Raw genomic sequence first — 57,671 nt, 5'->3', positions numbered from 1 at the left:
TTCGGTGGCAGGCAGGTCGATCGTTTCTTGCGGCAGATGCACTTCAACGTGCGAGAGGTTTGTGAGCTGGATGAACTGGAGGCCATCATCAGGCTGGTTGAAAATGGCGTAGGCGTAGCGCTCGTGCCGCAGACAGTGTCCCATCGGCAATGGCCGGCAAGCATCCGTGCGCTCGACCTTGGTCCCCACACGTTCCATCGCGATATCGGACTGGTGCATCGACCGCGACAAACCTTGAGCGAACCGGTGCGGATCCTGGCCCAGCTTATAAGTGATCAAGTCAAGGGGCGCTCCGGACGGCCCCAAGCATGAAAAGGCCACTCGAATCGAGTGGCCGTCAGGGGTCAGATCGCGCCCACATTCATTTTCGAACCATCGGTCAAACGCGAGAGACGGTAGGGTTGGGGATCGACACAGGGCGTATCGTTGGCGACCAGATCAGCAGCCAGGTAACCGATCCCCGGCCCCAGACCGAACCCATGCCCGGAACAGCCCGCCGCAAGGACAAAACCTGACAGCCCGTCCACGGCAGAAATCACCGGTACGGCATCGGGGGTAAAGTCGACATACCCGCCCCAGGTCTCAGCCACTTCAATGTTCGCCAGCGCCGGGAAACGCGCCCGGACCCGCTTCAGGATCTCGGCAACAGCCTCGGGCCCGGCCTCGGGATCGAGGACACGGTTGCGCTCGAACGCCAGGGGTTTATCCGCCCCCCAACCTGCCAACCCTTCGGGACCATGGATAAAGGACTTGCCGATGCCGAACTCCATGGCGGCCAGCCGCTTGACGAACATGGGCATGAAAGCCTTCCCATGGCGCAGGCCCTGGGGCGTGACGTCAAGCCGGGCCTTGCCACTGATGGCGATCGTATAACTGCCATCCAGACGGCGGGTGAGCGCGAAATCCGGGGTGTAGAGCGCATCCCCGAGATTCGGCGCCGGGCGCGTGCGCAGCGCGGTCTGGCGCACACTCGCCTGGGGAAAGTTCAACCCGTGGCGTCGACAGAACGCCGATGCCCAGGCGCCGGCGGCACAGAGGACAGCTTGGGTGCGGATGACACCTTTTTCGGTGATCACCCCTGTCACCGCGCCATTGGTGATATCGAGGTCGTAGGCAGCGCAGTCCTGGTGGAGGGTGGCACCAAGCGCACGTGCGCCCTCGGCAATTCCCGGCGCCGCGAGCGCGGGCTCCGCCTTGCCGTCATCGACGGAATGCACGCCACCCAGCCATTGCCGACCGACAGCCGGGATCGCGGAGGTGGCCTCCCCGGGGCTCAGTATCCGCGTCTTGATGTCGAATTGACGGGCGATATCCAGCCACGCTTCCCATTCGGCGAGTTGCCTGGCGTTGTCGGTGGCGTACTTGAGACCGCAACGGCGGAAACCGAGATCGATGCCAATCTGCGCCGTGAGCTCATCCCACAGTCGCAAGGCGATTCCAGAGAGAGGCAGCTCGCGGGCATCGCGATTCTGCTGGCGGCACCAGCCCCAGTTGCGGCTCGACTGTTCGCCGCCGACATAGCCCTTCTCGACCAGGGCCACCGAGAGCCCCCGTCTCGCCAAAAAGTAAGCGGCAGTCGTGCCGATGATGCCGCCGCCAATGATCACCACATCGGCATGGGAAGGGAGCTTTTCATCGCTGGGGATGCGTTTTATCGAGGGTGACATGCCAAGAGTCTCATCTGGATGGGGTTATCAAGCCGGGCAATGCAGGCCGTTTTTCCAACAACCTGATGGTGATCATTACGCCATGCACCGCCTATAGAGCTGTCTCGTTTTCACCGTACTAAATCGCAGAAAAACTTGTTTTGGAGGCATGCGCAGCACAATCTGCCACAGCCTCCAGTACCCTCGTTATCGCTTCATTCGGCGCAGCGCCTGGCAATTTCCGCCATCAATAACGACGGGCTCGCCAATACCGGGCATTTCAGTTCAGCGGCGAGCCTGTCGCGCAAATGCGCCAGCGATGCCTGGGCGAGCACCAGCACATCCACCTCGTCGGAAATCCCGCCAGCCGCTTCAAGGAGCATCTCGTCATGCCGCGCCCGATCGCCCGCCATCAGTGCCTGGTAGGCCTCGGGGCGCAGTACCGTCTTGATCGTGACATCGCGTCCTTGCCCTGCGGCATGGGCCTGCAATAGCGCGCTGCTCGGTTCCACCGTGCTGGTCGCCGTGCAAAGCAGGCCAATTCGCGTGCCACGGCGCAACGCTTCCGAGGCCATCGGGTCATCGATCTTCAGGATCGGCTGCGACACTATGCTGCGCGCGATGTCGACAGCCGGAGACGTCGATGAACAGGTGACGACGATCAGGTCAGGCTGCGCTTGCGCCGCCAGCACAATCTGATCAACCACGCGCTGGTAGACCTGCGGCTGCGGTACGCCACGCAACAGGTCCTGCAGCAGGCTTTCGTTAAGGATATGGAAGCAGTCGACGGCGGGCATCTCGGCACGCATACGCGCCCGAAACTCCTCGACCAGAAAACCGACGGTATGGATGAAAGCGATCCGCTGGGTCATGGAATTCTCCTGCGCGCGGGCTTATTAACGGGACATGGCTTCGTGTCATCCATTACCGCATGAATCACAGGCAAAGCCGCCTCGTTTTCAAGCCATCGAATCGCAGGAAAGTTTTTTTATGGGCTGTATGCAGCACAATCTGTCTGGCCTGACGGGCTTTTCGATGATGCTGCTCACTTAAGGAAGTAGGTGAGCCTGTGGCGAGGGGGTTTATCCCCTCGCCACAGTGAACCGGGCATTGACGCCCCAAAATGAAACGCTTCCGCCTGCAACCCGCACCGGCTCATCTTGTTGCACAGCACACCCCGGGAAACAGGATCAGCGGCGCTCTTCGTTGTGCAAGCTCCCTCGCATCGCAGCCCTACCCGAACCGCAGCAATTGCAACGAAACATCCATTGTTCGATGCACCTCGAAGTGAGACATCTGCCCGACGCCTATTCTCTGAACCCACACGAAGGAGATGGCGATGACGCACAACCGATTTTTTGGAAAAACCGTACTGACCTGTACCTTCATCCTGGCAATGATCGGTTGGGGAATCGGTTTCTATGGGCCGCCGATCTACATGCAAGCGGTCATGGAGCGCACGGGGTGGCCCATCGCCCAGGTGTCGACGGCGGTCACTCTGCACTTTCTCAGCGGCACGATCGTCATCGCCAACTTGCCAAGGCTCTACACACGCTTCGGCATTCCCATCATCACCCTGCTGGGCAGCATCGTCCTGGGCATCGGCGTGAACATCTGGGCCCAGGCCGACCTGCTCTGGGTGTTGTATGCCGGTGCCGTGTGCTCGGGTATCGGCTGGGTGACCTTGGGAGCGGCGGCCGTCAATACCCTGATCGCGCCGTGGTACGTCAAGGAAAGGCCCAAGGCCCTGGGCAAGGCCTACAACGGCGCCAGCATGGGTGGCGTCATCTTTTCGCCGCTGTGGGTGTGGTTGATCGAGGGTTTTGGCTTCACTACGGCGGCGCTGGTGATCAGCTTCATGGCCGTGCTAATCATCGGTACCCTCGCCCTTCTGGTCTTTAACAAGAGCCCGCAAAGCCTGGGACAGCATCCCGACGATGCCGACCAACCGGACCCCGTGACGCCCGGCTTCAACGCCACGCCATGGACCGCCGTGCAGACGCTCAAGGTGGCGAATTTCCGCACGTTGGCCAGCGGCATGTCCCTGGGGCTGTTCGCCCAGATCGGCCTGATCGCGCACCTGTACTCGATCCTGGTTGGACGCATGGGAGCCCACGACGCCTCACTCGCCATGGGCCTGGCCACCGCCAGTGCCATGGGCGGTCGCTACATCGCCGCGCGCCTGATGACCCCGGGCATGAATCGCAGGCTGCTGGCCTGCCTATGTTATGCCATCCAGATGCTCGGGACCCTGATGCTCCTCGGCCTGGACCTGCATCCGTCCGTGGCCTGGGTGGCGGTGGTGCTGATCGGCTCCGGCATCGGCAACGCTACTTCCTTGCCGCCGCTGATCGCACAGACCGAGTTCAGCCGTGAACACACCGCCAGGGTCATCGCGCTGATGGTCGCGATCAGCCAGGCCACCTACGCCTTCGCCCCTGCATCTTTCGGTCTGGTGCGCGCTGCCTTCAGCCAACCGAATCAAGCCATCGTCGCCGTCGTGGCTGTCGCCGTCGTCGTGCAGATGCTCGCCATCCTGTCTTTCTACCGAGGGTTACCCGCCCACTCCTTCAGGATCAAACCAATCGAGCACCGCCATCAACGTTGAGCACGGCACCGTTCATGAACGTGTTGGTCATCAAGAATACCGTTGCCGCACCGGCCTCCTCCGCCGTACCGATGCGACGCAGCGGCAGCGCCTGCTCCAGGGAGGCCACGTAGGCGTCACGTCCTTCGCCCAACGCCTTGCTGAAGATCGGCGTATCGATCGGGCCGGGCGACAGGGTGTTCACCCGAATCGGCGCCAACTCCAGGGCCAGGCCACGGGCCAGCGACTCCATGGCGGCCGATGCCGCCCCGATGACGGCAGTACCATGGGCATTGGGTCGATCAGCGAGCGCACCCGAGATGAAAGTGATCGATCCGGTCTTGGACAACCGGTCACCCAGGATACGGATCGCGTTGATGGACGCCCAGATTCGCTCATCGAACGCCCGGCGCAGATGATCGACATCAGCGGTCAGGATGCTTCCGGTGACGAACGTACCGGCGAGCAGCACCAGGTGATCGACCACGGGAATGTCCGCCAGCGCGGCCTCGACCGCCTCACGGCGGGTCACGTCGGCCGCGCGCCATCCATCCAGGCCGTGTTCCTTCGCCGCCTGCTCGGCACGGGCCGCATTCGAGCCGATGACCACGACCTTGGCACCGGCGGCCTTCGCCTGTATCGCGGCCGCCAGGCCGATGCCCGATGTGCCGCCGAAGACGACGACCGTACGGCCGGTGAGATTGGATGCAAGTGCTGGGGTGATGATCATGTCGAGTCTCCAGTGAACGCCGGGATGGCGAGTGATGGAGCAAGCGTAAGGCTGTGAACGCAGATTGATAATTGGGGCTGAAGTCGCTTTACTAGTGCCATGAAGGCACAAATTGGTTTAGACCGTCTTACCGGACTTATCGCATTCGCGCGCGCCGCCTCCCTGGGCAGCTATACCGCTGCGGCGCGGGCGCTCTCGGTGTCCCCTTCCGCCGTCAGCAAAAGTGTGCAGCGGCTTGAAGAGCACTTCGGGCTGATGCTGTTCACCCGCACCACGCGTTCCCTGACCCTCACCCCCGAAGGGCGGGATCTTTACGAACGGGCGTTGCGAATCCTGCGGGAAGTCGAGGAGATCGATCAGGCTGCCGTCGCCTCCCGCGCCGAGCCTGCAGGCGTCTTGAAAGTCACGGCGCCGCTGCCCATCGGCGTGAACATCCTGGCGCCGGCATTGCCCAGGTTCCGTGAGCAATACCCCAAACTGGCAATCGACCTGCGACTCGGCGACCAGTATTCCGACATCATCGAGCAAGGAATCGACGTCGCCATTCGCGTCGGAAACCTCAGTGATTCGCGCCTGGTTTCACGGCCCCTGGGGCCACATCGAATCGGCGCGTTTGCGTCGCCCCAATACCTCCAACGCAAAGGCATGCCGGCCACCGCTGAAGATCTTGCGGAACACGAGTGCGTGAACTTTCGCTACCAGAGTACCGGGCAAAGTCTGCGCTGGCCCTATCAGGCGGGCGACAAACAACTTGAGTGGAATCCCGACGCCGCATTCACCGTGGATGTCAGCGACGCGGTAGCGGCCATCATGGCGGCGGGAGGCGGCATCGGTATCACGCCGCATTACGTTGCTGCGTCCTATGTCCGCCGGGGGGAACTGATTCCCGTCCTTCCCCAGTTCACCGCGGAACGCTTCTCCATCACCGCCTTGTGGCCGGAAAGCCGACGCGGCAGTCCCAACGTAAAAGCCTTCATCGCCTTTGTGCTTGAGCTGTTCCCTGCAACGCCAGCCTGGGACGAGGCGGTGAATGAAGCGGCCGCAGCGAGGCTGGGTTGATCGGCCGTCGGGTTGGACAACCGACAGCCACCGATCCCGGCAGCCCCTCAAGAGGCCCGTATCATCCCAGACGCATCGACACTTCAATGTCATCGGCAAAAGGCACGGAGAGGTAGCCATTCTGCGGTGAACGCACGTAAGCCAGGTATTCAGGGCAGTAATTGGTATTGTCCGCCACCACCACAGCGCCTGGGCGCAGGTGCTTTTCAACCAGGTCCAGCACGTCGCTGTACAGCGCCTTGGCGCCGTCGAGCAGGAGCAGGTCGACCGCCTCCGGAAGGTCGCAGGCCAGGGTGACCAGTGCGTCGCCTTCGCGGATTTCCACCAGGTCGTCGACCCCGCCTTCAACGAAGTGGCGACGCGCCAAGGCAACTTTCGACGGCTCGAATTCACTGCCTATCAGCACACCGCCGCCATTGTCCCGTAGCGCCGCCGCCAGGTGCAGGGTGGACAAGCCGAACGACGTGCCGAACTCGACGATGGCCCTGGCCTTCGCGCTGCGTGCAAGCATGTACAGCAGCTTGCCGGTGTCGCGGGAGACCGGCAGCCACAAGTCCTTGAGCATGCCGTACAGTTCGAGGTATTCGGTCTTGCTGCGCATCAGGCGCTCACGTTCTTCGCCCGGCACCGTATCCAGCACCGGGCTGGTGGCTGCGCTGGCTTGGGTGTAGAGGCGCTCGATCAGGGTTGCCAGGGGTTCTGTGGTCAAGGTGGTCAAGGTGGTCATGATTGCTTCCATCGATGGGAGAATGAAATGCGACTGATTCGTCGCATTTAAATGATGCGAGTGATTCGCCTCATTCGCTATTCGCGTTTTCCCACGACGCCCGAGCCAGCCATGACCCAGCACCAGAGCGCCCCTATTTCCTCACGCAAGCAGCCGCAGCAGGCACGCTCCAGCGAGCTGGTGAAGGCTATTTTCGAGGCCGCTGTTCAGGTTCAACAGGTGCAAGGACAAATGATCCAGGTGCTGCGTCATGCCCATCCCTCAAGTCGCAACGTGGCACGCACCAGGCGTTGCTCTTCACTTTCGATTTCCCTGAGGTTGTCGCAGATGCTTTGGATATGCGCAACGGCGGCCTTGCGCGCCTGTTCGGGAAGCCGTCCGGTCACGGCGTTGTAGAGCCGTGCATGCTGGCGATCGATCTGGCGCTTCTGCGGTTCGCGGTGGTAGAGGTTGTTGACCGAGGCGAACACCGTGGTGAGCAGCAAGTCCGTCAGCGAGCGCAAGGTCTGCACCAGCACCGGATTGTGCGACGCCTCGCAGATCGCCAGGTGAAACGCATGGTCGAGCCGGGCGTGTTCGGATGGCTCCAACGAGCGCGCTTGGGCATCGAGCAGCGCTTCGTAGCTGCGGGTGATCAGGACGAAATCGGCCTCGGTGCCGCGCAAGGCCGCCAACCGTGCGGACTCGCCTTCGAGCAGGCTGCGGACCTCGAACAGATCGTAAAGCGTGCGGGGTTGTGAGCTGAACAGGTGCATCAATGGCGAGGCGGCACTGTTGCCCGACAGGTCGGCGACGAACGAGCCCTTGCCCTGCTCCGTCTTGATGATCCCGCGGGCACGCAGCAGCTTCAGCCCCTCGCGCAGTGCGGTGCGTGAAACACCGAGCTTTTCCGTCAGCCGACGCTCCGACGGCAACAATTGGCCGGTCTTGAGGACACCGTCCACGATCAGCCGCTCGATGCGCTCGCATACCACATCGGCCACTTGCAGGTTGCGACGGTTCTGGGTGTCGTCCATTGAGCCTCCAACTGGTATGACCAGCCAAGCCGTGCGCTTCAAGCATGCTTAGCGATCAGCACAACTCATTGTTCTTAGATGAATTATTAAAAGCATCAGAAAAACGACCTGTTACAAACTGGTTCGACCACTTCAACAATGTATAGACAGTAGAACGCCCCGGACCAATGATGCAAGTCAGCTGAATGGGATACCTGACCTCACATAAAAACAACCGAGTGCCGTCAGTCGACTATGAACATTCTCTACGATGAACGCGTTGATGGTGTCCTGCCCGCCGTGGATAAAGCCACGCTGCTGCAGGCCTTGCAGGCGCGCCTGCCGGATCTCGAGATACTGCATCAGCGCGAAGAACTCATGCCCTATGAGTGCGACGGGCTTTCCGCCTATCGCACCACGCCGTTGCTGGTGGTGCTGCCCCGTCATATCAGCGAGGTTCAGGGCGTGCTGGCGCTGTGTCACGCACTGCAAGTGCCTATTGTCGCCCGAGGTGCCGGGACCGGTTTATCCGGTGGTGCGCTGCCGTTGGAAAAGGGTGTGCTGCTGGTGATGGCGCGCTTCAACAACATTTTGCACATCGACCCTGCCGCCCGTACCGCACGGGTCCAGCCCGGGGTGCGCAACCTGGCGATTTCCCAGGCAGCCGCGCCGTTTGGTTTGTACTACGCACCGGATCCGTCCTCGCAAATCGCCTGCTCCATCGGCGGCAACGTCGCGGAAAATGCCGGTGGCGTGCATTGCCTCAAATATGGCCTGACCGTGCACAACCTGCTCAAGGTCGACATACTCACCGTCGAAGGCGAACACCTGACCCTGGGCAGCGACGCGCTCGATTCGCCGGGCCTGGACCTGCTGGCGCTGTTCACCGGCTCCGAAGGCATGCTCGGGGTGATCACCGAAGTCACCGTCAAGCTGCTTCCCAAACCGCAGACCGCGAAGGTGTTGCTGGCGGCGTTCGACTCGGTCGAAAAAGCCGGGCGCGCGGTGGGTGATATCATCGCTGCGGGCATCATTCCCGGCGGACTGGAGATGATGGACAACCTGGCCATCCGCGCCGCCGAAGACTTCATCCACGCCGGTTACCCGGTGGAGGCCGAAGCCATTCTGCTGTGCGAACTCGACGGTGTCGAAGCCGACGTCCACGACGACTGCAACCGCGTGCGCCAGGTGCTGGAGCAGGCGGGCGCCACCGAAGTGCGTCAGGCCCGCGATGAGGCCGAACGGGTGCGGTTCTGGGCCGGGCGCAAGAATGCGTTTCCGGCAGTGGGCCGCCTCTCGCCGGACTATTACTGCATGGACGGTACCATCCCACGCCGGGAGTTGCCCGGCGTGTTGCAGGCCATCGCCGCCTTGTCGGTCGAGTACGGCCTGCGGGTCGCCAACGTGTTCCATGCCGGTGATGGCAACATGCACCCGCTGATCCTGTTCGATGCCAACCAACCGGGCGAACTCGATCGCGCCGAAGCCCTGGGGGGCAAGATCCTCGAACTGTGCGTGAAAGTCGGCGGCAGCATCACCGGCGAACACGGCGTGGGCCGCGAGAAAATCAATCAGATGTGCGCGCAATTCAACAGCGACGAATTGACCGTGTTCCACGCCGTCAAAGCCGCCTTCGATCCGAGTGGCCTGCTCAATCCCGGCAAGAACATCCCGACGCTGCACCGCTGCGCCGAGTTTGGCGCCATGCATGTACACCTGGGGCAGTTGCCCTTCCCTGAGCTGGAGCGTTTCTGATGCACAGCACACACGATAGGGACGCCAGCGACACATTGCTCGAACAGGTCAACCAGACCCTGAAGAATGCCACGCCACTGTGGATTCACGGTGGCAACAGCAAGGCCTTCCTGGGACGTTCGGTCACCGGCGAGCGCCTCGACACCCGCGCCCACCGAGGCATCGTCAGCTACGACCCGACGGAACTGGTGGTGACCGTGCGTTGCGGTACCCCCCTGCGGGAGTTGTCCGAGGTGCTGAGCGCCTCGCAGCAGATGCTGCCCTTCGAACCGCCCTCCTTCGGCGACGCCACCGTGGGCGGCATGATTGCCAGCGGACTCTGCGGCCCGCGCCGCCCGTGGGCCGGTTCGGTACGGGACTTCGTCCTCGGCGCGCGGGTCATCACCGGCCAGGGCAAGCGCCTGCGCTTCGGTGGCGAAGTCATGAAGAACGTTGCCGGTTACGACCTGTCGCGCCTGATGGCCGGCAGCTTCGGCACCCTTGGGGTGATCACCGACGTGTCGCTCAAAGTCCTGCCCAAACCTCGACAAGCCTTGAGCATCAGCCTGGAAATGGACAGCGAGCGCGCCTTGCTGCGCCTGGCGGAATGGGGCCAGCAGCCGCTGCCGATCAGCGCCGCCTGCCACGACGGCCAACGCCTGCACTTGCGGCTCGAGGGCGGAGAAGGCTCTGTGAGCGCGGCCCACGACCGATTGGGCGGCGAGTTGCTGGACGCCTCGTATTGGGAGGATCTCAACGAACATCGCTTGAGTTTCTTCGACGAGAACCTGCCGCTGTGGCGCCTGTCCGTACCGCACAACACACCGTGGCTGCCCTTGCCCGGCAGGCAACTGATCGACTGGGGCGGTGCCCAGCGCTGGCTCAAATCCGGTGCCGAAGCGGCCTTCATTCGCCGGGTCGTCGAAGGCGTCGGCGGCCATGTGACCTGTTACAGCCATGGCCTGATCGACAGTCCATTCCAACCGCTGCCTGAGGCGCTGATGCGTTACCACCGGAACCTGAAGCAACGGCTCGATCCCCAGGGCATCTTCAACCCCGGTCGCCTCTACGCGGAGCTTTGAACCATGCAGACCACCTTGAGTGAAGAGGCCCGCCAACTGCCCCGCGCCGAAGAAGCCGAAAGCATCCTGCGCACCTGCGTGCACTGCGGTTTCTGCAATGCCACCTGCCCGACCTACCAGTTGCTCGGCGATGAACTGGATGGCCCACGAGGGCGTATCTACCTGATCAAGCAAGTGCTCGAAGGCAACCCGGCCACGGCGAAGACCCAGCAGCACCTGGATCGGTGTCTGTCGTGCCGCAACTGTGAAACCACCTGCCCTTCCGGGGTCGACTACCACAACTTGCTGGACATTGGCCGCGCCGTGGTCGATGCGGCGGTCGAACGACCTCTCGGCCAGCGCCTGTTGCGCGAGGGGTTGCGGGCGGTCGTGCCCAACCCGCGCATATTCAAGGGAGTGGTCGGTGGCGGCCGGGTGTTTCGTCCATGGCTGCCCGACACCCTGCGCGGCAAGGTGCCTCGCCACGTGCCTGCGGCCAAACCACGCCCGGTGAACCGCCATGCCCGGCAAGTGCTCATGCTCGAAGGCTGCGTGCAACCGAGCCTGTCGCCCAATACCAACGCGGCCGCCGCCCGGGTCCTGGATCGATTGGGGATCAGCGTGACACCCGTAGCCGAAGCCGGCTGCTGCGGCGCCGTGGACTATCACCTGGACGCCCAGGCCGTGGGCCTGGATCGTGCCCGTCGCAACATCGATGCGTGGTGGCCGGGCATCGAAAACGGTGCCGAAGCCATCGTGCAAACCGCCAGCGGTTGCGGTGCGTTCATCAAGGACTACGGGCACTTGCTGGGCAGCGACCCGGCCTATGCGGAAAAGGCAAAAAAGGTCAGCGCCCTGGCCAAGGACCTGGTTGAAGTGCTGCGCGAAGAACCGCTGGAAAAACTGAGCATCCACAGCGACCAGCGCCTGGCCTTCCACTGCCCCTGCACCTTGCAACACGCGCAGAAACTGGGTGGCGCCGTTGAGGCGGTGCTGACGCAGCTGGGTTTCAACCTCACGCCGGTGCCCGACGGGCACCTGTGCTGCGGTTCGGCAGGCACCTATTCGATCACCCAACCCGAACTATCCCGACAACTGCGCGACAACAAACTCAACGCCCTGGAAAGCGGCCGCCCCGACGTGATTGTCACCGCCAATATCGGTTGCCAGTCCCATCTCGACGGTGCGGGCCGGACCCCGGTCCGGCACTGGATCGAGTGGGTCGAAGCTGCACTGCCTTAGCCGCCCCCTGGACTGTCGCCACCGAAAAGCCCGCACATCGCCCCCCGGCCGGCGCGAATCCAAATGACACGGGATTGTTCGTCTTCATTGAATTCACATGGCAACTTCCCAGGATTTATCTCTTCGCCTCCATCAAGAAAAATGCCCTCCAGACCCGCCGAGGTACAGCGTGTCCTCGGGGGCCGGAGCACGTAACCGACACCCCGGCCCACGTCATCAGCCACCGCGCAAGGACTCCCCATGCCACTCGAAAATCCGTCGCCGTTACGCTCCGCCCTGAGCACACGAGCCCCCCATCTCGAACCTTATCTGTACGCCTTGCTGCGAACCGTCTTCGCTGTCGTGCTGTTGACCCACGGACTGCCCAAGGCGCTTCGCACCGGCCACGGCTCGATGGCCGATCCCATGGCCGCGTCGATCAACCTTATCCAGAACGTGATGGGACTGCCTTTTGCTGCACAACTGGCTTTTCTGGTCATGCTGCTGGAAACGGCTGGCGCCCTCCTGTTGGCGATAGGGCTCGCCACCCGGTTGGTCGCCCTGCTGATCGCCCTTCAAATGCTTGCCATCAGCTATGCGCTGGGACCGACATGGCCCTGGATAGACCGGGGCATCGAGTTTCCGGTGTTGATGGGGGTTCTGGCGCTCTACATCGTGGCGCGCGGCGGCGGAGCGTATTCGGTGGATGCGCGCCTGGGACGGTACCTGTAATCACCCACGCAGGTGTCAGCCTGCGCCTTCCCCTAAGCCCCCCTTATCCGGCGGTTCGAGTCCTCTAGCCATACACTTCCGTAACACCGAGCCCTAGTCCCGAGGCTACGTCGCCTTGCGCCTTTGCCTACAACTAAGCCAGAATCCGCCCGCTTGTGTGCCCCGGGCCGTACCGGTAGCTTGGCTTCCGTCACTGCTCATCAGTGATCGGGTTTAGCGACCCGAACCGTAGGCACATAAGCACCCATGCTTCATTGCGGGATCTAACTGCAATTACGTTATGGCGGCTGTATGCAGGAGACCTTCGGGTCTACCGGGTGCCTATGTCCGGTTCGCTAACCTGTATGCAGTCGCCACCATTCTGTTTAGCGACAGGTCTTGGCGGCTCCCATTCCCCATAGGAGCGTCATCATGTTCAAAGTAACTCCCAACCCTCCGCAAACGGACCCCAGCTCCAACGGCCTCGACCCAAAAAAAGTCCAAGAAGCCACCGATCGGGCGCTGGATTTCTATCTGAACCCGAAAGAAACCAACGCCAAAACCGACCCACCCCCGAGCCAGCTCTTCACTGTCATCGACGGCATCGACACTGAAAGTCTGCTCGCCAACCTAAGCGAAAACCTGGCCTCGGCCAACGCCATGATCAACGACCTGGCGTTCGACCTTGAAGGGTCACGGCGGCATGTTGCGCTGGGTATTCAGCAAGTCATCGAGTTGAGCGAACTGTTGGCAAATCGGGCGTTGGATAACGTCGATCCGCGCTAGGCTGTGTACGAAATGGTTTGAAACGCAGGTTAGGCAAGGCAAAAACCGGCGAGGAAGCGGAGTTGACTGGTTGTCAATGAGCATTCCGAGCCGGTTTTTAACGCCGCATAACCAAGTTTCAAGCCATTTCGTACATAGCCTAGCATCCAGCCTGTAACGTAAGGCCGAGTCGGACCTCGTAACTCTCCTGTCTACAGAGCCGCCGACTCACACCAGCGCGAACGAGGTCGCCTGTGCATGTTCTTCAAACACTGCGCAGGCAACCCATGACCGACTATCTTCACGGTGTGCGGGTCGTCGAACTCAACGACGACCCGGCGCGGCTCGAAGGCTGCAAACGTAAACGCCGCACCTTCGAAACCCTGCTCCATTCGCAGAGGCGCTCCACCCTTCGCGATTCAGAACTTATAAGTAATGGAAGTACCAAAACCACTGGCACTGTTCTTGTATTTAGAGCTGTAGGCGCCTCTGCTGGCTGAAGCGTCGTTGACCTTCACACTTTCTTCCCACAGGTAGGAGTAAGCGAGGTCGACGGTGACATTGTCCACGGGCGTCCACCCGGCTCCCAAACTGACCACTGTGCGGTCACCCGTTGGAATCCGTGGCGAACGGTTGGTGTTGTTGGTGGGAGACTGATCCACCGAAAAGCCGGTGCGCAGCACCCATTGCTTATTGAGCTGGTACGCAGCGCCAATCGCGTGCGCCCAGGTGTCGTGCGAGTTCTCCTCTTCAGTGACACTGCTCAATGTGCCGCTCAGCGCCGGAGGCAATCCGCTGTTTTCGATGGTGATGTCTTTGAAGCGACTCCAACGTGTCCAGGTGCTGCCCAGGTACAGGGTCCAATCGTCGTTGAGTTGATGGGTCACCGAAAAGTCCACGGACTCGGGCGTGTCCACGTCCAGCGAAGCATCGTAACTTTCGCCGCTGACTCCCAGCAGGGAAAAGACGCCTCCGGTGACTTTGGTCTTGGCATTATCCAAGTGATAGCTGACCTTGGAATGGTAGGTCATACCCACCCGGGTGCTGTCCGTGGCCTGCACCAGGATCCCGGCGTTGAAGCCCAGGGCGGTGTCGTCGCCCTTGCTTGTGAGTTTGCCGTCATTGGTACCGGGACTGAAGGGGTTGAGGACCATTGCCGACAACTCACCACTGATGCGGTTGATCGTCGGGCCGAAACCTATGGAAACCCTGTCATTGAAGGCGTAGCTGACCGTCGGTTGAAAGGTCAGCGTCTTGACCTCGCTTTTGTTCGTGAAGTAACGACCGGCGAACCCGCTGCCGTAATCCGTTATCAGACCGAACGGCGCATAGAAGCCGACACCGAACGCCCAATGCTCATCGATAGGTTTGACGTAGTAACCCATGGGCACCGTGACCACAGGAACCATGTCGCCGTCTTGCTCGCCGCCGAACGTACTGCGCGTCTGGCTGATGTCTGATTTGGCGAAAAGCGTTGCAGCACCCACGCTGACTTGCTCTCTCTTCAAGCGAGACATGCCCGCCGGGTTACCGAAAACGGTGCTCGCGTCATCGGCGGAAGAGGAACGACCGGCAAAACCGGTGCCCATCCCACTGATGCTTTGTTCATTGAGCGCAAAGCCGCTGGCGAACAGTTGCGAAGAGGCCAGTGCGACAGCAAGGCCAAGTGGAGTCTTGAGGATCATTTTTTTCATTATTGGATCTCTAGGGTGATCGCAGATAGGTGTTGCAGGGAAAACAGTGGCTCCAGCTCTTTTGGCTTCAAGCAAAAATCGCCACGGTCTGGCGTGCCCAAAGCACGCGCAGACCGCTTTCATCCCAGATCTCCATATCCTGGACGGAATAGCCCTCTTGGGTTTGTTGGCTGAACGAGTTGATCAGGAACCATTCACCGACCATGGCCGGTTGCGGCAGGTCGATGGTCCAGGACACCGAACTGATGGCGGCCGGCGTGGTAAAGCAGGTCATGGCCGCGGGGGGCAAACTGTCGGCCAGTGCGATCAAAGCAACGGCCGGGTCAATATCCCGGGCGTCCAGGTGACGCACCCACATCAGCAGTTCGGGATTTTCGGCCCCCGACATCGGCAGCGACCCGCCTGCCGGGCGCATCTCGAAGTTGTAGGCGCAGGCGGGTGCAACCCGCCTGTCCAGCTCCAGCGTCTGGTGCTCGGAGGGCCCTCCCACGGACGGACACTCCCATGAGTCGTGCCGGATCCGACTGGCCCGCGGATGAGCGAACAACAAGGTCGTGCGTAGCGCCAGTTCCTCCCCGGACATGCAATCAACCGCCACCGAGGTGACTGATCGGCCCTCGCGCAAGACGCTGGTGTTGAACGTCTGCGCCTTGGTCACCGGGCCGATGAAGGACACTTGGGCGGACTTGAACGGCGGTAGCTGTCCACCATTCACCAAGCGCACCGCCTGCAGCGACAGCGCCGCGGAAAGCCCGCCGAATACTGTCCGGCCTTGTAGCCAATTGGCGGGCGCCTCGAAAGGCCTGTCAGGGTCGAACTGATTAACCAGCTGGGAAAATGAAGTCATGGTCTTTTCCTCTACGGGAAACTGAATATTTCAGAATCGATACTCGCGACGAAAACCTGCGCAGACATTCCCCTCGCGATCACTACGCCGCCTCCCAGCGACGAAACAGAACGCTGGCATTGACGCCGCCAAAGCCAAATCCATTCGAGAGCGCATAAGTGATGGTTGCCTTGCGTGCCGCCAGGCCCACCAAATCGAGACCGTCAGCAGCCTCATCGGGATTGAGGAGATTCAACGTTGGGGGGATAACCTGATCCCGCAAAGCCAGCACCGTGAAGAGCGCCTCGATGCCCCCCGCCGCGCCCAGCAAATGCCCCGTGGCCGACTTGGTCGAGCTGATCGCCACGCCTGAGTGACCGCCGAACACGGATCTGATTGCCGCCAGTTCGCCCTTGTCACCGACCTGCGTCGAGGTCGCATGGGCGTTGATGTGTTGTACGTCGCCAGTACTGACACCCGCCTGGCGCAATGCTTGCTCCATGGCGCGCCGGGCCCCGTTCCCATCCTCCGGCCCTGCGGTCAGGTGATAGGCATCCGCGCTGGTGCCATACCCCACCAGTTCCGCCAGCGGCGTCGCGCCACGGGCGAGTGCATGCTCCAGCGATTCGATCACCAATAACCCTGCGCCTTCGGCCATGACAAACCCGTCGCGCTCGCGATCGAACGGACGGGACGCCTCCTGCGGCCGGTCAGCGAACCCGGTGGACAGCGCGCGTGCGGCAGCGAAGCAACCGAGCGTCACCCGATCGATCGCCGCTTCGGTGCCGCCGCAAATGGCGATATCGGCTTCCCCGCTTCTGATCAGTCGCGCCGCATCGCCAATCGCTTGTACGCCGGCGGCACAGGCCGTCACCGGTGCACCGAGCGGCCCCTTGAAACCGTTCTGGATAGAGACATGACCCGCAGCCATGTTGGCGAGGAATGCCGGTGCGGTGAACGGAGATAATCTACGCGGCCCACGGGCATCAGTGGTCCGTACGGCTTCAGCAATCGCACCGAAACCGCCGACGCCGGAAGCAATAATGGTTGCGGTCCGCTGTTGTTGCGCTTCATCCGTGGGATGCCAGCCTGCCTGCGCCAACGCTTCATGGGCGGCCATGAGCGCGAACTCGATGAAGCGGTCCATCTTCTTGCGTTCTTTAGGCGCAATGATGCGCTCGGGCGCGTAACCGGCGACGGGATCTTCTTCCAGGGTCGGCACTTGCCCCGCCACTGCGACGCCAGTGCCCTCAGCAATTTCGTCCGGCAGGCTGCGGATACCCGAACGGCCTTCCAGCAATCTGCGCCAGACTTCTTCCATGCCACATCCCAGGGGGCCGACAATACCGCCGCCTGTGACTACGATTCGCTTTTGATCATTGGAATTCATCATGAGAACCTCTTGATTCTGAGTCGACGTTCAGTTGGCTGCCAATGCTTCGGTTCTAGTTGTGTTGTCAGGGCGGATCTTGAACCAGATGGCATACATCGCCGGCAGGAACACCAGCGTCATCACGGTTCCACCGAATGTCCCACCGATCAGTGTGTAAGCCAGGGTTCCCCAGAACACCGAATGAGTCAGCGGGATAAAGGCCAGGATGGCGGCCATCGCCGTGAGCAGTACCGGCCTGGCGCGTTGCACCGTCGCCTCTACAACCGCATGGAATGGATCGAGTCCTTCTTTCTGGTTTTGATCGATTTGACCGATCAGGATCAGCGTGTTGCGCATCAGGATGCCCGACAGGGCGATCAGGCCCACCAGGGCGTTGATGCCAAACGGCTGATTGAAGATGAGCAGGGTCGGTACCACGCCAATCAATCCCAGCGGCGCGGTGAGGAACACCATCACCATCGCCGACATTGAGCGGACCTGCAAAATGATGATCAGCAGCGTCAAGGCAATCATGATCGGGAACAGCGGTAACATCGCCTTTGAAGCTTTTCCCGACTCTTCGATCGAACCGGCCTGTTCGATGCGATACCCAGCCGGCAGCGTGCTGATGATCGGCTGCAGCTCGTCCAGGATTTTCGTGGAAACATCCGGCGGCTGCAGATCTTCGGCAATGTCTCCGCGTACCGTGATGGTCGGCGTACGATCACGACGGCGCAGGATCGGATCCTCCATGCGCACCTCGACACTGCCGATCTGCGACAACGGAACCCGCTGGCCGGCCGAGCCCACCAACGTGAAGGCCTGGATTTTTGCCGGATCGAGGCGGATATCGCCCGCTGCACGCCCCACCACCTGCACGGAACGAATGTCTTCGCGCACAAACGTGATCGGGATACCCGACAGCAGGAACTGCAATTGCTGGCCGACCGAACTGGACGTCAGCCCAACCGCCTGCAACCGGTTCTGATCCAATGAGAAATGCAGTGTCGGTATGCGCGTGCCCCAATCAGTGTTGACGGTCCTCATCATGGGGCTTGCCCGCATGACAGCCTCGACCCGGCCGGCAATCTCACGCAGCCTGACGGGATCCGGGCCCATTACCCGATAGGCGACAGGAAACGGGGAATACGGACCGAACACCAGTTGGGTAACCCGCACACGGGCTTCAGGCGCGAGCCCGTCAGCCACCGCCTGGCGAAGACGGTGCTTGAGGGTTTCACGTTCCTCCTGGCTGCCGGTCAGCACCACCATCTTGGCAAACGACGGATCGGGTAACTCCGGCGCCATTGCCAGGTAGAAACGCGGTGAACCCTGTCCGATATAGGACGTGACGATTTTCGCTTCGTCCTGCTTTTGCAGCCAGGCTTCAATGCTGGCCGTCGTCGCGCTGGTCTGCTCGATGGAAGTGCCGTACGGCATCTGCACTTCGATCAGTACTTCGGGACGATCGGAGGCGGGGAAAAACTGCTTCTTGACCAGGCCCATGCCGAGGATGGCTATGACAAAAAAACCAATCACCGCTCCGGCCACCAGCCATTTGCGAGCGATGACCCGTGTCAGCAACCGGCGAAAACGATTGTAATGAGGTGTGTCATAGATGGCCGCGTGGCCACCCTCGACTTTCTTGACGTGAGGCAACAGCTTCACACCCAGGTAAGGCGTGAAGGCCACCGCGACCACCCAGGACGCGATCAGGGCAATGCCCACGATCCAGAACATGTTGCTGGTGTACTCGCCCGCGGTCGAATGCGCGAAACCGTTGGGCATAAAGCCGACGGCCGTCACCAGCGTTCCGGCGAGCATGGGGGCGGCGGTATGGCTCCAGGCATAGGCCGAAGCCTTGATCCGGTCGTAGCCCTCCTCCATTTTGACCATCATCATTTCGATGGCGATGATGGCGTCGTCCACCAACAGGCCCAACGCCAGAATCAGCGATCCCAGGGTAATGCGGTCGAAGTTCTTGCCGGTGGCGGCCATCACCATGAACACCACAGCGAGGGTCAACGGCACGGCCGCGGCCACCACCACACCCACATGCCAGCCCATGCTGAGGAAACAGACCAGCATCACCACCAGCAACGCGACGAAGAACTTGATCATGAACTCGTCGACAGCCGAACTGATATTCACCGACTGATCGGTGACCTTGGTGAACGTCATGCCCAGCGGCATGCCTTCGTTGATACTGGCCGTCTCGGCATCCAGGGCCTTGCCCAGGTCCAGGCCGTTCCAGCCTTCGCGCATCACGATACCCAGCAACAGGGCAGGCTCGCCTTTGTTGCGAACGAGAAAGGTCGCTGGGTCTTCGTAGCCGCGTTCCACCGTCGCCACATCCGAGAGCTTCAGCGCCCGCCCCTGCACAACGATTGGCGTATCGCGAATTTTCTCGAGCTTGTCGAACGCGCCATCCAGGCGCACGAACACCTGCGGTCCCTTGGTGTCGATCGAGCCGGCAGGCGTCAGCACGTTCTGACTGTTCAGCGCGGCAAAAATGTCCTGGGGGGAAAGCCCAAGCGTCGCCAACCGATCATGGGAGAACGACACAAAGATTCGCTCGGACTGCTCGCCGATGATGTTGACCTTTTTCACGCCCGGCACATGCAACAGGCGCTGGCGCAACGACTCGGCATCGCGCGCCAGCAAGCGCTGCGGCTCGCCCTTGGCCTTCAGCGCAAAAAGCGCAAAAGTCACATCCGAGAACTCATCGTTGACCATCGGTCCGATGACACCCGCCGGCAGGGTTTTCGCCTCATCCGCGATTTTCTTGCGGGCCTGGTAGAACTCTTCCTGTACTTCTGCTGGCGGCGTGGTGTCCAGCAGCGACACCATGGTAAACGCCAGCCCAGGCCGCGTGTAGGTTTCGGTGCGGTCATACCACTTCAATTCCTGCAAGCGCTTTTCCAGCGGCTCGGCCACCTGGTCCTGCATTTCCTGCGCGGTAGCCCCCGGCCAGGCAGAGATGATCGTCATCTGCTTGACGGTGAAGGGAGGATCTTCCGCACGCCCCAGACCGAAGAACGCCAGGACACCGGCAATCGTGATGAGAAAAATCAGGAAAAGGGTGATCGATCGCTCACGAACGGCAAACGCCGAGAGATTGAAACGCCCCTCGCTCATGGCTGATTCCCCTTGGCGACCACCTGTTCCTGATCCGCCACCCGAACCTCATCGCCGTCATGCAGCAAATGCGCGCCCAACGCCACGATCTGTTCGCCCTGCTTGAGGTTGCCTACGACCGTGGCCGTGTCATCGCCCAGACCGAAGACCTGGACCGGACGCCACGAGACCTTTGCCGGTTCGCCGGAAAGCACCCATACGCCAGGGCCTTTACCCGCGTCAAAAACAGCCGCGACAGGCACTCGCAGCGTCTGTTCCGGCGACTTGTCCTGGGCGATATGGAGCGTGACCGTCGAGCCGAGCGGCGCATTGGCCAGCGCGCCTTCCAGCACGTATCTGGCCTCGAAGGTACGCGTAACCGGATCGGCCGCATCGGAAAGCAGCCGCAGCTTCGCAACGGTGGCGATCTTGCCGTTGCCATACAACGTCGCCTGGGCCGCCGAACCTACGGCTGGACGCAGCGTTTCGGGCAGATTCACGCTGGCTTCGCGTTGACCGGCGCGGGCCAGCTTGACCACCGGCTGTCCCGCGCTGACGACTTGGCCAGGTTCGGCCAGGGTATCCATCACGACGCCATCGGCATCGGCCACCAGGGTCGCATAACCCATGGCATTGCTTGCCACATCGGCCTGCGCCTGCGCAGCGCTGAGCTGTGCCTTTGCCGTGTCAGCCGCGGCCTTTGCCTGGTCGTATGCAGATGCCGAGATCGCCCCTGCCGCCACCAGCTCGCGATTACGCGCCTCGTCATCCGCCGTCTGCTTGGCTTGCGCCCGGGCAGCGGCCACGGCCTGCTGCTGCGCACGCGCCTGCAGGCCAAGGTCGACCGGGTCCAGGCGCATCAGTGGCTGACCACGCTTGACCGTCTGGCCGGCATCCACCAGACGCTCCTGCACCTTCCCCGACACTCGAAACCCAAGATCGCTCTGGACACGAGCAACCACAACGCCAGTGAACGAACGCGCGATATCGACCGAGTTCTCGACGCCAGCGACCCTTACCAGCGGGGGCTGGGTGCGTGCGTCGACGACGGTCGATGAATTACCGCACGCCGCCAGGACGAGAGGCATTAAGCAGACGGCAACAGGATTCAGCCGAAGCATGATTCTCTACTCAATTGACAGAACAGGAACACATCTTCAGTCTAGTGACCAATAATGTCAACAGTCACAAAGATTGATGGGAGTGCCTTGAAAGGCTGCGCAACAGAAGTGTCGACAGAAGCGCTGCGGCCGATGACGCCGTATCAAGGTTGTATTGCAGTTGCACGGGATTGGCATAAGGCCGCATGACCAGGTAGATCGCCTGGACGGCTTCATCCAAAGGGGTTTTTCCCTCGAATTCCCCCGACTCACGCCCTTCCAGAAGGATTTGCCTGATCAGCTGGCGCAAGCGCGCATCATGCGCCCGTGCAGGGAGCCACTCCTCGCGAGCGGCAACAGCGGCAATGTCATAAAGCTTGCGGTCATGAAAGAACAAGTCGCTGCCGGCCTCCGCCAGCGCCCGAAACAGACGTTTCAGTTTCTCAGAAGCCGTCGGTGCCTCCTCGATCGCTGCATCGACTATCGCCATGATCATGACGAGGCGATTCGTGCAGATCACCTCTCCGATTGCCTGCTTGGAATCGAAAAATTTATAGACATAGGCCTTGGAGAAGCCAATGGCCTTGGCGATGTCAGACACGGTCGTCTTCTCATATCCGTAGTGGCCGAAGTGCAATGTGGCAGCCTCCACGACTTGATCGCGGACACTGTGGTCTGACGGCCCACGTATCTGAGGTGCATGGATGTGTTTAGTCATTTTTCCAGCTTAGCTCCTTGCATCTCCATTGACAACGAGTGACCAATTGGTAATATCGTCACGAACAATATCTGACCGAACCTGGAGTCGTCATGCCCTCCCTCCGTACGCTTGCTCTGCTTGTGAACACCGGCCTGATGGCGGGATGCGCGGTCGGCCCGGACTATCAACGTCCGCACGCTCCGCTGTCGGACAGCTATCAGACTCAATCCGCCATTCAACAAAGGACCGCAGCCCGCCCGGCGAACTTTGCAAGTTGGTGGGAAGGCTTCGGTGATCCATTGCTCAGTGACTTCATCGCCGAGGCGCTTGCGCAGAACCTCGATCTGGCCCAGGCCTCCGCACGGGTCACCCAGGCACGTGCAGGACTTGGCGCGGCAACCGCTGCCCTGTTGCCGTCGGGCAATATCAGCGGACAAGCCGCACGTGCTTATCAATCAACCGAAACGCCACTGGGCCAGGTACTCGACTCGACGCCTGGCTATGATCGCTATGGCAATTTGTATGAACTGAACCTCGGCGCAAGCTGGGAGGTGGATGTGTTCGGCGGCCTGCGTCGAGGCCGCGAGGCGGAGCTGGCTGAATACCAGGCGTCCGAAGCCGGTTTCACCGCGACGCGCCTGGCCGTCGCCGCCCAGACCGCGGAGATCTATATCACCCTGCGGGGCCTGCAGGCCCGCCTGGCCATTGCCAATCGGCAGGTCAAGACCCAACAAGACCTGCTGGAGAAAGTACAACTGCTTCACAGCAAAGGGCTTGCCGCCGAATTCCAGGTTCGCCAGACCGAGGGGGCGCTTGCCCAGGTTCAAGCGACAGTGCCGGCCTTCAACACCGGCCTGGATGCTGCAATGAACGCACTGGACGTCATCCTCGGCAGCCCGCCCGGCACTCACCGGGCTCAATTGACCGCGACGAGACCGATTCCCCAGGCACCGCAGATTACCTCGGCTGGAACGCCGGCCGATCTGCTGCGCCGCCGGCCAGACCTCATCGTGGCCGAGCGCAGACTGGCGGCGTCCAATGCACGCATCGGGGTAGCGATCAGCGAGTACTATCCGAAGTTTTCACTCAGCGCCTTGGTTGGCAGCGCAACCGCCGTTTCCAGTGGCAACCTGTTCTCCAGCGGGGCCAGCCAGGCCTCGGGGGTTCTGGGGCTGCGCTGGAGGCTTTTCGATTTCGGCCGTATCAACGCGCAGATCGACCAGGCGAAAGGACAGGAAGCCGAAGCGCTCGCCGCCTATCGCCAGTCGGTGCTGCGTGCCACCGAAGACGTCGAGAATGCATTCTCCGCGCTGGTCAACCGCGAGGCGCAGGCCTCTACCTTGACCGGAGGTGAAAGCGCTTTGACCAGTGCACGGCAGTCGTCCTTCATCGCTTACCAGAAAGGCTCGGCCAGCCTGATCGACGTCCTGCATGCCGATGAAACCATGCTGCAGGCATCCGACGCCAGGGCCCAGGCCCAAACGGAGTCGGCGCGCGCGGCGGTCGCGGCATTCCGGGCGCTTGGTGGTGGCTGGCAGCCGATGGAAACCCAACCCGTGGCTATCCGCTGATCGCACCTCCCCGCCCCTGCGGATGAGACCGTCATTGGTATGCACGGTCTCAAGCGGCACAACCAGAACCAGGCGGCGCCTGCGTTCAGCTCAAGCCGAATGTTTTTCTCAGGCTGGAGTCAACCGGGCCCACCGGCATGAAACGGCGCAGTTTGCGCAAGAGAGAGGCCTCGCCTTTGGGCGTGCGACGCATTTTCCACACGCCCAGAGCTGCCTCGACAATCGTCGTCGCCACGCCGTCGGGACTCGGTGCGCCCTGGACACTTTTAACAATCGCACGGGTCACCGCATCGCGGTCTTTGGCATAGGCTGGAATGCCGCCAGTCGTTTGCGGCGCATTGAGATCCAGGTTGGTCTTGGTGAATGACGGCTCGACCAGAACCACGCGGACACCGAATTTGCGCACTTCATGATCCAGAGACTCGGACATTCCCTCAATGGCATGCTTGGATGCCGAGTAAAGGCCCATGTACGGCGCAGGAAGAAAACCCAATACCGAGCTGACGTTGACGATTCTTCCCGAACGCTGCTCACGCATATGTGGCAGTACCGCGTGTGTCGTACGCAGGACACCCCACACATTGGTATCGAATAACGATTGGGCTTCGGCAATCGACGTTTCTTCTACCGAGCCCACCAACGATCCGCCCGCGTTATTGACCAGCACATCGATGCGCCTGGCCTGAACGATCACGGTCTCGATGGCGCGCTGGACAGAAGCGTCGTCGCGAACATCCATCTCCACAAGCACGACACCTGGCAGTGGGTCCGATTTGGCAACGCTGCGTACGCTGCCAAACACCTGGCAACCTTGCTTGACAAACAATTGCGCGGCAGCACGTCCAATGCCGGATGAAACACCGGTAACAAGGACAACTTTAGCGTTCGACATAGCAGTTCCTCTGGAAGAAGTCATCGAGACGCTCACTCTGTACCTGGTAACCATTTTAGTCAATGGTCACAATCCATGCATCGCTAGTCCCGCAGAAGAGCACCGCGTTTATCCTGTTTTTATCGAATGGATGCGAAGTATGTCGTGATGGGACGCTGCTGCAAGAGTATCTGACCGCGACTCAAGGCATGAGGCTACGCAGGACCAGATTGGCGATGCTCGTGGATGCGTCTTCGACGCCATCAAGACTGTATTGCAACAGCAAGGGATTGATGTATGGACGCAACGCCAGACAGATGGCATTGACCGTTTCATCCAGGGGGGTCTTGCGTTCGAACTCGCCCAGCTCACGCCCATCAGAAACGATCTGCCGCACGAATGCCTGGATGCTGGCTTCGTAGAACTGGGCGCAAGGCCAGCTCTCTGACGCCGCGGATGCCGCGAGGTCGTAGAGCTTTCGGTCGTTGAAGAACAGGCTGACACCGGTGACGACCGCGGTCTTTACCAAGCGGCGAAAGCGCTCGGTGGGGGTAATGGATTCCACGCTGACAGCTTCATCCACCGCCGCGACGATCGTCTCCAGGCAATTGCTGCAAATGGCTTCGCCGATCGCCTGTTTCGAATCGAAGAACTTATAGATGTAGGCCTTGGAAAAACCAATGGCCTTGGCCAGGTCCGAGACCGTGGTCTTGCCATAGCCATAGCGACTGAAATGCTCATTCGCCGCTGCGACAATCTGGGCTCGGATTTCATGGTCGACGGGACCACGGACGTTGCGCGAAGGGAAGGATATTTGATTCATGACGCCAGCTTACCTGTCCCCCCATGGGGTGACAAGCAATGACCAGAACACATTTCAGTCACAAACTTGCACCTTCATAGACCATCCCCTCATCAGCTCAGGTTAGGCGATCCCCCACACGCTCCGGATTTCGGGTGCCCTGCCCGCCAGTCGAATAGTGGATGCAAGGACGCCAATCGTGCGATGTCGATCGATGGATCCCGGCGATGCTCTATCATGAGCCGGCGCTCATGACGCGCTCCTTCTGACGACTCGCCGGGATACCGTATCCATGAGAGATCTACCGCCCACCGCTACCTTGCGTGCCTTTGAAGTCGCCACCCGGCACACGACCTTTACCTCTGCCGCACAGGAGTTGCATGTCACGCAAAGCGCGGTCAGTCACCAGCTCAAGCACCTCGAAGCGCTTTGGGGACTGCAACTGTTCGAGCGCGGCAAGTCATTAAGCCTTACCCCGGCGGGGGTACACTGGCGCCCATCGTGAGGGAATTCTTCCTGAGCCTGGAGGCGACTCTGGCCGACCTGCGCGAACAAAAAGGCAGGGTCCGACTCGAAGTCAGCACCACCTACTCCTTTGCGTTGAAGTGGCTGCTGCCTCGCTTGCCGAATCTCTCCCGCCAGCATCCCGAGCTATTGGTCTCGCTGGACACCACGGACAAGATCATCCACTTCTCCGACGCCCAGGCCGATGTCGCGATCCGCCTCGGCAAGGGCATCTACCCGGGCTTGTATTCGGAGTTCCTGTTCGGTGAGCAGGTGTTTCCGGTGGCAAGCCCCGATCTGCTGCAACGATACGGAACACCGCGCAGCCCTGCCGAACTGTTGCACTACCCGCTGCTGACCCGAGATGGCGCCGACCTGGTGCCGAAATGGGAGGCGTGGTTTCAAAAGGTCGGGCTGGAATTCCTGCCACTTAAGGAAAGCGTCAGGTTTGGCGATAGCAACATGACGGTCGAGGCCGCCCTGCTCGGCCAGGGCGTCGCCCTGGTGCGCAGCGGGCATGTCGAAACCGAGATCAGCGATGGGCGTCTGGTGCGGCTGTTCGATGTGCCCTTTCCATCCCCCCTTGCCTACTACTTCGTCTGTCCAAAAGGCACCGAATCGCAGCCACACATCGTCAGTTTTCGCCAGTGGTTGATCGGTGAGGCGCTGAAAGTCCAACGCGCTTATGAATGATCCATGAGGATTCATTCATGAAGCGATGAGGAGACTTCGCTGTAGTTCGAGCCGTCGGACTGCATAAGATGGCGCATGCCAATTCATATCACCTTGCTGGTTCTTTTCGCCGCGCTCCTGCATGCCAGCTGGAATGCGTTGCTGCGTGGCGGTTCCGATCGACTCTGGTCGATGACGATCATGTGCATCGCCATCGCAATCGCCAGTGCCATCGCCGCGGCGTTCATGGTGCCACCGGCAACGGCCAGCTGGGGCTACATGGTGCTTTCGGCACTGTTGCACGTCGGCTACAACCTGTTTCTCGTGCGCAGCTACCGGGTCGGCGACCTGGGACAGACCTATCCGATTTCCCGTGGATCGTCGCCGGCGCTGATCACCCTCGGCGCCGCCGTCTTTGCCGGAGAACGCATCGCTCCCGGCACATTGTTGGGTATTGCGTTGGTATCAGTCGGGATCATCTCGCTGGCCTTTCGGGGACGCAAACTGTCTGTTCCCAGCCTGCCCTATGCCCTGGGAACCGGCTGTTTCATCGCCGCCTACAGCGTCACCGACGGCATCGGCACCCGCCTCTCCGGCGCCCCGCTCGCCTACACCGTTTGGATGTGCGCCTTGTGGGGCTTGATGATGCCTGGTGTGTACATCGGCCTGCGCGACGCCCGCAGCCTGTTCTGCGTCCGGCCCGGAATGCTGGCTGCCGTGGTCGGCGGGCTGGTCTCTTTGCTGGCCTATGGAATTGTCATCTACGCCATGAACGAAGCGCCCTTGGGGGCGGTATCGGCATTGCGCGAAACCAGCGTGCTGTTTGCGGCGTTGATTGGCTCCGTGTTCCTCGGCGAGACACTCACCGCCCGCCGAGTCCTGGCATGCGCCGTGATCGTCAGCGGCACTCTCTTGATCGGGTGATACGCCTATTCCTCACCGCTACAGGAGGTATCTCGATGGATAATATCTCGCAGGCCCCGTTGATGCTGATCACCGGTGGCGGTCGTGGAGTGGGTGCCGCCACCGCGCGGCTGGCCGCCGCACGAGGTTACGACGTCGCGATCAGCTATGTGGCCAACGAGTCCGCGGCGCTGGCCGTGGCGGCGGATGTGCAAGCCATGGGGCGCCGGGCGTTCGCCATGCGGGCCGACAGTGCCGACCCCGAGCAGGTCGCCGAGTTGTTCGCAGCCATCGACCGCTCGTTCGGACGCATCGACGTCTTGGTCAATAACGCCGGGGTACTGTCCGCTCAGTCGCGCCTGGAGGACCTCGGCTTCGAACGCATGCAGCGCATTTTTGCGGTCAACTCCATCGGTCCGATGCTCTGTGCCCAGCAGGCGATGAAACGCATGTCCTACCGGCACAACGGTCCGGGCGGCGTGGTGATCAATGTCTCTTCGGCATCGGCACGCCTCGGCAGCCCCAACGAATATGTCGATTATGCGGCGTCCAAGGGCGCCCTGGAGACCTTCACCATCGGGTTGGCCAAAGAGGTGGCCAGGGAAGGGATACGCGTCAACGGGATTCGCCCCGGTCACATCTACACCGACATGCATGCCAGCGGCGGCGAACCGGGGCGGGTCGATCGCGTCAAGGACTCGATCCCCATGGGCCGAGGCGGCCAGCCGGAGGAAGTGGCGCGGGCCATTCTGTGGCTGGCCAGCGCGGAGGCGTCCTTCGTTACCGGTACGTTCCTCGACGTGACAGGGGGAAAATGAGCGGCTGGTCAGGTCTCGACATTGACATGGTCAAGGGCAGCGTCAGTTGGTCAAGTCGGGTCTGCTGCGGCAGCACCTTGAAAGCTGGCGCTGATCTGTGAGTCCCCTTCACCTTATTGTTCATTTATCCTCCAGTGACTATTGTCACCTGCCATAGGCCTAGCCTCCATTGCTGTCATGCCCTGACAACTGGCGAGCATGAAGCTCAACAACCACGTTTCCCTGCTCGGAAAGTCGAGTGAGGCGCACATCGACAGCGATGAACTGCTGGATCACCACTGCGTTGGTGCGGATGTGATTGCTCAAACGCTCCGTTGTCAGTTTGCCAGCGCCAGCAATGGCCATCGGCAACATCAACTGATCCGCCAGGCGATTGCCAACCGCTGCATTCGACTGGGTCCACGCCAGGAACTCATCCACCGCCACGTCAGCGACTTGCTCTGCGCGTACACGTTCTTGCCCGATGTTTGCGAACACCTCGGTAACATCAGCTCTGGTGGCAGTGACCGACACCACATTACCGGGTCCCGCCTGGTCGCCCAGATCGGTAACCGACAGGTTGCGTCGCTCGATCTTCAGCCTTGCCGAGAGTCGATCGAGTTCGCGATTCCCGATCGAGACAGGAATGCCTGAAACCAGCGCTCCAGCCGAAACGATGGTGACGGGTTCCTGCCCGCCATCCAGCACCAATGGTTTAAGCGTCGAAGGTCCAATGGTGGCTTCGATCGCCCCCCCTCCGCAGGGGACAAAACCATGACGCAGTAGCGCCAATTCCACCTGTGCGCCCATACGTCGAATCAAAGGCAGCCAAGCCTGTTCTATGAAGTCGAAAGGCGGAGCCGCCGGATTATGTGTTCCGCCTGTAATCCGGACCGTACTCGGCCCTGTTGCCTGCAACAGCGCAGGCAACAGTGTCTGCAATACCAGTATCGTGCTGCCCGCCGTGCCAATCGCGAACGAATACTCCCCTGCCTTGACGGTTCCGGGACGGAATTCGATAGCGGTCGAATTGAGTTCCGCTCCCAGGACCTTGGCACCGCAGATCTCAGCCGCTGCTCGCACTGCGGTGAGGTGTTGGCGCAACAGACCGGGCCGGGAGCGCTTGCCGCGTATCCCTGTCATCCGGAACGCCTGACCGGTGATCATGGAGAGGCTGAGGGCGGTACGCAGCACCTGCCCTCCTCCCTCGGTGCCGTCGATGAGAATCAGATCCTGACCCATCCACTCACCCCTTCACGCAGACAACTTGGCGCAGGGTATGGACCACTTCAACCAGATCGCGCTGGGCCGCCATGACCGCATCAATGTCCTTGTAGGCCATCGGGATCTCGTCGATGACCGCCGCATCCTTGCGGCATTCGACATGAGCGGTCGCCCTCACCTGGTCCTCAACGGTAAACACTGCCTTGGCCTTGGTGCGGCTCATCACCCGACCCGCACCGTGTGAACAACTGCAAAATGCTTCCTCGTTCCCCAGGCCCCGGACGATGAAACTCTTTGCGCCCATCGACCCGGGAATAATCCCCATCTGTCCCTTCTGCGCGGAGACGGCGCCTTTACGGGTGAGAAGAATATCCTCCCCAAAGTAGGTGCCCCGCTCCACGTAGTTGTGGTGACAGTCGACGGCGATCAGCCGCGACTCAAAAGGCTTGGTGATGATCGATCGGACAGCATCCAGCACCGCCAACATCATGACCGCGCGGTTCTGCTTGGCAAAATCCTGGGCCCATTCCACCGCCTCGACATAATCATCGAAGCTGGAGGTGCCTTCGCGCAGGTAGGCCAGGTCCCGGTCAGGCAGGTTCACCATGTGCCTGCGCATTTCCTCACGGGCCTTCTCGATGAAATAGGTACCGATGGCGTTCCCTACACCGCGGGAACCGGTATGCAGCATCACCCACACATGGTCGGCTTCATCCAGGCATACCTCGACGAAGTGGTTACCGGTTCCCAGCGTTCCGAGATGCCTGCGGTTGTTGGATTTCTCAAGGCGAGGATGCTTTTGGATAATGAGGTCGAAACGCCCCTCAAGTGCCGACCAGGCCTGGTCGACAATCGCCGGTGCGGTTTCCCAGGCCCCTTTGTCACGGCCGCTACGCCCCGAGGTACGTCCGTGGGGAACAGCCTTCTCGATTGCAGAACGCAGGCCGAACAGATGATCGGGAAGATCGCTGGCGCGCAGCGAGGTGCGGACAGCCGACATCCCGCAACCGAGGTCGACCCCGACGGCAGCGGGGATGATCGCGCCCTTGGTAGGAATCACGCTCCCTATGGTTGAGCCCTTTCCTAAATGAACATCGGGCATCACAGCCATGTGCTTGAACACGAACGGCATCTGCGCAGTGTTCATCAGTTGCTGCCGGGCCTCAGGCTCAACCGGGACGCCCCGGGTCCACATCTTGATGGGCTTGCCGTTTTCGACTTCAAGCAGCTCGAAGGTCTGAGTGGTCATTGTCTTTCGCTCCTGTGATTTCTGTCTGGGAGCTCTATAGCGAGCGGCATGCCAACTCCAGGATCAGCAGCCTTGTTTTTACTATCTTATTGATACTTAAAGGTTTTAACCCGAAACCTACTGTTTCTGGCAGGTTCGCAATTGTTCAATGTCATGTCGTAAAACTATACTTATTTATCGTTACCTATCTTTTGAGATATTCGGCAATGCATGGCAAAAAAACAGTCGCCATTGGCATCCTCGGGTCAAAGCTTGACCGCGTCGGCAAGGGGGAGCAACGCTGGAACAAATGGCGTCCCTCCCTCTCGCTGTGCCAGCAACCCGACCTGGTGATTGATCGCCTGGAGCTGATTCACGGTGAAGCGCGCTGGGACGCGGATCTCGCCTTGAAAGTAGCGGCTGACATTGCCCAGGTCTCGCCAGAGACCGAGGTTCGTCTGCACACCATGGCGATGCGAAACGCCTGGGACTTCGAAGAGGTCTACGCCGCGTTGCATGACTTCGCAGCTGACTATCCATTCGACACAGAGGGCGAGGACTATCTCGTCCACATCACCACAGGCACCCACGTCCAGCAGATCGTATGGTTCCTGTTGGCCGAGTCACGGCACATCCCTGCCAAGCTGATACAGACCCAGCCAGGCGGCTTGCGAGATGACGACGCAGGAGCGGCAGGCAAACACGTTATCACCGACCTCGATCTTCAACGCTACGATCAGATCGCCAAGCGATTCCAGGCTGAGCGCCTGGAGGGCACGGAACTGTTGAAGTCCGGCATTGCGACCCGCAACGCAGCTTTCAACCGGACGATAGAACAGATCGAACGGGTCGCCGTGCGATCCCGAGCACCCATCCTGATCAGCGGCCCTACCGGGGCAGGCAAGTCTTTTCTCGCGCGGCAGATCTACGAGCTCAAACGGGGTCGCCATCGGATCGACGGGCCGTTCGTCGAAGTGAACTGCGCAACATTGCGCGGCGAGTTCTGAAGGTATGCAGCACAGCGGCCAGCCAGGCGGATGCCGGTCGCAAGCTCTTCTCACAAAGCCGATCAGCCAAGGCATCGAGTAACGATTCCGATCGAATCCGAAAATTTCTGGCGCGATTCAACATCACCTGGAGCCAAGTCCCTGAGCTTCTGGTGCATCGTCACAGGGGAAGTTGATACTTCCCTCTTTTTTCGACGCGACATGGATGCCAGGTGCCTCCAAAGGAAAGCCCAGATCGTAGCGCAATGTTTCAGGCTTAGATCCCTGCCCGCAACTCACGTGGCGACAGACCATAGTGTGAGCGAAAGCGCACCGCAAAACGTGAGGCCGAAGCGTAACCACAGGCCCCGGCAATGTCCCCGATAGGGCGAGACGTTGTTTGCAACCATTGCAATGCTGTCGCCAGTCGAACGCCCTCCAGAATATTCCTGAAACTGTCCCCCTCGTTCGCCAGTTGGCGACGCAACGTCGACTCACCCAGGTTCAGGCGTTGTGCAATGCTCGCAACCGTCCAGTCTTTCTCCGGGCTGCCCATGACGATCTGCTGCACACGTTCACGAACGGGGTCGTTGCGCCCCATCAACAGAGGTCCGATCTGGCCACCAAGGCACAGACTCAGAAGAACCGCTTCCCCATAGAGGGCGCGTAATGCGTCCGGGGAGTTCGCATTGATAGACGCCAACAATTGATCCCACGCCTGCGTGGTGTGCCTGTCCAGAGGCACACATAGATCGGCCTTGGATGCACCCTGACGGCTCATGATCTGCTGGCTATATCGGGCGCTGAAGTTACGCAATGTCGAGATGGGAAAAGTTACCGCATCGGCAATGTAGTGACCGTGAAGTCCGGGGAAGTTTGAGAAACCAAGCTCGCGTCCAGCCGGCATCAGAATCAGATGTTGCGGCCCGGCACGCATCTCCCGGTCATCCCATTGCAGCAGCTTTTCCCCTTGTCGCACTCGACACAAGGTGGTCACGAACACCGGCACCCTTGGCAAAGTCAGTGGCTGTCGCGCCCTTATGACACACGCATCGATAATGTTTTCCCGGTGCTGTATGCCGTCACAAGGGCGCATCGTGCTTAACGTCCGTAAGTTGAAGTAATGGTCGCTTTGGCAAGGGCGTTGGCATTGAGCATGTACCCAACCAAGGCACCGCTGGCCTCACTGTCGAGTGGTAGCTTATCCACTTTCAACGCCCATACGGTGAATTGATATCGATGGGGTTTATCCCCCACAGGTGGGCAAGCCCCGCCAAATCCTGGCCGGCCATAATCGGTTCGCCCTTGTACTGCACCGGCAGGCAGGTTCGCTCCCACGCCTCTTGGCAAGCTATTGGTAGAAATCGGCAGGTTGACCACCGTCCAATGCCACCAGCCGCTACCGGTCGGTGCATCGGGATCATAGACCGTGACCGCATAGCTTCTGGTACCGGCAGGAGCGTTTGCCCAGGAAAGCTCAGGAGAAGTGTTGCCACCTTCGCAACCGAAGCCTTGGAACACCTCACGCTTGGTCAGCGGGCGGTTGTCAGCGATATCCTGGCTGGTCAGTGAGAAGTCGGCGGCATATCCACTGAATGCTACCGCCATGGAAAGTGCAGGCAGGACTGATCTGATGTTCATCGCGGCTCCATCTGAGTCTTAGAGTGAAGCTCGAGTCTAGGTTGAACAGAGAGCGGCTACTGTGCCGAAACGCTCGATAAACGTGCCGAAATGCTCTTTTTTGTTTGTTCTACCCTGCCACCCGTATCACGCTGTAGAACCCTCACCGGCCCGCGGCGGGAAGTCCGCCAGTCACCGTTCAACCCATGAAAAGTCAGCTTTGTCTGGCGCCTTCGCGTCGGCGGCCCGTGTCCGCCGAACGCTCCGCCATGGTTCTGCCAATGCTGCGCCGGTGACTTTCTGTTCTGCTCACTTGTTTGATGAGACGTGACAATAGACCTAGGATCGCAAAGGCAAGAACAGACATGCAGAGGAGAATCAGCCCCATGAGCCCGAACCTTGCCGATTTTTATAGCGACTACATCGCCTGCCTGAATGCACAGGACTGGGAAAACCTAGGCCACTTTGTGCATCCGGATGTGGTTCACAACGCGAGACCATTAGGACTGCACGGCTATCGAAGCATGCTGGAAGCCGATTATCGGGCTATCCCCGATTTGCGCTTTGCAATTTCATTCCTGGTGGTCGACCCACCCAAGTTGGCGGCTCGCCTGGTCTTCAATTGCACGCCGGCTGGGGAATTCCTGGGCCTCGCGGTGAATGGAGCACCCATCTCCTTCGCCGAGAATGTCTTCTACGCGTTCGAGGACGGCAGGATCCGCGAGGTCTGGTCGGTCATCGATAAGGGAGCGATCGAAGCTCAGCTCCGATCAGCGTAGCATCAGCTCTTCACCCAGGTCCTGGTGCAATCCCATCAGGCTCGCAGCCGCCCTGATGGTCGCGATCGACCGGCGCTACTCGTCGGCATTCTTCATGTGAAAAATCGTGTACGGCAGGATCAGCGTATCGGCGACGAAACTGAACGGCAGGTCAATGACTGCAAACGGAGCCAGGGCACTCATGACCCCAGCGTTGTCGTCCGTCGCGCCTTTGATGATCTCCATATCGACAGTAACGCCGCAGTAAGGATGGAGGCCGCACATGCGCCCGTAGCTGGAGCTTTCGTTGACAGTCGCGCACCCTGTCAGCAGCGACATGGTCAAAACCGTTAGCATCAACCGCATGATGTTCCCTCGCCCTGGAAGGGCGAGACTGTAGCACTGAAACCGGCCCACCCCTCATTGTTGCTACGCAAGATTTGCGGCGCGTCTTCTACAGCGCAGGACGTTGCGATTTGCCCCACTCTTCGCCGTGGTCGCGCTCTCCGAATGTGTAATCGCTCCCACATGGGTCAACAGAGGAGCAACCGAGATTGTCACCCACAAAGGGCTACTGACTTGCTACACAGATGAATATCGTTGATGGGGAGAACGATTGATCAAACGCAAGGGCCCACGCCTTCACCTAACAAATCTCAGGCACAAAAAAAAGCCACTCATCTGAGTGGCTTTTTTTGAATCCTGGAGCGGGAAACGAGACTCGCATCTGGCGTCCGACCCATTGAAATCTAAGGGGTTTCTTTCTTGCCAGAGCAGGAAAAGACTTGATTCTGGACTTGTTTTTGGGGTGTATCAAGGGCCAAGAAGGCGTGATTCCGAGCAACGCTATTCCATCAGCGAGCCTACCTTGCCCAAACCGAAGAATCATTGATTGTCAGCCTTGGCCCTCAACAGCTCCTCGAACGCCACCTGCGGCATGGGCTTACCATATAACCAACCCTGCGCACTCTGGCACCCATAAAGTTGCAAGAACGCTTGCTGGGAGGTTTCTTCGACACCTTCGGCAACCAGGGTCAGCCGTAGGCTATGAGCCATGGAGATGATCGCCTTGACCAGCTCGGCGCTATCACGATTATGTTCGATGTCGTTGATAAAGGAGCGGTCGATCTTGAGCGTTTCGATGGGCAGGCGACTCAAGTAGCTGAGCGCCGAATAGCCAGTGCCAAAATCATCGATTGCAATGGTCAACCCCAACGCATTCAGTTGTTCCAGTGTCTCGCGTACGGCGACATTGTTATCCAGAAGTAGACCTTCGGTAATTTCCAGTTCCAGCCAGCCCGGTTCGCAGCCGGTTTCCCGCAGGATTGTACAAACCGAGGTGAGCAGGTCGTTCATCTGGAATTGTCGCGGCGACAGATTGACCGCGATTCTCAGCGGCGGACAACGATTGCCACGGTTCCACTCGACAACACGGCGGCAGGCACTTTCCAACACCCATTCACCGATGCCGACGATCAGTCCGGTTTCCTCGGCAATGGGAATGAAGGTGTCCGGGGCGATCAGCCCATGTTGCGGATGTTGCCAGCGCAACAAGGCTTCGGCACCAATCACACGGCCACTGATCAGATCGATCTGTGGCTGGTAATGCAACACCAACTCACCATTGGGCTGCGCATGGCGCAAGCTGGTCGCCAGTGCCAGCCGCTCGGTGGTTCTTTGGGTCATGCTCGGCGAGTAGAGCTGCACATTGTTACGCCCGTGGGTCTTGGCGCTGTACATGGCTGAGTCGGCGAACTGCACCAACTTATCGATGTTCTCGACACCCACCGTGCCAAGGGCGATACCGAGGCTGCCCGAGACAAAAACTTCCCTGCCCTGGATCTGGTAAACGCCTGTGATGGACTGCAGAATATTGCGCCCCTTGTCCTCCAGCTCAGGGATAGTTGCGAGCGGCGTAGACAGGATCAGAGCAAACTCGTCGCCGCCCAGGCGGGCCACGTTATCGCGACCACACACTGAGCGTCGCAGACGCCTGGCGGCTTCGCACAGCAGCTCATCGCCGGCACCATGGCCCAAGGTATCATTGACCGCCTTGAAGTTGTCGAGATCGAGAATCGCGACCGCGACCTGACTCCCGTTGCGCTCCGCTTTTAACAAGGCTTCTTGCAAACACTCCTTGAATCGCTCGCGATTGGGCAGACCTGTCAATGCGTCGTAGAACGCCAGCACATGCAGCCGTTGCTGATAGTTTTTCAGCTCGCTGACGTCCTGGGCTGTCCCGAACATCCGCAAAGGCACGCCACCGGCGTCGTATTCGATGGTCAGGCAGGTCTGCAAGTGCATCTCCCGATCCCCCACGGCCATGCAATAGTCCAGCGCCAGAAATGCGCTGCGCTTCGTGAAGGCGTGGTACACGCTCTCCATAACCCGGGCACGGTCCTTGAGTATGAGCATGTCCAGGAGCTCTTGCTGGGTCGGCGCCCAATGCCGCGGTTTATCGAGCATGCGACAGAGCTCCGCGGACAGCTTCAAGCTACCTCGGCGAAAATCCTGTTGCCAATGACCGAAGCGGGCCAGTGCCTCGGCCTGTTCGAGACGCCGTTCGGCGGCCTTGAGCCTGGAGATATCCCGGCCCACGGCCAGGACACTGACTACCGCGCCGCAAACATCTCTCTCCGGCACGATGCGAATATGGCTGGCGATCAGCGCGCCGTCCGCGCCGGACCAGGTCAGCTCGTACTCGTCGGGCTGGCCGCTGTGCAAAACCCCGAATAATTTAGCCTCATAGGCAAGCATCTCGGGAGTTTGCCGCCCATGGCTGGGGCTCTTGCCGAGCAGCGTCACGGCAGGTACCCCGGCCGTATACGCGAACGCCGGGTTGAGGTAGGTCCGTAGACCATTGTGGTCGTATCGCGCAATGGTATCCGGGGTGTTTTCGACCAGAGTGCGCAGCGTCTGCTCGTCGCTTGGCAATTGCCATTCTGGATGATCAGTCATCGGCGGACAGCTTGGAACGAGTGGAAGGAATCGTTTTTTGCATGGTTTTCATGACCTTTGGCATTCGGTGATCGACGATCATCACCTTGAACGGCTTCATGCCCGTCTGCCCGCGGGTGGGTCCGCTGGGATTATGTGATGCGATCTTTCAGACGACGAAATGCTTAACCACGGCGTTGAGCTCGTCAGCAAGTGCCGCAAGCTCCCGACTGGCAGCATGCGTCTGGTTCGCCGCACTTGAGGTCTGTGCCGAGACATCCCGAATGTCGAGCAGATTGCTGTCCACCTCGCGCGCCACATGGGATTGCTCCTGGGTCGAGCTGGCGATGCTCACGTTGCGCTCGTTGATCTGAGCGATGGCGACTGCAATCGCGCCGAGGGCGGCACCCGCCTGGCGAGTCACTCCCAGCGTATCCCGCGTCCTGCCATTGCTTTCATGCATGGCGCCGAGGGCGTCCTGGCTGCCCTTGCGCACCGCGCCGATGATGCTTTCAATCTGCCGCGTCGACTCCTGCGTCCGCTGTGCCAACGCCCGCACTTCATCCGCGACCACAGCGAAGCCCCGTCCACTTTCACCGGCCCTCGCGGCTTCGATCGCCGCGTTCAGGGCCAACATGTTGGTTTGCTCGGCGATGCCTCGAATGACATCCAGTACGGAGGTAATGCCACCTATCTGCCCATCCAGCACCTGGAGGGCATCGGTGGTGTGTTCGATGTCACCGGTCAGCGATACCATGGCATCGACTGCCCGAGCGACACTATCCTGTCCCTCACGCGAGCTTTGGTCAGCTGATTGGGCCACCTCGGAAGCCGAGACGGCATTGCGCGCCACCTCCTCGATCACCACAGTCAATTCGGTGACGGCGGTCACGGCTTGATTCAAGTCATTGTTCTGTCGCGTCAGGCCCCGGCTGGCATCATCGGATACCGAGTTCAGTTCGCCGGCCGTCGAAGTAAGACGTCCGGCGCAACCCACGATGTGCTGGACGGTGTCGCGCAATCCTTGCTGCATCTGACTCAAAGCCCCCAGCAAGCGTGCCGGTTCATCCGCCCCGGGCGAATCGATCGGATGGCTCAGGTCTCCTGCGGTGATGCGCTCCGCGGCCATCAAGGCGGCGGTCAGCTGCCGCAAAAGCCGAAGCACCATGGATGTCGCCAGCGCAGCCCCGGCCAACAACATCACCAACAGACCGCCGGACATCAGCATGATGTCGTTTCGGGCGCTGTCACGTCGGGCCTCAAGCGCTTGCGCGAGTGCATCCAACGCCGGCCGGTTGAAGGCAAACAACGCGTCGATGGTCCGCGTGTAGGTCGCCAGATAGTCGGCGACTGGATAGTTGAGCTCATTGGCCGAAATCAATTGAGTGTCGGTCAGCTTGAGGGCCTGCTCGACCTGCGGCCCCAGTGTCGCCAAAGGACCCGCGAGCAATAGGCTGAATGACGGGCTGGCACCATTGACCTTGGTGAAGGCTCTTGTCAGCTTGCCGAAGCTGTTCGCTGCCTGGGTCGTCAAGCTGGTGAGGGTGGCACGTTGTTCAGATTGGATTTGCCCTTGCGAGAGCAGCAGCGCCCCCGTCGCGCTCAATTGCCCGAGCAGTTCGCTGGTCTGCGGCAGCTCGACCAAAGCGCCGGTGATCAGGTAATAGGTTTCGAAAATCGGATCCAGCGACAGCTCGAAGTGATCGAGCAGCGAGTCCTCCAGCTGGAGACAGGCCGCGACCAGCTGTCCATGCAACGCCTGGCTATGAGCACCATTGACCGTACCTTGTGAGATCTGGCCAGCCAATTCACGCCATTGCCGGTGAGCCTTGCGCAGGGCATCCAGAATGCCAGAAGGCACTTGAGATTCGCTCAATTCACGCTCGGTCAAATCGAAGGCTTGTTCAACTTCGGCCTGTTTTTTCTGCCTCGTTTCAGTCAATGCCCGGCTACCGCCCAGCACTGCGGATGAAAGACTGCTGTGCTGTTGCGTCAGTTGAATCAGGTGCAACAGTTCCTGCACCGGTTGCATGCCGCTGGATTCTTGCACGGCCTGGCGACTCTGGCCCATGGCGCCAAGGACGAATAACGACGTAGGCGCGGCGATCAGCGCCAGACACAACACCGCCAACAATGAAAACTTGCCGGGCAAAGACAATCGATCGAGCATGTTCATGAAGGGGCTCTCGCAGGTAAAGAGAAATCAGGTACCCAAGCCATGGGTCTAACGTCGTGTCGGCAAAGCTTCGCTGTACTACGGATCGGCTCAGCTATCGCACGGCGTTGGATTGACTTGCCGAGGATCCAGGCGCGACAACCAACAACGTCGTCCTCTGCTCATTGACCGTGACGGTGGCGAAGCTGAAGTCGACGCCAACCCGGCTGTCGAAGCGTGCGGTCGGGTCGATCCCGATCGAAGGGATTTGCAGTATTGCTCCGACCCCATCGGCCAACACCCCGACTCTTTGCAGGTGCTCGCCAACCGACACTTCCAGGATGGCAATTTTTGTACGCTCCCCGATCAGGGTGGGCTGTCCATGCACCTGAACACCCAGGTCGACCACTGGCACCAAGGCACCGTCCATGATGATTGCCCTGCGAACCGGCCCCGACAGACCAGCCCCACCAATGAGCCGAGCGCCCTGGATCACGGAATGGACGTTGCTCATGCTCACCGCGAACGCTGCACCACCGAGCATGAAAGACAGGTAAAGCCTGTTGGGGGCAACCTCATCGGCAACCCGACGGGGCGCAACGGCCGCACGGCTGAGCGTTTCACTTTTTTCAAGCATGTGTTCGGTCAGATCCGCCAGATAAAGCAATTTTTCCGCGAGTTCAGCAGCACTCATACCTCTCGTCGCCAATGGCAGCGTCTGCTGTAAAACGGCGCGACTCGATTGGTCGCCGATCGGGTCTTTGTCCATCACTGTCACCTCGTCATTGCCCCGAGTACCTAGCTCGCCTCGTGGTTCGGCGGTGTTCCCCGGTAGCGGCGCCAGTTCATCGAGCCCACCTGCGGCAAACGGTTCAACCGGCATTGGTGTCTGACGGGCAGCGCGCGGGTAGCCTCGGTAGTAAACAATCAAGGCGACGAGCATCAGCATACCCGGGGTCATGGCAAGGCACAGCCAGAGCGTCAAATCATGGTCAGTCATGCATCGACCGCTCGATCGTCGACCGCACCCTGGAGCACCGCGAGTTCATCCACTGACAGCACGCGTCCGATGTCCAGCAGAATGACAAATCGCCCGCCGACCTTGCCCATACCCTGGATGAAGTCGCAGCGAATATTCGCGCCGAAGGCCGGCGGCGGTTCGATGTCCGCCGAGGCGATTTCCAGCACTTCATTCACCGCGTCAACCAGTACACCGATCACTTGCTGTTCACCGGCATGGACCACTTCGAGAATGACGATGCAGGTACGCCGGCCGACCTCGATGCGCTGGCCGCCGAAGCGAGCGCCCAGGTCGATGACCGGCACCACCGCCCCCCGCAGATTGATGACCCCGCGGATACTGGGCGGCATCATCGGAACGCCGGTGAGCCGGCCATGCTCGATGATTTCCATGACGCTCAGGGTGCCAACGGCGAACTGTTCGTCGCCCAGGGTGAACGTCAAGTACTGCCGGGTCTGCGGCGCAGCGTCAGGGTTTTGAACTCTCATCGAATGGCCCATGCCATCATTCCTCGAAACGTATGAAACCGGCCGGCACAGCCTGGCCATGACGACCAGGCCGCCCGTGGAGCGCCAGTGGGAACACATCCTTGCGCGGTTTGGCCGAACGAGTGAAAGACAGGACGGCTCGCTCCTCGCCCCTTTTTTCCTCAAGGCTGAAGAACCCCATGAGCTGCTGCAATTGCTCGGCCTGACCGCTCATTTCTTCGGCGGTGGCGGCCAACTCCTCTGAGGCAGAGGCATTTTGTTGGGTGATCTGATTGAGCTGATTCATCGCCGTATTGATCTGGCTGACGCCCGAGGACTGCTCTTGGGACGCGGCGGAGATTTCCTGCACCAGGTCACTGGTCTTGGCGATGCCCGGCACGATCTCACCGAGCAGGCTGCCGGCGCGCTCGGCCAGGGCGACGGAGCCCTTGGCGACCTCGCCGATTTCCTGGGCGGCGACCTGGCTGCGCTCGGCCAACTTGCGCACCTCGGCGGCGACCACGGCAAAACCCTTGCCGTGCTCGCCGGCGCGGGCCGCTTCGATGGCAGCGTTGAGCGCGAGCAGATTGGTCTGGTAAGCAATGTCATCGATGATGCCGATTTTCTCGGCGATGCTCTTCATCGCAATGACCGTGTCCTTGACCGCCTCGCCCCCTTCGCGGGCCTGCCGAGAGGCGTTGCCGGCCATGCCGTCGGTCATCCGTGCGTTCTCGGTGTTCTGCTCGACCGAGGCCGACGTCTCCTCGACGCTGGCGGCTTGCTCGCTGGAGGCATGGCTCATCGATTGGGCGGTGGCGGAGACTTGCTCGGACGCACTACTTAACGCATTCGCGGCGCCACGTACTTCACCGATGATCTGCGAAAGTTTCTCGACCATGCCTTTCATGGCGGCGAGCATGCTGCCGGAATCGTTACGGCGCAGGGGGATCGTCACGTTGAGATCGCCGCCGGCGATACGCTGGGCAATCTCAGCAGCCAGTTGAGGTTCACCGCCCAGTTGACGAGTCAGGCTACGGGTAATCCAAATAGCCAGGAGAATACCAATGAGCAGCGCGGCACCCAGCAGCGAGAAGGACAACAGGCGGGTCTGATCGTATTCGGCTTGTTCCAGTTTGTCGTTGTCGGAAAAGGATGCTTCCTGCAACTCGATCATGTCGTTGAGCAACTTGGTGTACAGGGTTTTCGCCTGAGCCAGGTCACCATAAAGCAGGTCGATCGCCTGGTCGTCCAGGCTCACCGATGCCAGCTCGACGAGCTGGTCCACGAACCGGACATAGGTCCCTCGAGCATTCTGGATACTTTTGAACAGGTCCCGCTCCTGCACGTTGTCCAGCAGTTTCTCCAGGATATCCAGTTTATTTTCCTGGGCCTGGCGGATCGCCTGGTAGCGGTCGCGAAGCTGTTTGAGTTGCTGCTCGTCAGATTTGAGAATCAAATCGCGCAACGTAGCGCTCGTATCGCTCACCCCATTGTTGATGTCGTTGCTGACCTGGACCTTCGGGTAAGCGTTATCGGTGATGTCGTCCACGATCAGATGGACGTTGAACAGACCACTCATGCCGGTAAGGGCCAACGCCAGCATCATCGCAAGCATGACGGCGTAGCCGGAACCAAGCTTGGTGGCGACTCGCATGTTGGAAAAAACGCTCACCATCATATTTCTCTGCTTTATAGTTGAGATGAATCTGGGCATGCAGAATGGATCGCGATCATCTCTGCGAGGCCAGTGTTCGTTGCTTCGTTCCCGCGATTCGCTTGATCAACCCAGCAACATCCAGGATCAGCGCCACCTCGCCATTGCCCAGGATGGTGAAACCACCCAAGCCACCCAACTGGCCAAAGAGCTTGCCCAGCGGCTTGATCACCGTCTGGAACTCGCCCAATAGTCGATCCACCACAAAGCCGGCACGCTGCCCGGCGAATTGCACCACCACCACGTTTTCCCTGCGCGGGGGCTTGCCTTCGACATCGAACAGCTCGCGCAGGCGGATGAAGGGCAGTACTTCGCCGCGCAGGTTGAGATAGTCGAGCCCGTCATTGGCCGGCAGCTCGATGCACTCCACCACCATGTCCTGTGGGATCACATAGCTGGCGTTGCCGACACCGACCATGAAACCGTCGATGATCGCCAGGGTCAGCGGCAGGCGAATGCGCAGCTGGGTGCCCTGCCCTTCGATGCTGTCCAGCTCCAGGCTGCCGCGCAACGCGGTGATGTTGCGCTTGACCACGTCCATGCCGACGCCGCGCCCGGAGAGGTTGCTGATCTGCTCGGCGGTGGAAAAACCCGGCTCGAAGATCAGGTTGAAGATGTCGTTTTCCGCCAGATGTTGTCCTTCGCCGACCAGCCCGCGCTCGATGGCCTTGCGCAGGATCTTTTCCTTGTGCAAGCCACCGCCGTCGTCGGCGACCTCAATGACGATGCTCCCGGCATCGTGATAGGCGTTGAGGCGCAACGTGCCGTGGGCCGGCTTGCCGTGGGCCAGGCGCACCTCGGCGGGTTCGATGCCATGGTCCATGGCATTGCGCACCAGATGGGTCAGCGGATCACCGATGCGCTCCACCAGGGTCTTGTCCAGCTCGGTCTCGCCACCGCTGATCTCCAGGCGAATATCCTTGCCCATCTCCCTGGACACATCGCGGACCACCCGTTGGAAACGATTGAAGGTGGAGCCGATCTGCACCATGCGCAGGGTCAGTGCTGAATCGCGCACTTCTTCCACCAGACGCGCCAGGACCGCCGTGGCTTCCATCAGCTCACTGGCACCGGTGTTCCTGGCAGCGAGATTGGCGCCCGCGCCGGCGATGATCAGTTCGCCGATCAGATTGATCAATTGATCGAGCTTGCCGGCATCGACGCGGATCAGACTGTTCTCGCTTCTGCGGCTGTCTTGGACCTGTGGTGAGTTCGATACAGGATCGTCGGGTATCGCAGCGGGAATCGGATGCTCGACCGGCGCCGGATCAATCACCAACGCCGCAGGCGGCAGTGGCGGCTGTTCGAGTGGCCCTGCGCCCGTAGCGGCAGTGAGCTCGCAACAACGGATGAAAATAATTTCAGCCAGGCGCTGGCGCTCCTCCGGCAGTTCCCGAACCATCTGACGGTATTCATCGGTCTTGCAGTGCGGCGACAGAATATGCACCTGACTGTCGTCGCGAATGAACTCGAAGACATTCTCAAGGGTGGCTTGATCGACATCGCCGTGAAAGCCGATCTCGAAGCCCAGGTAGCAACTCTCCGGATCCATTTGCGCCGCGCAGGGCAGATGATCGCCGAGGGTGACAATGTTGCAGATTCGTCCCAACGTGGCCAGGTAACGGATGAACGCCAGGGGGTCCATGCCGTTGCGCAGCAGGTCAAGACCAAAACGCAAGGAAATGTGCCAATGGTCGGCAGTCCTGGATTCACCGCCGCTTTCGATGCCGGGTTCATGCTCGACCGTCGACGTACCGCCCGGCTGGGTGCCGAGACCTGGCGTCGATTCAGATTCGTCGCCCAGAAATCCACGCAGCACGCTGAGCAGGTTGGCGCCGTTGTCACGAACGGTCTGCGGCGCGGACTCGTTGCCGTCCGCCACCAGCCTCACCAATACACCGACGTGATCGCAGGCCTGCAAGAACAGCGCGGTCAACTGCGCGTTGAATTGCAACTGCCGGTCACGCACACGGTCCAGCACACTCTCTGCGACGTGGGTGAAGGAAACGATGTCATCCAGACCAAACAGACCTGCCGAGCCTTTGATGGTATGGGCGGCGCGAAAGATCGCGTTGATCGTGTCGGGGTCGTCCGCTGCCGACTCGATCCGCAACAAGGCTTCTTCCATATCTTGCAGAAGTTCCAGGCTTTCGACGATGAAGGTCTGCTGTGCGTCGTCCAGGTTCATGAGCATTGCCTTTTCACCACCGGTTGGATTGCAACGGAACAGGGTCGCCGAACAGGACGGCTAGATCGCACAGCGCGAACACCTCCAACACCGCTGGGCTGTGATTGGCCAATCGCAGTTGCCGGTTGCGCAGGTTCGTCTCCTTCTTCGCCATGATCAGCAGTTGCAACCCGGCGGTATCCAGTTCCTGTACCCCGCCCAAGTCCAGTTCGAGGTCTTCATCCTGGGCGATCAGATCGTCAAGACGTGTTTTCCATTCAGCCGCGGTGTAGATGTTCAGCTCGCCCTCGATGCAGAGGCGCTGATGAGCGTTGGGATACATGGTTTGGATTCTCTTCAACCGATGCCGGCCTATTGCGTGCGACATGGATAGGATTGCGAAATATCAGGGCAGAACGAGTTTGGACACCGCCGTGAGCATCTGTGCCGGCTGGAAGGGTTTGACCACCCACGCCCTGGCCCCGGCCGCCTGGCCTTCCTGCTTCCTGGCATCGCTCACCTCGGTGGTGAGCATGATCACCGGGGTAAATTTGTAGGCCGGTAACTGCTTGGCCGCCCGGACGAAGGAAAGGCCATCCATGTTCGGCATGTTCACGTCACTGATGATCAGGTGCAGCTTGCGACCGTCGAGTTTGCTCAGGGCGTCTTTGCCATCGCAGGCTTCAACGGTCTCGTAACCGGCGCCTTTCAAGGCGATGCTGACAACCTGGCGCAGGGACGCCGAGTCGTCGACGATCATGATGGTCTTGGCCATTGAGGGCTCCTAGAAAAAGGTGATTTCGGATTCGTTGCCCGACGTACTGTTGGCATTGCCCCGGTGCACGTCATGCAGCTCGGGCATGGTGTAAGTACGAGCCAATTGTTCCAGCCAGGCCTGGGCGTCAATCGGTGTTGGAAGCTGGCCTGCGGCGCTGTCCCGCTGCCCCTGGGCCAGGTTCTCGTGGAGCTTTTCCAAGTCGTTACGGACCAGACTCAGCACCTGGTTGACGCGATCCTGGAACTGCAGGCCGACCAGTACCTGGGCTATTTCCTGGCCGACGAACTGGCTTTCCCTGCGCAACTCATGGGAGGAGTTGAAAAGCGTGGTGGTGGCGCTGCGAAAACTGTCAATGACTTGCTCGATGACTTGGCCGGATCGGTTTACGGTGGCTTCGTCCTGCTCGGCATATTGACGAGAGATTTCCAGGGTACTGGCGATGGCCGCACTCACCGTGTTTACCGTGTCGCCGATACGCTTGCCGGTTTCACCGGACAGACTCGAGAGTTTACGAATTTCATCCGCCACCACGGCAAAACCCCGACCAACCTCACCGGCACGGGCAGCCTCGATGGCGGCATTGAGCGCGACCAGGTTGGTCTGCCTGGCGATATTGCCGACATCCTGGGCCATTGCTTGCAATTGCTCGGTGAGGCTGGAGAGTGCCATCACTTGATGCAAGAGCGTTTCCTTGGTGGTCAATGCGGCGCGCAGCGAAGCGATGATCGCATCGAGCTCCCGTTGACTGGTACCGAACAGCTCGACCAGCCCCCCTTCCGCCGCTGCTCCATCCTGCGCGCCCGAAACAACCCGCTCGACACGCATGGATATCTCGGCAAAACGCGCCGCCAACGTGGTGATAGCCTCTTCGGTGTGGCTGCGGGCAATTTCGATCTGGCCCGCCCATATCGGCAGCACCCCCTGGCATACCGGTTCCAGGCCACAGCGACATGTCGGCACAGGGGCTTGCAGCACTTGTGACTCATAATCGATTGAATCGACAGCGACACGTAGCGCACGGTTACGCGAGTGGTAATAACAGGCCGCAGCCACGCCCAGCACCAAAAGTAGAACGGCAAGCCCTACGGCCTGCATATCCACTACCCCGCCCGCCAGTACAGCGGTGGCTCCCAGGATCGCCAGTGCAAGAAATGCGACTGGCGCCCCCGACGAGTCGGGAACCTGGGTGTTGATTGTTACGCTCAATGTGGACTCTCCATCCGACGGCCGGAACTGATAGCAGAGGCGAACGCCAACAGTCTTGCGTCAAAAAATCTGGCAGCAAAATGCCACCCACCCATCATGCAGAACCAGGGTATGACCCAACCATCAGACCAAGCTGGTTTTACCGTAGGCGACTCGGCGAATTCAGTAGGACTCGCCCTACTTCACTCCACGTTCCTGGGATGGCGGTAAGGAAGGCGTAATAGGGATGCCCGAGGCGCCCGGCATCGAGCGTCCCGATCAGGTGGACAATGGATGCCCGGAAGGCTTTCAGCGGTGGTTTTCCGAATGAGACAGAGGCAACACTCTGATGACTCAGAGCACCCCATGCTTGATGGCATAGCGGACGATATCGGCCGTGCTGGTGAACCCCATCTTTTCCATCAGCCGCGCCTTGTGGGTGCTGACGGTCTTATGACTGATCGCCAGTTCCGCCGCGATCCGCGAGACGCTCAACCCCTGGGCAAGTTGGCGCATGACCTGCAGTTCCCGATCGGTAAGCCCATCGTGCTGGCTAAGCGGGCCTAACCCGCTGGCCGCAAACGCCATTTGCTCGGCCAGCCCGGCATCGATGTACCGCCCTCCGGCCGCCACCCGGCGAATCGCCGCGAGGAGGGTTTCGGGGTCACGGTCCTTGGTCAGATAGCCTGAAGCCCCCGACCTGAACGCACGCTGGGCAATCTGGACTTCGTTGTGCATGCTCAGCACAAGGATCGGCAACTTCGGATAGTGAAAGCGAATGCGTGCCACCAGATCGTCCCCGCAGATGCCCGGCATGCTCATGTCGAGCAACAGCAGGTCGATTTCAGTCACTCGTAGTTGCTCGAGCAGCATCGCACCGTTTTCCGCTTCGGCGACAACCCGCACATCGGGTGCCAGGGCAAACAGCTGCTTCAAGCCTTCACGCATGATGGCATGATCGTCGGTAATCATCAGTCGTATCATAGGAGTTCCGGGCCCGGCTGAAAGGGAATGTACACTCGGACACGGGTCCCCTGTCCAGGTGCACTGTCTATGATTACCGTTCCACCGACCATGTGCCCGCGCTCGCGCATGCCGAGCAAGCCCAACGTGCCCTTTGGCAATTGCTGGGGATCGAAGCCCCGGCCGTCGTCACACACCACGATCTGCAAGTGCTCGGCATCGTGTTCCAGGTGAATATTCACTCGGCTGGCGTGGGAATGGCGACCGACATTGGTCAGCGACTCCTGGATCACCCGGAAGATCGCAGTAGCACGCTCGTCATCGAGCACCAGTCGAGTCGAGGGCGCCCTGAGCCGACAGTCGATACCGGTAGTGTGGATGAACTCGGACACCAGCCATTCCAGAGCGGAGGTCAGGCCCATGTTGAGCGCCGAGGGGCGCAGGCTGGTGGCAACGTCGCGCACGACCTGAAGTATGTCATCAACCCGCAGCATCAACGCCTGAACACGCTCCAACAACAGCGGCTGATCATTGCCGAATTGCAGGCGCAGCAACGAGATGCCCATTCGTAACGCTGACAACTGCTGCCCCAACTCGTCATGGATCTCCCGAGCGATGTGCTTGCGCTCTTCCTCGCGCGTGGTTTCGCGACGACTGGACAGCAGACGCAATTGCGCGTGGGATTCCTTGAGCCGTCGTTCCGCCGCGCGCCAGGCACTGACGTTACGACCGACGGTGAGAATACCGACAAGTGCTCCGCTCTGATCGCGCTCCGGCACCAGACGGACTTGATAACAGACCGGCTCTGAGTCCTGTCCTGCCGGCATATCCAGCGTCAGCTCCGCTTCGCCGGCTTGACCGCTGCGCAGGACCTGCTCGACCCTGCTCTGAAAGGATCGGGCCAGACCCGAACGGGGCGATACCTGTCTGAATGTTCTGCCGAGCAGAGCCTCCTGCGACAGATCGAGCATGCCTTCCATCGCCGGGTTGACATACATGAAGCGGCACTTCGAATCGAACCGGGCAATGACGTCGGGGGTGTTATCGAAAATGTCCCGGTAGCGCTTTTCGCTTTCGCGCAGCAGCGTCTCGGCGTAGTTGCGCTCGATGGCGATGGCAGCTAGATGGCTGGCCTGATAAATCAGTTTGAGGTCGCTGTCGGTTGGTCGGCCCGGGCGGCGTAAAAAGATGCTGAACAGACCCAAGACCTTTCCGGAAGAGCCTTTGATCGGCTCCGACCAACAGGCCCGCAATCCGGTCTTGACAGCTAACTCTCTGATGGCCGCGCAGCAACGATACTCACTCAGGTCTTCGACGATAATCGTAGTGTTGCGCCAGCCGGCAGTGCCGTCCTTCTCCGAGAGGTCAATATCCCCTACCGCCTGTAGATAATCGCCCGGCACGCTTGGCGCGGCAATGACTCGCAAGTAGCGTGTATCATCGCTCACCAACCTGATACAGGCGAGGAACTCCGGCCGGGCCTGCTCGATATAAGCCGTCACCCGCGATAGGACCTCAGCCAGCGGAGCACCCCGCACCAACCGTTCGAAAATGCCCAGCCGCGCCTCCTCCAGACGTTCGTGACACTTGAGTGCGGTAATGTCGTACCCCTTGGCCAGGACACTGGTCACCGATCCGTCCGCGCCTCGTTCGGCGTTAATCTGGAAAGCGTGCACAACCATTTCTCCGCTTGCAGCGTTCGGCCATTCCAGGACGGTTTCCAGCGGCTCGCCGGTACGTATCACCTGACGCAGCAGCGCCAGGTAGTCCGTCACCGCCATGTTGGCGGTCCAGCCATCCTCGACCGGCATCTTCAGGGCTCGGGCAGCCGGTATCCCCGTATACCGCTCGAAAGCAGGATTGACGTAAGTGCGCCGACAATCGAGGTCGTATCGGATGATCAGGTTCAACGAGTTCTCCGCCAGCGCACGGAATTGCTGCTCGCTGGTCAGCAGGCGGGTCTCCATGCGCTTGCGTTCGCCGATATCGCGACTGATCCCGACGATGCGATAGATATGTCCCTGCTCGTCGCGCACGGGAATGAACGTCGAATGGAGGGACACCGACCCGGCCGGAAGATCGATTTCGATGCTCCACTCGATGATTTCGCCACGGGCCAGGCAGTTCATCAAACCTTCCATGACCTTTTGCCCCGACTGCGGCACGACCTCCCCCAGGCAGCGACCGATCAATTGTCGGCGGTCGAGCCCCGACACACGTTCAAAGGCTGCATTGACCTCTATGTAGCGAAACTGCCGATCTTCGGTGATTTCCAGCAGATAGAGGCAGTCGGAGCTGTTGTCGAAGACTTCCCGATAGCGCTTCTCGCTTTCCTGCCGCGCCGAGTGCAGGCGCCTGCGCTCGGTGATGTCACGGGCCAGTTCCAAGCTGTAGCTCTGGCCGTCCAGCTCAAGATAGGTGACGCTCAGTTCGACAGGAAAAATGCGCCCATCCCTGGCCCGATGACGACTTTCAATGATTTCAGGGGTGCCCCGCGCAGCGTAGCTCCAATCTTCCAATATCTGCTCATTCGTCCAATCCGGATCTATTTCGGCGACCGTCATGCCGAGCAGTTCCGTGCGGCTGTATCCCAGGCTTCGACAAGCTTCGTCGTTGACATAGCGAAACCGGGCCTGCCGGTCGATCAGGTAGGCGGCCTCGTGTACATGGCTGAGGGCAAGGTCCAGCAAGGACAGGTGCTCTTCTGCTTTGAGAAGACGGCTGAGGTCTTCGATCTGGACGACGAAATACGAGGGCGTGGCGTCGCCGCTACGTATCGCACTGACGGTCAGTTGCACCCTCACATACTCGCCGTTGCGGTGCCGATATCGCTTGTCCATTCGCAGGTAGGAAACACCCTCTCTGGCGAGGAGCCGACCCCAGTCCTGCTCCTCGGAAAAATCATCCGGATGAGCCAACGCCTGGCTGCTGGTTTGGAGCAGGTAGTCTTCCTCGCGACCGAGCAATTGGCAGAGATAGCGATTGACGCGCAACCAGCGCCCGTCGAGCCCCAGCAAGGCCATTCCGATGGCAACAGACTCGAAGGCCAGGCGAAAACGTTCTTCGCTCTCCATCAACGCCTGCTCGATGCGTTTTCGCTCACTGATATCGTGCAGGAAACCGAACCAGATAATCGAGCCATCCGCCTCCAGCGTTGGTGTAGAACGCCCCTCGAGCCAGATCTCACCCTTTATCGGATGGCGAACCCGGTATTCGCACTGCCAGAGACTCAACATGCGTGCCGATGCAGCGATCGTCGCCTGGACGCGAGCGAGATCCTCGGTATGAATACGTTCAAACAGGATATTGACGTCGCGTTTGAGCTCGTCCGTGGTTACCCCGTAATATTCTTCGTAACCCGACGATGCCCAAGGCATGGATACCTTGCCATCGCACCCCAGTCGAAAAGTGCCGATGATGCCCGGCGCCGTTTCCACGATCCGCTGCAGCCATTGGTCCTGCTCCAGGCATCTGCCCAGGCTTCGAGCCGCCACACATGGGTCAATCTCACAAAGGAGCCATTCGTCGACTGCACTCGACTTCGTGCGCCCCAGCAGCACGCTGCCGTCCTGGCGCCGATAGCGCAGTTCAACCGGTCCGCTGGCGAAGTGAGCCGGCAAGATTCGACCATCCACGGCGCGCGGGAACTGGCCGCCCGGGTCCTGGAGCAACGCCTGGAATTCGACGGCGAGCAATTGCGCCGGCGCGTAGCCCAACAGCTCGGCAAAAACGCCGTTGGCTTTCAATACCCGGCCCTGGCCATCCAATAGCACCAGCGCCGCTGAAACCAGGTCGAAGATGGCATCGAAGAGTTGGGCTTGCACCCTCCGTGGGGGAGAAATATCCGTTTCCATAGAGAGCTTCATCGGCACTTCGCTCTAAAGTTGCTTATGGACAAAGAACGATCGATTTTCGGTCGGTGACGGCGCAAGCTCATCAGGACTTGCCCCGAGTATGGTGGATCGTTCGCCTTTGTGTCATAAGACTAAACGCCAAAGTGATGAACGCCCGGTATTCGATCGACCAATCGACAGACTCAGGCATTTTCCGAGTCGTGATCATATAAATGATAGTTGTTCTTACCGCTGCCCTTGGCTTGATACATGGCGATATCCGCCTTGCGCAAAAGACTGGCGGTGTCCGTGGCATGATCGGGGCACAGACTGATACCCAGGCTGGCGCCGACGCCGATCCGGCGACCATCGACGTAGAACGGGCTGGACAACGCGGCAACGATATTGGACGCGACCTGCCCGGCCTGGTCGGCACTGACCCCATTTTCCAGGATGACGGCGAACTCGTCGCCACCGATCCGACACACCACATCGGTGCTGCGCAACGTTTCCCGCAGGCGCTCGGCAACCAGAATCAACAGGCTGTCGCCGGTCTCATGACCCAGCGTATCGTTGACGATCTTGAAGTCATCGAGATCGATGAACAGCACCGCACAGGACGTAGCGTAGCGCGTCACCTCCGCGACGGCGGTCTCGAGCTTTTCCTTGAAATAATGGCGGTTGTACAGCCCCGTCACCGGATCTTGATAGGCCAGCTCGTTCAGTTGCTGCTGGGCCAGTCTGCGCTGTTGCAACTCGGCACTGATGCGTGCGTCATGACTTTCGAGCTGATCCATCATGTCATTGAAACTGCGGGCGAGTCGGCCGGTTTCATCGCTGCCATATACCGTCGCTCGCAGACTGAAATCCTGATAAGTGCGCACCCGTTCGGTCAGTTTTACCAGATTCTGCAACGGCCGCACGATGCTGGACGCCATTCGTCGGGAAAGGATGAAAGACAGAAACAACGCCACCGCGGCCGCCAGCCCACCGAACAGAGCCTGCACCGCCAGCCCCCGATAGAGCGAGGTAAAGCTCGCATTCACCGCGACATTGCCGATGACTTGACCATGGAGCTCTACCGGCCGACGCACCAAAAGGGAATACAAGCCGATTTCTTCAACCCCATAGTAATTCACAACCTCCCCGGCCGGATCGCGCCGATAGATCGCCAACTGACGCCCATCGTTGAGCACGAATGCAGCCCAATTGATATCCGGAACATGCTGGAGAGAGGCCAGCGTTTCGTACGCCTCGTCGGCGTTTGCGAACATCATCGCCGCCGAGCCGTTTCTGCCCACCACCATGGCGTGAGCCGTGATGTCCTCCACCAGGGAGCGGCGCTGAACGACCAGTTGGTAGACCAGCAACATCACCAGCAGCACCGTCATGGCGGCCGCGGTCAACTTGAACCCCGTGTGAGTGACCTTATCGCGCAAAGGGAGATCCTCGAAACGTAAACGGGACATGGCTCAGGATCTGTCCGCAACGAAGCTGGCGAGCTTGAGCAGCCGAGAGCTGAAGCCCAGATGGGCCTGCCGCGCCGCAAACAGATTGACGTCGAACACAATGCGCTGGCCCTGGCGTCGCATCTCGATCATGACGCCCTGATCGGCGAATCCGGTGGCATCGGTGATGGTCAACACCGGCGTCGCGGCCAGTTGCCCGAGCAGAGAGCCAAGGGCACGACGGTTCTGTTCATCGATATAAAGGACCTGACAGCCCATAAGCGAATCACCAGACAGAACCCGGCGTACATCGATGGGCAGGCCGTTCTGCACACGCTTGCCTTGCAAATGGGCGAGTTCATCGTCCAATTGCGTGATGCCGAGCACACACAATCGAAAATTGACGTCAGGCAACGATGGCCATTCGGCGAACAGGGCAAAATTGTATAGATAGGCCGCTTTCATGGCACGTTCCTCCACTACCGAGTCGGCCATCACCCCCTGGGTGGACAGGTACAGGACAACCAGGACCAGCACATGGCGGACGGCGATTTTCATGGGAATGCATACCCCACGCTCAACCACAGGCTACGCTCGCCACGCTCAGGCAAATCGGCGCTGCTCTCGATGTCGAAGAAAGACGCATCGAGGTAGCGTCGGTCGAAGAGATTGCGTACCGCGGCGGTGACACTCACCCCAGGCACGACATCCCGACTGGTGAACGTCAGGTCGGTGATCGTATAACCGCTAGCACTTACACCCGGCGCGACCAGCCTGCGCCCCACGTATCGGGCAGCAAGACTGGCTCGCAAGCGCTCCTCCGCCAGAGGCACTGACACCTGCAGCTTGCTCAAGTGCCGGGGTGAATTCACCCGATCACGGCCAAGGTTGTCCTCCGAGCGCTGCAACGTGTGACTGCCCCTCAGTTGAACCTCACGCCATTGCCACTGAGCTTCGAGTTCGGCACCTTGGGTGTCGATCCGCTCCAGCGAAGGCTCCGAGAAACGACCGATGGGATCGGTAATGCGATAACGATAGAGGGTGCCCAACAAACGGAAGTCGCCACGGCGATGATCGGCCACAAATTCGGTGGTGGTGACGCGCTCCGACTGGACGCCGGGAAGATCATTGGAGGTCGCTTCGTACCGACTCGCGAAGCGGGTCGCGCTGCCGTGGGACAACGACAGACTGGTGTTCGTCAGGCCGGTATAGAGCAAGGCCACCCGAGGGTTGCTGCGCGCCACCGAATCCTTGCCACTGCGCTGGTCCATGCGTATGCCCAGATTCAGGCTCAAGTCATGGCGCAGGGCAATTTCATCCTGGGCGTAAAGGCTGAACGTTTGAGTCGACACCTCACTGCGATACGTTTCGTGTTCGTCGCGGCGAGGAAAATATCGATCTAATTGCTGGTTTTGCCGGTAGTCGTTGCGATATTCACTGCCCAGCACCAGTCGATGCCCGGACAGGGTCACGCTACTGACCGTGCCCTCCAGATCCCACCACCGGCCGTCCGCGCGAACGTCCTCGATATAATGGCGTCCATCATCGATGGGCTCACGATAGGCGCTGCGGTAAAGATAACGGCCGTGTGAGAGCCGCACGGATGAGCGAAAACTGCCGAAGTCGGCATCGTGGCCAAGCTTCAAGAAGTCATTGCGGTCGGAAAAATCCCAATGGGCATCAAGGGGAATCGTCAGTTCCTGCTGCTTGCGTTCGACGAATGCGCCCTCGATGCTCCAGGCATTCTGAGAACCCTTGATGAACAACCGCTGCCCGTCCTGGTCATCGTGCAGGGCCTCGTTGGCGAGCGGCGTATCAGGAAGTTCGGCTTGGGACGCCGAGGTCGAGACCAGCCACTCCCCGCCGCTGTCCAGGCGCGTACCCCAACTGGCTCGGACCTTGCGATCCTGGTTCGAGCCGGCGGTCATGGCGACCTGGCCGCCGTCCAGATCACGCCCCCTGAGCGTCACGACGTTGATCACACCGAGGAAGGCACCGTTGCCGTACAGCGCCGAGCCTGGGCCTGGTGCGTACTCAACCCGGTCGATCAGCTCGGTGTCGAGTAGCCCATCCTCGCCGAGGTAGATCTGGTTGAAAATATTGTCGGCAACCGGCTGGCCATCGATGCGCAACATGACCCGTCCCGCGTATTCACCAGGCGCACCGTAGCCACGCCCGCCCAGAAAATAGTAAGCCCCGTCGAAGCCAATGCTGAGGCCGCGCATGTTATTCAGGATCTCGCCCAGCGTCCTGTAGCCGAAGCGATGTATTTCTTCGGCCGTGACCACCGAGACGGCCGAGGGCGCGTCGGTAAGCTGCTGCGAGAATTGGGCCGCGCCCACGACTTTGGTCTCGAGCAGTTGCTCGAAGGGAATAACGGTCAAATCCTGGGCCGACGCCACCCGCGCCAACAGCCACATGCCCGACAAGCAGAGGCTCTGCAAAGCGTGCCGGGTCAGAAGCTTAGAAGTAAGGTACGGCGACATGATCTGGATGGAGGTCTCTGGGACTGGAAGCTCAATTACTTCGTTTGGCTTTCGCATACTTCAGAGCAAGCCGACATCAACGGTACTTGCCTCGGAAACCAAGCAAACGGATGCTTTAACCGCGCGATTGTCCACCCGTAAATGAATCACTGCGCGAATGATGGCAGACTGCCTTGCTTGCACCGACAGCACCATCGGGCCAAGCCTATATTGATCTAGGGGAACCTCGAGGAACCGTAGGAATTGCCCTACCACCACACCACGCTAGATAACGAAGCTCTTCATCATTTCGCGCAAATTGCCGGCGAGTTGGTTGAGCTGCCGAGTCGTGGTGAAGGTCTTCACCGCCACGTCCTGCGCCTGGACCGAAAAATCGCGAATATTCAGCAAGTTGCTGTCCACTTCTCGAGCGACCGCCGCCTGCTGCTGCATCGCGCCGGCAATGACGCGATTACCCTCGGATATCAGTTCCACGGCCTGAGTGATTTCATCCAACGCCTCACCGGCCGCGCGCGCGACGTCCAGACTGCGGTCGGCTTTATGCGTGCATCCATTCATCAGCAATACGGCGTCCTGAATATCGGTTCGGATCCCAGCCACCATCTCTTCGATTTCCAGTGTCGATTGTTGGGTGCGATGAGCCAAGCCTCGCACCTCGTCGGCAACCACTGCAAAACCGCGCCCGGCGTCACCTGCGCGAGCCGCCTCGATGGCCGCATTAAGCGCCAGCAGATTGGTTTGCTCGGCAATCGAGCGAATCACTTCCAGGACTTTTCCGATGTCCTGGCTTTTGCGCGCCAGCTCACCGATCTGCGTGGAAGTCTTTTGTACTTCCTCGGTCATTTGCTGAATCGCGCCAACAGTCGCTACGACCATGTCCCGCCCCTGCCTCGAAGAATTGCTGGCGGTGCCCGACGCCTGAGAAGCCAGTAGCGCATTGCGGGCCACTTCTTCCACCGCCGAAGTCATTTGGGTGACGGCGCTGGCGGCCTGCTCGAGTTCCTGGTTCTGTCGGTGCGAGCCCGTCGAGCTCTGCTCGGACAGGACCTTCATGTCTTCGGAGGCATGCGTCAGCTCATCGGCGGAGGCGTAAATACTGCGGATCGTCTTGCGCAAGCTTTGTTGCATGCTTTCCAAGGCCTTGAGCAGACGCGCCGGCTCGTCCGTCCCATGGGTAATCTGGGTCGACGTCAAATTGCCCACCGCGACCGATTCGGCCAGGGCAAGCGCGCGTCAGCGGCTGTAAGAAGCTGCGGGCCAACACCCAAGCCACGCCGCCGCCCAACACGAAAAGAACCAGGGTCAGCCCCCACATCAGCACACTGAAGTCACTCGCCACCGCATACGCCTGGCTGGCGGCCTGCTTGCTCATGCCTTCCTCAAGGTCGATCATCTGGTTGATCAGAGACAACCATTCCACGAATGCGGGACGGGCTTGAGCCATCAACAGGTCAAGGGCTTCTGGCGCACGGTCATTCATTCGAAGCGTGATCACCTGGGCAATCAACGGCAAGGTTCTCGCCTCGACGGCCTTGATCCGGGTCAACGCACTGCGCTCGTCGGAGGTGATATCGGAGCGATTTGCAAACATCTGGTCGAGCTTTTCGGCCGAGCTGGCATAGTTCTGCGCCAGGACTTTGATTTTTTCCAGCTCCGCGGGCAGCTCGGCCTTGTTGGCGATCAACAGGATATCGCGCAGAACGATCGCCCTGTCGTGCACGCTGCCCCGGAAATTGATCGCATAGCGCGCCTTAGATGTTGTTGACGTCGTTGATCTGCGAAAGGGTGTCTTTGATATAGGCAACCTGAGACGTGCTCAACCAAGTAAGCGTTGTTGCCAGCATCAGAATAAAAGCGAAACCGAAACCCAACTTGGCGCCGACATTCAGCTTGATCACGACTATTTCCTACTCGCCCCGAGGCGTTCTCAATACATTCCACCAGCATAGGGGGCGACTGAACCCGCCAACATCGGGAACGGCTGATATTTCGATAGGGCAAGGACTACTCCAATCAGAGAAGTTCCAGGTCCGTTCGCAAGGGAATCGCGACCTGCACCCGCACCCCCTGCCCCGGGGCGCTGTCCACGCTGACCGTTCCGCCGAGCATGCTTCCTCGCTCGCGCATGCCAAGCATACCGAGGCTGCGCTTGGACAGTCGCTTGGGATCGAAGCCCTTGCCGTCGTCACGCACTTCGATGAAGACGTGGTCGGCATTGCGCTGCAGATGTATCTCCACACGACTCGCCTGAGCATGACGGGCGACGTTGGTCAACGACTCCTGGATCAGGCGGAAAATGGCGGTGGCCCGCTCATCGTCGAGTTCCAATCGATCGGTAGATGCCCGCAGCGAACACGCGATGCCGGCATTGTGGGAAAACTCCGAGACCAGCCATTCGAGCGCCGGGATCAACCCCATGTCCAGCGCGGCCGGACGCAGGCTGGTGGCGACGTTACGCACCACCTGAATGATTGCGTCGATCCGTCCCATGAGCACCTGCACCCGCTCCATCAGCAGTGGCTGGCCACTGCCGAAT

Annotated in this window: 48 protein-coding genes and 3 pseudogenes (2 of these 51 running past the window's edge); 15 read left to right on the top strand and 36 right to left on the bottom strand. The window is 60.2% G+C overall.

The window, feature by feature from the left end:
- Positions 1-312: the 3' end of a LysR substrate-binding domain-containing protein gene (locus FBY02_RS08615; protein ID WP_144926008.1), read on the top strand. 579 nt of this gene lie to the left of the window's left edge; 312 of the gene's 891 nt are visible here — the last part of the coding sequence; its start codon lies beyond the left edge, outside the window; its stop codon occupies positions 310-312.
- A gap of 32 nt (positions 313-344) precedes the next feature.
- On the opposite strand, the gene FBY02_RS08610 is transcribed toward FBY02_RS08615, so the two are convergent.
- Together FBY02_RS08610 and FBY02_RS08605 are read right to left on the bottom strand one after the other, a co-directional pair.
- Positions 345-1,667, bottom strand: coding sequence for an FAD-binding oxidoreductase (locus tag FBY02_RS08610; RefSeq protein ID WP_144926005.1), 1,323 nt, complete (start codon positions 1,665-1,667; stop codon positions 345-347).
- Positions 1,668-1,861: 194 nt separating this feature from the next.
- On the bottom strand, positions 1,862-2,518 hold the full coding sequence (locus FBY02_RS08605; protein ID WP_144926002.1) for an aspartate/glutamate racemase family protein: 657 nt from the start codon (positions 2,516-2,518) through the stop codon (positions 1,862-1,864).
- 467 nt (positions 2,519-2,985) lie between these two features.
- Between FBY02_RS08605 and FBY02_RS08600 the strand changes: the two genes are divergently transcribed.
- Positions 2,986-4,254, top strand: a complete 1,269-nt coding sequence (locus FBY02_RS08600) for an MFS transporter (RefSeq protein WP_144925999.1) — start codon at positions 2,986-2,988, stop codon at positions 4,252-4,254.
- Here the strand turns inward: FBY02_RS08600 and FBY02_RS08595 are convergent.
- On the bottom strand, positions 4,223-4,963 hold the full coding sequence (locus FBY02_RS08595) for an SDR family oxidoreductase (protein ID WP_144925996.1): 741 nt from the start codon (positions 4,961-4,963) through the stop codon (positions 4,223-4,225). The genes FBY02_RS08600 and FBY02_RS08595 overlap by 32 nt on opposite strands.
- A 99-nt stretch (positions 4,964-5,062) precedes the next feature.
- On the opposite strand from FBY02_RS08595, the gene FBY02_RS08590 reads away from it, so the two are divergent.
- On the top strand, positions 5,063-6,022 hold the full coding sequence (locus FBY02_RS08590) for a LysR family transcriptional regulator (protein WP_144925993.1): 960 nt from the start codon (positions 5,063-5,065) through the stop codon (positions 6,020-6,022).
- 61 nt (positions 6,023-6,083) lie between these two features.
- Here FBY02_RS08590 and FBY02_RS08585 read toward each other — a convergent pair whose 3' ends face one another.
- Entirely contained in the window at positions 6,084-6,740 is a 657-nt protein-coding gene (locus tag FBY02_RS08585) for an O-methyltransferase (RefSeq protein WP_144926095.1), read from the bottom strand.
- A 120-nt stretch (positions 6,741-6,860) separates the two neighbouring features.
- Between FBY02_RS08585 and FBY02_RS28345 the strand changes: the two are divergent.
- Positions 6,861-6,977 (top strand): annotated as a pseudogene (locus FBY02_RS28345) (TetR/AcrR family transcriptional regulator); the annotation flags it as partial.
- A gap of 20 nt (positions 6,978-6,997) precedes the next feature.
- Here the strand turns inward: FBY02_RS28345 and glcC are convergent.
- On the bottom strand, positions 6,998-7,765 hold the full coding sequence (gene glcC / locus FBY02_RS08575) for a transcriptional regulator GlcC (protein ID WP_144925990.1): 768 nt from the start codon (positions 7,763-7,765) through the stop codon (positions 6,998-7,000).
- Positions 7,766-7,999: 234 nt separating this feature from the next.
- On the opposite strand from glcC, the gene glcD reads away from it, so the two are divergent.
- The 5 genes from glcD (at position 8,000) to FBY02_RS08550 (ending at position 13,257) form a co-directional block, all read left to right on the top strand.
- A complete protein-coding gene (gene glcD, locus FBY02_RS08570; protein WP_144925987.1) occupies positions 8,000-9,499 on the top strand; it encodes a glycolate oxidase subunit GlcD in 1,500 nt (499 codons plus the stop codon).
- Positions 9,499-10,560, top strand: coding sequence for a glycolate oxidase subunit GlcE (gene glcE, locus FBY02_RS08565; protein WP_144925984.1), 1,062 nt, complete (start codon positions 9,499-9,501; stop codon positions 10,558-10,560). Before glcD ends, glcE begins: the two co-directional genes overlap by 1 nt.
- Positions 10,561-10,563: 3 nt before the next feature.
- A complete protein-coding gene (gene glcF / locus FBY02_RS08560) occupies positions 10,564-11,781 on the top strand; it encodes a glycolate oxidase subunit GlcF (protein WP_144925981.1) in 1,218 nt (405 codons plus the stop codon).
- Between the two features lie 240 nt (positions 11,782-12,021).
- Positions 12,022-12,492 (top strand): DoxX family protein, encoded by a 471-nt coding sequence (locus FBY02_RS08555; RefSeq protein ID WP_144925978.1) that lies wholly within the window; start codon positions 12,022-12,024, stop codon positions 12,490-12,492.
- A 411-nt stretch (positions 12,493-12,903) separates the two neighbouring features.
- A complete protein-coding gene (locus FBY02_RS08550) occupies positions 12,904-13,257 on the top strand; it encodes a DUF6124 family protein (RefSeq protein ID WP_144925975.1) in 354 nt (117 codons plus the stop codon).
- Positions 13,258-13,655: 398 nt separating this feature from the next.
- Here the strand turns inward: FBY02_RS08550 and FBY02_RS08545 are convergent, their stop codons facing one another.
- The 6 genes from FBY02_RS08545 to FBY02_RS08520 form a co-directional block, all read right to left on the bottom strand.
- The gene (locus FBY02_RS08545) at positions 13,656-14,930 is read right to left on the bottom strand and encodes an OmpP1/FadL family transporter (RefSeq protein ID WP_144925972.1); all 1,275 of its coding nucleotides are present in this window, start codon (positions 14,928-14,930) and stop codon (positions 13,656-13,658) included.
- A 67-nt stretch (positions 14,931-14,997) separates the two neighbouring features.
- Positions 14,998-15,777: a thioesterase family protein gene (locus FBY02_RS08540; RefSeq protein ID WP_144925969.1), complete on the bottom strand. Its 780-nt coding sequence runs from the start codon at positions 15,775-15,777 to the stop codon at positions 14,998-15,000.
- A gap of 82 nt (positions 15,778-15,859) precedes the next feature.
- The gene (gene fabF / locus FBY02_RS08535) at positions 15,860-17,149 is read right to left on the bottom strand and encodes a beta-ketoacyl-ACP synthase II (RefSeq protein WP_144925966.1); all 1,290 of its coding nucleotides are present in this window, start codon (positions 17,147-17,149) and stop codon (positions 15,860-15,862) included.
- Between the two features lie 27 nt (positions 17,150-17,176).
- Entirely contained in the window at positions 17,177-20,266 is a 3,090-nt protein-coding gene (locus FBY02_RS08530; protein WP_144925963.1) for an efflux RND transporter permease subunit, read from the bottom strand.
- Positions 20,263-21,366 (bottom strand): efflux RND transporter periplasmic adaptor subunit, encoded by a 1,104-nt coding sequence (locus FBY02_RS08525; RefSeq protein WP_144925960.1) that lies wholly within the window; start codon positions 21,364-21,366, stop codon positions 20,263-20,265. The genes FBY02_RS08530 and FBY02_RS08525 overlap by 4 nt, the downstream gene beginning before the upstream one ends.
- Before the next feature lie 64 nt (positions 21,367-21,430).
- Positions 21,431-22,063 carry a TetR/AcrR family transcriptional regulator gene (locus tag FBY02_RS08520; protein ID WP_144925957.1) on the bottom strand — a complete coding sequence of 211 codons (633 nt, stop codon included), beginning with the start codon at positions 22,061-22,063 and terminating at the stop codon, positions 21,431-21,433.
- Between the two features lie 92 nt (positions 22,064-22,155).
- Between FBY02_RS08520 and FBY02_RS08515 the strand changes: the two genes are divergently transcribed.
- Positions 22,156-23,616, top strand: coding sequence for an efflux transporter outer membrane subunit (locus tag FBY02_RS08515; RefSeq protein WP_144925954.1), 1,461 nt, complete (start codon positions 22,156-22,158; stop codon positions 23,614-23,616).
- Positions 23,617-23,701: 85 nt separating this feature from the next.
- On the opposite strand, the gene FBY02_RS08510 is transcribed toward FBY02_RS08515, so the two are convergent.
- Both FBY02_RS08510 and FBY02_RS08505 read right to left on the bottom strand, forming a co-directional pair.
- Positions 23,702-24,508 carry an oxidoreductase gene (locus FBY02_RS08510; RefSeq protein WP_144925951.1) on the bottom strand — a complete coding sequence of 269 codons (807 nt, stop codon included), beginning with the start codon at positions 24,506-24,508 and terminating at the stop codon, positions 23,702-23,704.
- Between the two features lie 181 nt (positions 24,509-24,689).
- Positions 24,690-25,310 carry a TetR/AcrR family transcriptional regulator gene (locus FBY02_RS08505; protein ID WP_144925948.1) on the bottom strand — a complete coding sequence of 207 codons (621 nt, stop codon included), beginning with the start codon at positions 25,308-25,310 and terminating at the stop codon, positions 24,690-24,692.
- Positions 25,311-25,581: 271 nt separating this feature from the next.
- Here FBY02_RS08505 and gcvA point away from each other — a divergent pair.
- From gcvA to FBY02_RS08490, 3 genes and pseudogenes are all read left to right on the top strand, one after another.
- A pseudogene (gene gcvA / locus FBY02_RS08500) lies at positions 25,582-26,486 on the top strand (transcriptional regulator GcvA).
- Positions 26,487-26,561: 75 nt separating this feature from the next.
- Positions 26,562-27,389 carry a DMT family transporter gene (locus FBY02_RS08495; protein WP_144925945.1) on the top strand — a complete coding sequence of 276 codons (828 nt, stop codon included), beginning with the start codon at positions 26,562-26,564 and terminating at the stop codon, positions 27,387-27,389.
- A 35-nt stretch (positions 27,390-27,424) separates the two neighbouring features.
- The gene (locus FBY02_RS08490) at positions 27,425-28,186 is read left to right on the top strand and encodes an SDR family oxidoreductase (RefSeq protein ID WP_144925942.1); all 762 of its coding nucleotides are present in this window, start codon (positions 27,425-27,427) and stop codon (positions 28,184-28,186) included.
- A 159-nt stretch (positions 28,187-28,345) separates the two neighbouring features.
- Here the strand turns inward: FBY02_RS08490 and rtcA are convergent, their stop codons facing one another.
- Both rtcA and FBY02_RS08480 read right to left on the bottom strand, forming a co-directional pair.
- Entirely contained in the window at positions 28,346-29,407 is a 1,062-nt protein-coding gene (rtcA, locus tag FBY02_RS08485) for an RNA 3'-terminal phosphate cyclase (protein ID WP_144925939.1), read from the bottom strand.
- 4 nt (positions 29,408-29,411) lie between these two features.
- Positions 29,412-30,638, bottom strand: a complete 1,227-nt coding sequence (locus FBY02_RS08480; RefSeq protein ID WP_144925936.1) for an RtcB family protein — start codon at positions 30,636-30,638, stop codon at positions 29,412-29,414.
- Positions 30,639-30,844: 206 nt separating this feature from the next.
- On the opposite strand from FBY02_RS08480, the pseudogene FBY02_RS08475 reads away from it, so the two are divergent.
- Positions 30,845-31,618 (top strand): annotated as a pseudogene (locus tag FBY02_RS08475) (RNA repair transcriptional activator RtcR family protein); the annotation flags it as partial.
- A gap of 262 nt (positions 31,619-31,880) precedes the next feature.
- Here FBY02_RS08475 and FBY02_RS08470 read toward each other — a convergent pair.
- Positions 31,881-32,699: a helix-turn-helix transcriptional regulator gene (locus FBY02_RS08470; RefSeq protein WP_144925933.1), complete on the bottom strand. Its 819-nt coding sequence runs from the start codon at positions 32,697-32,699 to the stop codon at positions 31,881-31,883.
- A 5-nt stretch (positions 32,700-32,704) separates the two neighbouring features.
- Entirely contained in the window at positions 32,705-33,244 is a 540-nt protein-coding gene (locus tag FBY02_RS08465; RefSeq protein WP_144925930.1) for a kinase inhibitor, read from the bottom strand.
- Between the two features lie 365 nt (positions 33,245-33,609).
- Here FBY02_RS08465 and FBY02_RS08460 point away from each other — a divergent pair, with 365 nt between their 5' ends.
- Positions 33,610-34,002 (top strand): ester cyclase, encoded by a 393-nt coding sequence (locus FBY02_RS08460; protein ID WP_144925927.1) that lies wholly within the window; start codon positions 33,610-33,612, stop codon positions 34,000-34,002.
- A 75-nt stretch (positions 34,003-34,077) separates the two neighbouring features.
- On the opposite strand, the gene FBY02_RS08455 is transcribed toward FBY02_RS08460, so the two are convergent.
- The 19 genes from FBY02_RS08455 to FBY02_RS08375 all read right to left on the bottom strand — a co-directional run.
- Complete coding sequence (locus FBY02_RS08455) at positions 34,078-34,320, bottom strand: YceK/YidQ family lipoprotein (protein WP_256662489.1); 243 nt, start codon at positions 34,318-34,320, stop codon at positions 34,078-34,080.
- A 546-nt stretch (positions 34,321-34,866) separates the two neighbouring features.
- Positions 34,867-36,939 (bottom strand): bifunctional diguanylate cyclase/phosphodiesterase, encoded by a 2,073-nt coding sequence (locus FBY02_RS08450; RefSeq protein ID WP_144925921.1) that lies wholly within the window; start codon positions 36,937-36,939, stop codon positions 34,867-34,869.
- Positions 36,940-37,087: 148 nt separating this feature from the next.
- Positions 37,088-37,951 (bottom strand): methyl-accepting chemotaxis protein, encoded by an 864-nt coding sequence (locus tag FBY02_RS28710; RefSeq protein ID WP_371921408.1) that lies wholly within the window; start codon positions 37,949-37,951, stop codon positions 37,088-37,090.
- 1,237 nt (positions 37,952-39,188) lie between these two features.
- Complete coding sequence (locus FBY02_RS08440; RefSeq protein WP_144925915.1) at positions 39,189-40,073, bottom strand: chemotaxis protein CheW; 885 nt, start codon at positions 40,071-40,073, stop codon at positions 39,189-39,191.
- Positions 40,070-40,582 (bottom strand): chemotaxis protein CheW, encoded by a 513-nt coding sequence (locus FBY02_RS08435; protein ID WP_256662490.1) that lies wholly within the window; start codon positions 40,580-40,582, stop codon positions 40,070-40,072. Before FBY02_RS08435 ends, FBY02_RS08440 begins: the two co-directional genes overlap by 4 nt.
- Positions 40,583-40,598: 16 nt before the next feature.
- Complete coding sequence (locus FBY02_RS08430) at positions 40,599-42,239, bottom strand: methyl-accepting chemotaxis protein (protein WP_256662491.1); 1,641 nt, start codon at positions 42,237-42,239, stop codon at positions 40,599-40,601.
- A gap of 52 nt (positions 42,240-42,291) precedes the next feature.
- Positions 42,292-44,463: a chemotaxis protein CheA gene (locus tag FBY02_RS08425; RefSeq protein ID WP_144925906.1), complete on the bottom strand. Its 2,172-nt coding sequence runs from the start codon at positions 44,461-44,463 to the stop codon at positions 42,292-42,294.
- 13 nt (positions 44,464-44,476) lie between these two features.
- Positions 44,477-44,785, bottom strand: coding sequence for a lipid asymmetry maintenance protein MlaB (locus FBY02_RS08420; RefSeq protein WP_144925903.1), 309 nt, complete (start codon positions 44,783-44,785; stop codon positions 44,477-44,479).
- A 63-nt stretch (positions 44,786-44,848) separates the two neighbouring features.
- The gene (locus tag FBY02_RS08415) at positions 44,849-45,217 is read right to left on the bottom strand and encodes a response regulator (RefSeq protein ID WP_144925900.1); all 369 of its coding nucleotides are present in this window, start codon (positions 45,215-45,217) and stop codon (positions 44,849-44,851) included.
- 9 nt (positions 45,218-45,226) lie between these two features.
- Complete coding sequence (locus tag FBY02_RS08410) at positions 45,227-46,045, bottom strand: methyl-accepting chemotaxis protein (protein ID WP_371921407.1); 819 nt, start codon at positions 46,043-46,045, stop codon at positions 45,227-45,229.
- A 714-nt stretch (positions 46,046-46,759) separates the two neighbouring features.
- Positions 46,760-47,389, bottom strand: coding sequence for a response regulator transcription factor (locus tag FBY02_RS08405; RefSeq protein WP_144925894.1), 630 nt, complete (start codon positions 47,387-47,389; stop codon positions 46,760-46,762).
- Entirely contained in the window at positions 47,386-51,192 is a 3,807-nt protein-coding gene (locus FBY02_RS08400; RefSeq protein WP_178115355.1) for a PAS domain S-box protein, read from the bottom strand. The genes FBY02_RS08405 and FBY02_RS08400 overlap by 4 nt, the downstream gene beginning before the upstream one ends.
- 212 nt (positions 51,193-51,404) lie before the next feature.
- Positions 51,405-52,670, bottom strand: a complete 1,266-nt coding sequence (locus tag FBY02_RS08395; protein WP_144925888.1) for a sensor domain-containing diguanylate cyclase — start codon at positions 52,668-52,670, stop codon at positions 51,405-51,407.
- Between the two features lie 3 nt (positions 52,671-52,673).
- Positions 52,674-53,207, bottom strand: coding sequence for a YfiR family protein (locus FBY02_RS08390; protein ID WP_144925885.1), 534 nt, complete (start codon positions 53,205-53,207; stop codon positions 52,674-52,676).
- On the bottom strand, positions 53,204-55,069 hold the full coding sequence (locus FBY02_RS08385; RefSeq protein ID WP_256662500.1) for a TonB-dependent siderophore receptor: 1,866 nt from the start codon (positions 55,067-55,069) through the stop codon (positions 53,204-53,206). The genes FBY02_RS08390 and FBY02_RS08385 overlap by 4 nt, the downstream gene beginning before the upstream one ends.
- Positions 55,070-55,399: 330 nt before the next feature.
- Entirely contained in the window at positions 55,400-55,978 is a 579-nt protein-coding gene (locus tag FBY02_RS28340) for a methyl-accepting chemotaxis protein (RefSeq protein ID WP_371921406.1), read from the bottom strand.
- Positions 55,979-56,210: 232 nt separating this feature from the next.
- Positions 56,211-56,819 (bottom strand): hypothetical protein, encoded by a 609-nt coding sequence (locus FBY02_RS28335; protein ID WP_256662493.1) that lies wholly within the window; start codon positions 56,817-56,819, stop codon positions 56,211-56,213.
- A gap of 67 nt (positions 56,820-56,886) precedes the next feature.
- A complete protein-coding gene (locus FBY02_RS28330) occupies positions 56,887-57,033 on the bottom strand; it encodes a hypothetical protein (RefSeq protein WP_256662494.1) in 147 nt (48 codons plus the stop codon).
- Positions 57,034-57,148: 115 nt separating this feature from the next.
- Positions 57,149-57,671: the 3' portion of a PAS domain-containing protein gene (locus FBY02_RS08375; RefSeq protein WP_145245762.1), read on the bottom strand. The gene runs 1,940 nt beyond the window's last position; 523 of the gene's 2,463 nt are visible here — the last part of the coding sequence; its start codon lies beyond the right edge, outside the window — the gene reads right to left on this strand; its stop codon occupies positions 57,149-57,151.

Source organism: Pseudomonas sp. SJZ078 (assembly GCF_007828255.1).
Classification (GTDB): domain Bacteria; phylum Pseudomonadota; class Gammaproteobacteria; order Pseudomonadales; family Pseudomonadaceae; genus Aquipseudomonas.
Note: the sequence above shows the minus strand (reverse complement) of the source record. Positions and strands in the feature narration are given on the sequence as shown.

Coding starts and splice junctions, on each gene's coding strand:
- FBY02_RS08405 (WP_144925894.1), bottom strand. CDS start 47,389: ATGATACGACTGATGATTACCGACGATCATGCCATCATGCGTGAAGGC.
- FBY02_RS08610 (WP_144926005.1), bottom strand. CDS start 1,667: ATGTCACCCTCGATAAAACGCATCCCCAGCGATGAAAAGCTCCCTTCC.
- FBY02_RS28340 (WP_371921406.1), bottom strand. CDS start 55,978: ATGACCGAGGAAGTACAAAAGACTTCCACGCAGATCGGTGAGCTGGCG.
- FBY02_RS08510 (WP_144925951.1), bottom strand. CDS start 24,508: ATGTCGAACGCTAAAGTTGTCCTTGTTACCGGTGTTTCATCCGGCATT.
- FBY02_RS08550 (WP_144925975.1), top strand. CDS start 12,904: ATGTTCAAAGTAACTCCCAACCCTCCGCAAACGGACCCCAGCTCCAAC.
- FBY02_RS08420 (WP_144925903.1), bottom strand. CDS start 44,785: ATGTATCCCAACGCTCATCAGCGCCTCTGCATCGAGGGCGAGCTGAAC.
- rtcA (WP_144925939.1), bottom strand. CDS start 29,407: ATGGGTCAGGATCTGATTCTCATCGACGGCACCGAGGGAGGAGGGCAG.
- FBY02_RS08460 (WP_144925927.1), top strand. CDS start 33,610: ATGAGCCCGAACCTTGCCGATTTTTATAGCGACTACATCGCCTGCCTG.
- glcD (WP_144925987.1), top strand. CDS start 8,000: ATGAACATTCTCTACGATGAACGCGTTGATGGTGTCCTGCCCGCCGTG.
- FBY02_RS08430 (WP_256662491.1), bottom strand. CDS start 42,239: ATGATGGTGAGCGTTTTTTCCAACATGCGAGTCGCCACCAAGCTTGGT.
- FBY02_RS08470 (WP_144925933.1), bottom strand. CDS start 32,699: ATGCGCCCTTGTGACGGCATACAGCACCGGGAAAACATTATCGATGCG.
- glcF (WP_144925981.1), top strand. CDS start 10,564: ATGCAGACCACCTTGAGTGAAGAGGCCCGCCAACTGCCCCGCGCCGAA.
- FBY02_RS08465 (WP_144925930.1), bottom strand. CDS start 33,244: ATGAACATCAGATCAGTCCTGCCTGCACTTTCCATGGCGGTAGCATTC.
- FBY02_RS08390 (WP_144925885.1), bottom strand. CDS start 53,207: ATGAAAATCGCCGTCCGCCATGTGCTGGTCCTGGTTGTCCTGTACCTG.
- FBY02_RS08385 (WP_256662500.1), bottom strand. CDS start 55,069: ATGTGGCTGTTGGCGCGGGTGGCGTCGGCCCAGGATTTGACCGTTATT.
- FBY02_RS08545 (WP_144925972.1), bottom strand. CDS start 14,930: ATGAAAAAAATGATCCTCAAGACTCCACTTGGCCTTGCTGTCGCACTG.
- FBY02_RS08450 (WP_144925921.1), bottom strand. CDS start 36,939: ATGACTGATCATCCAGAATGGCAATTGCCAAGCGACGAGCAGACGCTG.
- FBY02_RS08595 (WP_144925996.1), bottom strand. CDS start 4,963: ATGATCATCACCCCAGCACTTGCATCCAATCTCACCGGCCGTACGGTC.
- FBY02_RS08395 (WP_144925888.1), bottom strand. CDS start 52,670: ATGTCCCGTTTACGTTTCGAGGATCTCCCTTTGCGCGATAAGGTCACT.
- FBY02_RS08410 (WP_371921407.1), bottom strand. CDS start 46,045: ATGCGTGTCGAGCGGGTTGTTTCGGGCGCGCAGGATGGAGCAGCGGCG.
- FBY02_RS08435 (WP_256662490.1), bottom strand. CDS start 40,582: ATGAGAGTTCAAAACCCTGACGCTGCGCCGCAGACCCGGCAGTACTTG.
- FBY02_RS08555 (WP_144925978.1), top strand. CDS start 12,022: ATGCCACTCGAAAATCCGTCGCCGTTACGCTCCGCCCTGAGCACACGA.
- FBY02_RS08530 (WP_144925963.1), bottom strand. CDS start 20,266: ATGAGCGAGGGGCGTTTCAATCTCTCGGCGTTTGCCGTTCGTGAGCGA.
- FBY02_RS08440 (WP_144925915.1), bottom strand. CDS start 40,073: ATGACTGACCATGATTTGACGCTCTGGCTGTGCCTTGCCATGACCCCG.
- glcC (WP_144925990.1), bottom strand. CDS start 7,765: ATGGACGACACCCAGAACCGTCGCAACCTGCAAGTGGCCGATGTGGTA.
- FBY02_RS08495 (WP_144925945.1), top strand. CDS start 26,562: ATGCCAATTCATATCACCTTGCTGGTTCTTTTCGCCGCGCTCCTGCAT.
- FBY02_RS28710 (WP_371921408.1), bottom strand. CDS start 37,951: ATGCAGCAAGGATTGCGCGACACCGTCCAGCACATCGTGGGTTGCGCC.
- fabF (WP_144925966.1), bottom strand. CDS start 17,149: ATGATGAATTCCAATGATCAAAAGCGAATCGTAGTCACAGGCGGCGGT.
- FBY02_RS08515 (WP_144925954.1), top strand. CDS start 22,156: ATGCCCTCCCTCCGTACGCTTGCTCTGCTTGTGAACACCGGCCTGATG.
- FBY02_RS08505 (WP_144925948.1), bottom strand. CDS start 25,310: ATGAATCAAATATCCTTCCCTTCGCGCAACGTCCGTGGTCCCGTCGAC.
- FBY02_RS08525 (WP_144925960.1), bottom strand. CDS start 21,366: ATGCTTCGGCTGAATCCTGTTGCCGTCTGCTTAATGCCTCTCGTCCTG.
- FBY02_RS08455 (WP_256662489.1), bottom strand. CDS start 34,320: ATGTCGCTGCTGACAGGGTGCGCGACTGTCAACGAAAGCTCCAGCTAC.
- FBY02_RS08425 (WP_144925906.1), bottom strand. CDS start 44,463: ATGAACCTGGACGACGCACAGCAGACCTTCATCGTCGAAAGCCTGGAA.
- FBY02_RS08590 (WP_144925993.1), top strand. CDS start 5,063: ATGAAGGCACAAATTGGTTTAGACCGTCTTACCGGACTTATCGCATTC.
- FBY02_RS08600 (WP_144925999.1), top strand. CDS start 2,986: ATGACGCACAACCGATTTTTTGGAAAAACCGTACTGACCTGTACCTTC.
- FBY02_RS08605 (WP_144926002.1), bottom strand. CDS start 2,518: ATGACCCAGCGGATCGCTTTCATCCATACCGTCGGTTTTCTGGTCGAG.
- FBY02_RS08520 (WP_144925957.1), bottom strand. CDS start 22,063: ATGACTAAACACATCCATGCACCTCAGATACGTGGGCCGTCAGACCAC.
- glcE (WP_144925984.1), top strand. CDS start 9,499: ATGCACAGCACACACGATAGGGACGCCAGCGACACATTGCTCGAACAG.
- FBY02_RS08490 (WP_144925942.1), top strand. CDS start 27,425: ATGGATAATATCTCGCAGGCCCCGTTGATGCTGATCACCGGTGGCGGT.
- FBY02_RS08415 (WP_144925900.1), bottom strand. CDS start 45,217: ATGGCCAAGACCATCATGATCGTCGACGACTCGGCGTCCCTGCGCCAG.
- FBY02_RS08480 (WP_144925936.1), bottom strand. CDS start 30,638: ATGACCACTCAGACCTTCGAGCTGCTTGAAGTCGAAAACGGCAAGCCC.
- FBY02_RS08540 (WP_144925969.1), bottom strand. CDS start 15,777: ATGACTTCATTTTCCCAGCTGGTTAATCAGTTCGACCCTGACAGGCCT.